This window comes from Aeromonas sp. R6-2, assembly GCF_040908155.1.
In the GTDB taxonomy this organism is placed as follows: Bacteria; Pseudomonadota; Gammaproteobacteria; order Enterobacterales; family Aeromonadaceae; genus Aeromonas; species Aeromonas schubertii.
Genome location: NZ_JBFODE010000074.1, coordinates 1 through 52418, shown reverse-complemented (window position 1 = coordinate 52418; position 52418 = coordinate 1). Strand labels below are relative to the sequence as shown.

General features: G+C 62.0%; 60 protein-coding genes, 2 tRNA genes, 2 other RNA genes and 3 pseudogenes (1 of these 67 running past the window's edge). 15 read left to right on the top strand and 52 right to left on the bottom strand.

Translation table 11 applies throughout. The features are described from left to right. On the bottom strand, positions 1–410 hold the 5' portion of the coding sequence (locus tag AB5Y48_RS20300) for a tellurite resistance TerB family protein (RefSeq protein WP_368165569.1). 226 nt of this gene lie to the left of the window's left edge; 410 of the gene's 636 nt are visible here — the first part of the coding sequence; the start codon lies at positions 408–410; its stop codon lies off the left edge, out of view. Between the two features lie 138 nt (positions 411–548). On the opposite strand from AB5Y48_RS20300, the gene AB5Y48_RS20295 reads away from it, so the two are divergent. The 5 genes from AB5Y48_RS20295 (at position 549) to AB5Y48_RS20275 (ending at position 3928) form a co-directional block, all read left to right on the top strand. After that, complete coding sequence (locus tag AB5Y48_RS20295; protein ID WP_368165568.1) at positions 549–1385, top strand: EamA family transporter; 837 nt, start codon at positions 549–551, stop codon at positions 1383–1385. Continuing rightward, positions 1382–1684: a hypothetical protein gene (locus AB5Y48_RS20290; protein WP_050665675.1), complete on the top strand. Its 303-nt coding sequence runs from the start codon at positions 1382–1384 to the stop codon at positions 1682–1684. Before AB5Y48_RS20295 ends, AB5Y48_RS20290 begins: the two co-directional genes overlap by 4 nt. 9 nt (positions 1685–1693) lie before the next feature. Then, on the top strand, positions 1694–2164 hold the full coding sequence (locus AB5Y48_RS20285; protein ID WP_050665676.1) for an acyl-CoA thioesterase: 471 nt from the start codon (positions 1694–1696) through the stop codon (positions 2162–2164). Between the two features lie 65 nt (positions 2165–2229). Next, a complete protein-coding gene (gene rsmS / locus AB5Y48_RS20280) occupies positions 2230–2385 on the top strand; it encodes a pleiotropic regulatory protein RsmS (protein ID WP_368165567.1) in 156 nt (51 codons plus the stop codon). A 52-nt stretch (positions 2386–2437) separates the two neighbouring features. Beyond that, entirely contained in the window at positions 2438–3928 is a 1491-nt protein-coding gene (locus tag AB5Y48_RS20275; RefSeq protein ID WP_368165566.1) for a transporter substrate-binding domain-containing protein, read from the top strand. A gap of 42 nt (positions 3929–3970) precedes the next feature. Here AB5Y48_RS20275 and fabV read toward each other — a convergent pair whose 3' ends face one another. The 9 genes from fabV to AB5Y48_RS20230 all read right to left on the bottom strand — a co-directional run bounded on the left by fabV (position 3971) and on the right by AB5Y48_RS20230 (position 17274). Then, a complete protein-coding gene (fabV, locus tag AB5Y48_RS20270; protein ID WP_368165565.1) occupies positions 3971–5164 on the bottom strand; it encodes an enoyl-ACP reductase FabV in 1194 nt (397 codons plus the stop codon). Positions 5165–5381: 217 nt separating this feature from the next. After that, positions 5382–5606, bottom strand: a complete 225-nt coding sequence (locus tag AB5Y48_RS20265; protein WP_368165564.1) for a hypothetical protein — start codon at positions 5604–5606, stop codon at positions 5382–5384. Then, positions 5603–7552, bottom strand: a complete 1950-nt coding sequence (locus AB5Y48_RS20260) for a hypothetical protein (protein ID WP_368165563.1) — start codon at positions 7550–7552, stop codon at positions 5603–5605. Before AB5Y48_RS20260 ends, AB5Y48_RS20265 begins: the two co-directional genes overlap by 4 nt. A 41-nt stretch (positions 7553–7593) precedes the next feature. Further along, a complete protein-coding gene (locus AB5Y48_RS20255; RefSeq protein WP_368165562.1) occupies positions 7594–7998 on the bottom strand; it encodes a hypothetical protein in 405 nt (134 codons plus the stop codon). 40 nt (positions 7999–8038) lie between these two features. Next, positions 8039–9199 (bottom strand): hypothetical protein, encoded by a 1161-nt coding sequence (locus AB5Y48_RS20250; RefSeq protein ID WP_368165561.1) that lies wholly within the window; start codon positions 9197–9199, stop codon positions 8039–8041. 3 nt (positions 9200–9202) lie between these two features. Further along, positions 9203–10396, bottom strand: coding sequence for a hypothetical protein (locus AB5Y48_RS20245; protein WP_368165560.1), 1194 nt, complete (start codon positions 10394–10396; stop codon positions 9203–9205). A gap of 49 nt (positions 10397–10445) precedes the next feature. Beyond that, positions 10446–14066 (bottom strand): curculin (mannose-binding) lectin protein, encoded by a 3621-nt coding sequence (locus AB5Y48_RS20240; RefSeq protein WP_368165559.1) that lies wholly within the window; start codon positions 14064–14066, stop codon positions 10446–10448. Next, complete coding sequence (locus tag AB5Y48_RS20235) at positions 14063–14431, bottom strand: hypothetical protein (protein ID WP_368165558.1); 369 nt, start codon at positions 14429–14431, stop codon at positions 14063–14065. Before AB5Y48_RS20235 ends, AB5Y48_RS20240 begins: the two co-directional genes overlap by 4 nt. Next, positions 14428–17274 (bottom strand): tape measure protein, encoded by a 2847-nt coding sequence (locus AB5Y48_RS20230; RefSeq protein WP_368165557.1) that lies wholly within the window; start codon positions 17272–17274, stop codon positions 14428–14430. The genes AB5Y48_RS20235 and AB5Y48_RS20230 overlap by 4 nt, the downstream gene beginning before the upstream one ends. 252 nt (positions 17275–17526) lie before the next feature. On the opposite strand from AB5Y48_RS20230, the gene AB5Y48_RS20225 reads away from it, so the two are divergent. Next, positions 17527–18426 carry an NYN domain-containing protein gene (locus AB5Y48_RS20225; protein ID WP_368165556.1) on the top strand — a complete coding sequence of 300 codons (900 nt, stop codon included), beginning with the start codon at positions 17527–17529 and terminating at the stop codon, positions 18424–18426. Between the two features lie 122 nt (positions 18427–18548). On the opposite strand, the gene AB5Y48_RS20220 is transcribed toward AB5Y48_RS20225, so the two are convergent. The 34 genes from AB5Y48_RS20220 to AB5Y48_RS20055 form a co-directional block, all read right to left on the bottom strand. Continuing rightward, positions 18549–19298, bottom strand: a complete 750-nt coding sequence (locus AB5Y48_RS20220) for a hypothetical protein (protein ID WP_368165555.1) — start codon at positions 19296–19298, stop codon at positions 18549–18551. After that, positions 19295–19732, bottom strand: coding sequence for a hypothetical protein (locus AB5Y48_RS20215; protein WP_368165554.1), 438 nt, complete (start codon positions 19730–19732; stop codon positions 19295–19297). Before AB5Y48_RS20215 ends, AB5Y48_RS20220 begins: the two co-directional genes overlap by 4 nt. Continuing rightward, positions 19729–20142, bottom strand: coding sequence for a gp436 family protein (locus AB5Y48_RS20210; protein ID WP_368165553.1), 414 nt, complete (start codon positions 20140–20142; stop codon positions 19729–19731). Before AB5Y48_RS20210 ends, AB5Y48_RS20215 begins: the two co-directional genes overlap by 4 nt. Position 20143: 1 nt before the next feature. Then, complete coding sequence (locus tag AB5Y48_RS20205; RefSeq protein ID WP_368165592.1) at positions 20144–20614, bottom strand: Rho termination factor N-terminal domain-containing protein; 471 nt, start codon at positions 20612–20614, stop codon at positions 20144–20146. Positions 20615–20743: 129 nt separating this feature from the next. After that, positions 20744–21652 (bottom strand): Mu-like prophage major head subunit gpT family protein, encoded by a 909-nt coding sequence (locus tag AB5Y48_RS20200; RefSeq protein WP_128296919.1) that lies wholly within the window; start codon positions 21650–21652, stop codon positions 20744–20746. 54 nt (positions 21653–21706) lie between these two features. Continuing rightward, positions 21707–22864, bottom strand: a complete 1158-nt coding sequence (locus AB5Y48_RS20195) for a phage protease (protein WP_128296920.1) — start codon at positions 22862–22864, stop codon at positions 21707–21709. Positions 22865–23065: 201 nt separating this feature from the next. Further along, a complete protein-coding gene (locus tag AB5Y48_RS20190) occupies positions 23066–23512 on the bottom strand; it encodes a phage virion morphogenesis protein (RefSeq protein ID WP_368165552.1) in 447 nt (148 codons plus the stop codon). Beyond that, entirely contained in the window at positions 23512–23712 is a 201-nt protein-coding gene (locus AB5Y48_RS20185) for a hypothetical protein (protein ID WP_010674009.1), read from the bottom strand. Before AB5Y48_RS20185 ends, AB5Y48_RS20190 begins: the two co-directional genes overlap by 1 nt. Further along, positions 23709–25184, bottom strand: coding sequence for a phage minor head protein (locus AB5Y48_RS20180; protein ID WP_368165551.1), 1476 nt, complete (start codon positions 25182–25184; stop codon positions 23709–23711). Before AB5Y48_RS20180 ends, AB5Y48_RS20185 begins: the two co-directional genes overlap by 4 nt. After that, positions 25184–26755 carry a DUF935 domain-containing protein gene (locus tag AB5Y48_RS20175; RefSeq protein ID WP_323898030.1) on the bottom strand — a complete coding sequence of 524 codons (1572 nt, stop codon included), beginning with the start codon at positions 26753–26755 and terminating at the stop codon, positions 25184–25186. Before AB5Y48_RS20175 ends, AB5Y48_RS20180 begins: the two co-directional genes overlap by 1 nt. Beyond that, positions 26755–28299, bottom strand: coding sequence for a terminase family protein (locus AB5Y48_RS20170; protein WP_368165550.1), 1545 nt, complete (start codon positions 28297–28299; stop codon positions 26755–26757). Before AB5Y48_RS20170 ends, AB5Y48_RS20175 begins: the two co-directional genes overlap by 1 nt. After that, positions 28299–28874 (bottom strand): DUF3486 family protein, encoded by a 576-nt coding sequence (locus AB5Y48_RS20165; RefSeq protein WP_069652685.1) that lies wholly within the window; start codon positions 28872–28874, stop codon positions 28299–28301. Before AB5Y48_RS20165 ends, AB5Y48_RS20170 begins: the two co-directional genes overlap by 1 nt. A 12-nt stretch (positions 28875–28886) precedes the next feature. Beyond that, complete coding sequence (locus tag AB5Y48_RS20160) at positions 28887–29183, bottom strand: hypothetical protein (RefSeq protein ID WP_104452627.1); 297 nt, start codon at positions 29181–29183, stop codon at positions 28887–28889. Beyond that, positions 29180–29482, bottom strand: a complete 303-nt coding sequence (locus tag AB5Y48_RS20155) for a DUF2730 family protein (RefSeq protein WP_010674004.1) — start codon at positions 29480–29482, stop codon at positions 29180–29182. Before AB5Y48_RS20155 ends, AB5Y48_RS20160 begins: the two co-directional genes overlap by 4 nt. Further along, the gene (locus AB5Y48_RS20150) at positions 29463–29690 is read right to left on the bottom strand and encodes a TraR/DksA family transcriptional regulator (protein WP_323898028.1); all 228 of its coding nucleotides are present in this window, start codon (positions 29688–29690) and stop codon (positions 29463–29465) included. Before AB5Y48_RS20150 ends, AB5Y48_RS20155 begins: the two co-directional genes overlap by 20 nt. Before the next feature lie 26 nt (positions 29691–29716). Continuing rightward, positions 29717–29938, bottom strand: a complete 222-nt coding sequence (locus tag AB5Y48_RS20145; RefSeq protein ID WP_368165549.1) for a hypothetical protein — start codon at positions 29936–29938, stop codon at positions 29717–29719. After that, positions 29931–30233: a hypothetical protein gene (locus tag AB5Y48_RS20140; protein ID WP_202014426.1), complete on the bottom strand. Its 303-nt coding sequence runs from the start codon at positions 30231–30233 to the stop codon at positions 29931–29933. Before AB5Y48_RS20140 ends, AB5Y48_RS20145 begins: the two co-directional genes overlap by 8 nt. After that, on the bottom strand, positions 30230–30817 hold the full coding sequence (locus AB5Y48_RS20135) for a glycoside hydrolase family 108 protein (protein ID WP_216944069.1): 588 nt from the start codon (positions 30815–30817) through the stop codon (positions 30230–30232). Before AB5Y48_RS20135 ends, AB5Y48_RS20140 begins: the two co-directional genes overlap by 4 nt. A 137-nt stretch (positions 30818–30954) precedes the next feature. Then, positions 30955–31896 carry an HNH endonuclease gene (locus AB5Y48_RS20130; RefSeq protein ID WP_216987534.1) on the bottom strand — a complete coding sequence of 314 codons (942 nt, stop codon included), beginning with the start codon at positions 31894–31896 and terminating at the stop codon, positions 30955–30957. Between the two features lie 25 nt (positions 31897–31921). Continuing rightward, on the bottom strand, positions 31922–33004 hold the full coding sequence (locus tag AB5Y48_RS20125; RefSeq protein WP_216987535.1) for a DNA cytosine methyltransferase: 1083 nt from the start codon (positions 33002–33004) through the stop codon (positions 31922–31924). A 77-nt stretch (positions 33005–33081) separates the two neighbouring features. Beyond that, positions 33082–33519, bottom strand: coding sequence for a Mor transcription activator family protein (locus tag AB5Y48_RS20120; RefSeq protein ID WP_216987536.1), 438 nt, complete (start codon positions 33517–33519; stop codon positions 33082–33084). After that, positions 33512–34105: a gp16 family protein gene (locus AB5Y48_RS20115; protein WP_368165548.1), complete on the bottom strand. Its 594-nt coding sequence runs from the start codon at positions 34103–34105 to the stop codon at positions 33512–33514. The genes AB5Y48_RS20120 and AB5Y48_RS20115 overlap by 8 nt, the downstream gene beginning before the upstream one ends. Continuing rightward, entirely contained in the window at positions 34089–34268 is a 180-nt protein-coding gene (locus tag AB5Y48_RS20110; RefSeq protein ID WP_368165547.1) for a hypothetical protein, read from the bottom strand. Before AB5Y48_RS20110 ends, AB5Y48_RS20115 begins: the two co-directional genes overlap by 17 nt. Next, positions 34255–34485 carry a hypothetical protein gene (locus tag AB5Y48_RS20105; protein WP_214004492.1) on the bottom strand — a complete coding sequence of 77 codons (231 nt, stop codon included), beginning with the start codon at positions 34483–34485 and terminating at the stop codon, positions 34255–34257. The genes AB5Y48_RS20110 and AB5Y48_RS20105 overlap by 14 nt, the downstream gene beginning before the upstream one ends. Before the next feature lie 40 nt (positions 34486–34525). Further along, positions 34526–34590: hammerhead ribozyme type II (locus AB5Y48_RS20100), an RNA gene on the bottom strand. Next, a complete protein-coding gene (locus AB5Y48_RS20095) occupies positions 34589–34801 on the bottom strand; it encodes a hypothetical protein (protein WP_104452622.1) in 213 nt (70 codons plus the stop codon). Before AB5Y48_RS20095 ends, AB5Y48_RS20100 begins: the two co-directional genes overlap by 2 nt. A 5-nt stretch (positions 34802–34806) precedes the next feature. Continuing rightward, positions 34807–34876: hammerhead ribozyme type II (locus AB5Y48_RS20090), an RNA gene on the bottom strand. 2 nt (positions 34877–34878) lie between these two features. Continuing rightward, positions 34879–35076, bottom strand: coding sequence for a hypothetical protein (locus tag AB5Y48_RS20085; RefSeq protein WP_042074589.1), 198 nt, complete (start codon positions 35074–35076; stop codon positions 34879–34881). 14 nt (positions 35077–35090) lie between these two features. Then, complete coding sequence (locus AB5Y48_RS20080; RefSeq protein WP_368165546.1) at positions 35091–35711, bottom strand: DUF3164 family protein; 621 nt, start codon at positions 35709–35711, stop codon at positions 35091–35093. Between the two features lie 41 nt (positions 35712–35752). After that, positions 35753–35983 (bottom strand): hypothetical protein, encoded by a 231-nt coding sequence (locus AB5Y48_RS20075; protein WP_109421874.1) that lies wholly within the window; start codon positions 35981–35983, stop codon positions 35753–35755. Positions 35984–36038: 55 nt separating this feature from the next. Beyond that, complete coding sequence (locus tag AB5Y48_RS20070; protein WP_368165545.1) at positions 36039–36599, bottom strand: transcriptional regulator; 561 nt, start codon at positions 36597–36599, stop codon at positions 36039–36041. After that, positions 36583–37200 carry a hypothetical protein gene (locus AB5Y48_RS20065; RefSeq protein ID WP_128296939.1) on the bottom strand — a complete coding sequence of 206 codons (618 nt, stop codon included), beginning with the start codon at positions 37198–37200 and terminating at the stop codon, positions 36583–36585. The genes AB5Y48_RS20070 and AB5Y48_RS20065 overlap by 17 nt, the downstream gene beginning before the upstream one ends. A gap of 45 nt (positions 37201–37245) precedes the next feature. Next, positions 37246–37968 (bottom strand): AAA family ATPase, encoded by a 723-nt coding sequence (locus tag AB5Y48_RS20060; protein ID WP_210600163.1) that lies wholly within the window; start codon positions 37966–37968, stop codon positions 37246–37248. A gap of 42 nt (positions 37969–38010) precedes the next feature. Beyond that, on the bottom strand, positions 38011–40224 hold the full coding sequence (locus AB5Y48_RS20055; RefSeq protein ID WP_368165544.1) for a DNA-binding protein: 2214 nt from the start codon (positions 40222–40224) through the stop codon (positions 38011–38013). Positions 40225–40632: 408 nt separating this feature from the next. Here AB5Y48_RS20055 and AB5Y48_RS20050 point away from each other — a divergent pair, with 408 nt between their 5' ends. Then, on the top strand, positions 40633–41379 hold the full coding sequence (locus AB5Y48_RS20050) for a helix-turn-helix transcriptional regulator (protein WP_180898599.1): 747 nt from the start codon (positions 40633–40635) through the stop codon (positions 41377–41379). A 9-nt stretch (positions 41380–41388) separates the two neighbouring features. On the opposite strand, the gene AB5Y48_RS20045 is transcribed toward AB5Y48_RS20050, so the two are convergent. The 6 genes and pseudogenes from AB5Y48_RS20045 to AB5Y48_RS20020 form a co-directional block, all read right to left on the bottom strand. After that, on the bottom strand, positions 41389–41619 hold the full coding sequence (locus AB5Y48_RS20045) for a hypothetical protein (protein ID WP_368165543.1): 231 nt from the start codon (positions 41617–41619) through the stop codon (positions 41389–41391). Positions 41620–41647: 28 nt separating this feature from the next. Beyond that, positions 41648–43576, bottom strand: coding sequence for a hypothetical protein (locus AB5Y48_RS20040; RefSeq protein ID WP_368165542.1), 1929 nt, complete (start codon positions 43574–43576; stop codon positions 41648–41650). A 19-nt stretch (positions 43577–43595) separates the two neighbouring features. Next, positions 43596–44204, bottom strand: coding sequence for a hypothetical protein (locus tag AB5Y48_RS20035; protein ID WP_368165541.1), 609 nt, complete (start codon positions 44202–44204; stop codon positions 43596–43598). A 166-nt stretch (positions 44205–44370) separates the two neighbouring features. After that, a complete protein-coding gene (locus AB5Y48_RS20030) occupies positions 44371–44775 on the bottom strand; it encodes an XRE family transcriptional regulator (protein ID WP_136613406.1) in 405 nt (134 codons plus the stop codon). Between the two features lie 66 nt (positions 44776–44841). Next, positions 44842–44940: pseudogene (locus tag AB5Y48_RS20025) on the bottom strand (formate dehydrogenase accessory sulfurtransferase FdhD); the annotation flags it as partial. After that, a pseudogene (locus tag AB5Y48_RS20020) lies at positions 44929–45078 on the bottom strand (two-component system response regulator GlrR); the annotation flags it as partial. The pseudogenes AB5Y48_RS20025 and AB5Y48_RS20020, both read right to left, overlap by 12 nt. Before the next feature lie 174 nt (positions 45079–45252). Here AB5Y48_RS20020 and AB5Y48_RS20015 point away from each other — a divergent pair. After that, positions 45253–46146, top strand: a complete 894-nt coding sequence (locus AB5Y48_RS20015; protein ID WP_224161244.1) for an aldo/keto reductase family oxidoreductase — start codon at positions 45253–45255, stop codon at positions 46144–46146. A gap of 67 nt (positions 46147–46213) precedes the next feature. Here AB5Y48_RS20015 and AB5Y48_RS20010 read toward each other — a convergent pair whose 3' ends face one another. Continuing rightward, positions 46214–46495, bottom strand: coding sequence for an RNA-binding protein (locus AB5Y48_RS20010; protein ID WP_081606482.1), 282 nt, complete (start codon positions 46493–46495; stop codon positions 46214–46216). A gap of 181 nt (positions 46496–46676) precedes the next feature. Beyond that, the gene (locus AB5Y48_RS20005; RefSeq protein WP_136613403.1) at positions 46677–47225 is read right to left on the bottom strand and encodes a hypothetical protein; all 549 of its coding nucleotides are present in this window, start codon (positions 47223–47225) and stop codon (positions 46677–46679) included. A 134-nt stretch (positions 47226–47359) separates the two neighbouring features. Between AB5Y48_RS20005 and mepA the strand changes: the two genes are divergently transcribed. The 7 genes and pseudogenes from mepA (at position 47360) to AB5Y48_RS19970 (ending at position 52054) form a co-directional block, all read left to right on the top strand. Beyond that, positions 47360–48094, top strand: coding sequence for a penicillin-insensitive murein endopeptidase (gene mepA / locus AB5Y48_RS20000; protein WP_368165540.1), 735 nt, complete (start codon positions 47360–47362; stop codon positions 48092–48094). 95 nt (positions 48095–48189) lie between these two features. Next, entirely contained in the window at positions 48190–48747 is a 558-nt protein-coding gene (locus AB5Y48_RS19995; protein ID WP_224163336.1) for a LemA family protein, read from the top strand. Beyond that, complete coding sequence (locus AB5Y48_RS19990; protein ID WP_224163327.1) at positions 48744–49457, top strand: YgcG family protein; 714 nt, start codon at positions 48744–48746, stop codon at positions 49455–49457. Before AB5Y48_RS19995 ends, AB5Y48_RS19990 begins: the two co-directional genes overlap by 4 nt. A gap of 15 nt (positions 49458–49472) precedes the next feature. Further along, positions 49473–50090 (top strand): TPM domain-containing protein, encoded by a 618-nt coding sequence (locus tag AB5Y48_RS19985; RefSeq protein WP_136613400.1) that lies wholly within the window; start codon positions 49473–49475, stop codon positions 50088–50090. 368 nt (positions 50091–50458) lie between these two features. Next, a tRNA-Ser gene (locus AB5Y48_RS19980) sits at positions 50459–50546 on the top strand. A 248-nt stretch (positions 50547–50794) separates the two neighbouring features. Beyond that, a tRNA-Ser gene (locus tag AB5Y48_RS19975) sits at positions 50795–50882 on the top strand. Positions 50883–51000: 118 nt separating this feature from the next. Further along, positions 51001–52054 (top strand): annotated as a pseudogene (locus tag AB5Y48_RS19970) (IS3 family transposase). Positions 52055–52418 lie beyond the last annotated feature (364 nt).

The window sequence follows — 52418 nt, the reverse complement described above, 5'->3', positions numbered from 1 at the left end:
TCGCTCTGGCCAAGCCCGGTCAGGTGATCGGCAATCTTGCGTCGCTCCTGCTCGTCGATATGGCCGTCGGCGCGGGCGGCGGCAATCATGGCGCGCACCAGCAGTTCGGCGCGCCGATCCAGTGCCTGCCCCTCCAGGCTGGTGAGCGGTTGGGGCACGGTTTGATCCGTCGGCGCGCTCTGCTGCTGGGCCTGCCAATCCTGATAGAGCTTGTAGGCGATGCCACCTAAGGCCGCCGCGCCCCCCACGGCCGCCACCTTGCTGCCATATTTACGCACCTTCTTGTTGCCCAGCAGCAGCCCCAGTGCCCCACCGGCCAGGGCTCCCTGAAGCTGTCCCTTGCGCTGGCTGCCCCCCTGCTCGAGCCACCCCTTACCACTGCCGAGCAACTGATCGAGTATCTGTTTCATCGTTTTCTCCTCTACGTGTCTGGCCATGCTGGGACAGGGGGCGTGAATCAGATGTGAATAGGCCAGCCCGCCCTTGCCGCCCCGCCCCCGGTGGGCGACTATTTGTCTCAGTACCCGCCATCGCCCCGAGGTTTCTGGATGTCCCCCCTGCGCCTTGCGCTGCTCACCGGCTCGACCCTGGTGGCGTTTGCCGCCAACTCCCTGCTCTGTCGCCTCGCCCTCACCCAGGCGGCCATGGATCCGGCGCTCTTTACCCTGCTGCGCCTGGCCAGCGGCGCCCTGATGCTGGGCTGGCTGACTCGTGCCCGCCCCCGTGGCGGGGACTGGCGTGGCGGCCTGGCCCTGATGGTCTACGCCGGCGCCTTCTCGTTTGCCTATCTCTCCCTCGGTGCCGGCAGCGGCGCGCTGATCCTCTTTGCCAGCGTACAGATCACCATGTTGGCGCCTCCCCTGTGGCGCGGCGAACGACTGCCCGCCCTGCAATGGCTGGGGCTGGTGTTGGCCATGGGGGGCCTCGTCTGGTTGTTGCTGCCGGGGCTGAGCGCCCCCGATCCTCTGGGGGCCGTGCTGATGGCCGGGGCCGGCATCGCCTGGGCCAGCTATACCCTGGCCGGGGCCAGGGCTGCCGATCCGCTGGCCGCCAACGCCGGCCACTTCTGGCGCGCCGCCCTGCTCGCCCTGCCCCTGATGCTGCTTGGCCAACCGGGTTTCAGCGCCAACGGGGTGCTGCTGGCCCTGCTCTCCGGCGCCCTCGCCTCGGGACTCGGCTACGCCCTGTGGTACAGTGTCTTGCCGGATCTGGGACGCACCCTGGCCGCGGCACTGCAACTGCTGGTGCCGCCGCTGGCGGCGGTGGGCGGAACCCTCTGGCTCGGGGAGAGCTGGAGTCTGCGGCTGCTGCTCTCGGCGCTGGCTATCCTCAGTGGCATTGCTCTCATCATCGCGGGCAGGGCCCGCCAAGGAGTGACCCGATGAAACCCGGTTACGCCCTGCTGCTGACGTTCGCCCTCACCGTACCGGTGGGCGCCGCCGTGGTAGACAGAGAGGCCGAGCAGGCCCGGCTGGATGCGGCGTGCGCCAGCGCCCGGCAACAACTGGTCGACGAGGGGCGCAGCCAGCGGATCGCCCTGTGCGTCAACGAGGGCAAGAGCCAGGCCGGGTGCGAACACGACTTCGCCCGCTTTGGCGAGCGTGAGGGCAACAAGCGCCCCGACTTTTCCAAGGTGCCCGCCTGCATGCAGGCGGAGCAGTATCGCAAGAGCTATCGACGTTAAGGATGAAGGATGAGCCCACCCAGAGAGTTAACCCTGCAGTTTCTGGCCGAGCCCTCGGATGTCAATTTCGGCGGCAAGGTGCACGGCGGCATGGTGATGAAGTGGATAGATCAGGCGGGCTATGCCTGCGCGGCCGGCTGGAGTGGCGGCTATGCGGTGACCGTTTATGTGGGGGGGATCCGCTTTATCCGTCCCATCCAGATAGGCGAATTGGTCGAGGTGCACGCCCAGGTGATCCACACCGGCAGTACCAGCATGCACCTGGCAGTGGACGTTTACAGCCGCCATCCCACCTCGACCGACCGCCACAAGGCGACCCACTGCATCATCATCTTCGTGGCCATGGATGAGCAGGGCAAGCCACGCCAGGTACCGGCCTGGGCACCGCAGACCGACGCCCAACGCCAACTCGAGCAGTACGCCCTCAAGCTGGTGGCCCTGCGTGAGGAGATCGACAAGGAGATGCGCCGGCATCTGTGAGCAAGGGGCGCTTGGGCCCAACCCGGGCGCCCGCTATACTGCCCCCTTTTTCCCCGAGGTAACCCATGTCACTGGAGCAGGCCCCCAAGGAAGTGCAGCTCGCCGTCGATCTTATCGAGCTGCTCGAAAACCATCAGATCCCGACCGAGTTGGCCCTCAAGGCCCTGGCCATCGTACAGCGCGACTATGAACGCAAGCTCGCTCAGGGCCAAGCGAGCTAGTCCCAGAGACCTTGGCTAGACTCACGACAGTCGTTCTGCGTCGGAGTCTGCCATGTTGTTCTCCCTCGTCCGGGGCTCTCGTCCCCTGCTGATCCTGCTCTCTGTACTCGCTCTCCCCCTCTGCGCCGCCGAGCCTGACCAGACCCGTGAGCCCCTTCACCTCACCAGCGACGAGCTGCTCGCTCCCTGGCGCGGGGATCTGCCGGGCATGATAGAGCGGCGGGTGATCCGGGTGTTGACCAGCTACAGCAAGACCTTCTATTTCATCGACAAGGGTCGCCAGCGGGGGGCCACCTATGACCGTCTGATGGAGTTCGAGCGCTATCTCAACCTCCAGCAGATGAAGGAAAAGCGTCTCAAGGGGCGCCATCTCAAGGTGCAGATCCACTTCATTCCCGTGGCCCGTGGCGAGATCTTCAAGGCCCTGCAAGAGGGCAAGGGGGACATCGCCGCCGCCAACCTGACCATCACGGCGACCAGACAAACCCAGGCCGATTTCACCCTGCCCCTCTTCAAGGGGGTCAAGGAGCTGCTGGTCAGCGGCCCCGCCTCCCCCAAGGTCGCGCACCTGGAGGATCTCGCCGGCAAAGAGGTCTTTGTGCGCCGCTCTTCGAGTTACTACGAGAGCCTGCTGGCCCTGAACGAGCGCTTTGCCCGGGAAGGGCGCGCCGCCGTGATCCTCAAAGAAGCCCCCGATCCCCTCGAAGACGAAGACCTGATGGAGATGCTCAACGCGGGTCTCATCCCCCTCATCGTGGTCGACAGCCACAAGGCCCGCTTCTGGCAGCAGATCTATCCGGCCATTCGGGTTCACGAGGATATCGCCCTGCGCGAAGAGGGTGCGATCGCCTGGGCGGTGCGCAAGAACAGTCCGGCCCTGCTGGCGCTACTCAACGAGCACATCCGCCTGCACGGCCAGGGGAGCGTCATCAGCAACACCTTGCAGGCCCGCTATTTCAAGAGCACCCGATACGTCAAGAGCGCCGCCGCCGGGCGCGAGCGTCAGAAGTTTCTGGACATGATCAAGGTCTTTCAGGAATACGCGGGAAAGTACGACGTGGACTGGGTGTTGATGGCGGCCCAGGGCTATCAGGAGTCCCAACTCAACCAGAACGCCCGCAGCAAGGTGGGGGCCATCGGCGTGATGCAGGTGATGCCCAAGACCGGCAAGGAGCTGAAAGTCGGCGACATTCGCCGGCTCGACCCCAATATCCACGCCGGGATCAAGTACATGCGCTGGATGATGGATCGCTACTATGGCGACGAGCCCATGACCCGTCTGGACAAGGCCCTCTTCTCGTTCGCCTCGTACAACGCGGGGCCGGCACGGATCGCCAGGCTGCGCAAACTCACCGAGGAGCGGGGCTTTAACCCCAACGTCTGGTTTGGCAACGTGGAGCACATCGCCGCCGAGAAGATAGGTGCCGAGACCGTCTCCTATGTGAGCAACATCTACAAATACTACGTGGCCTACAAGCTCATCCTGGAGAAGATGGCGCACAAACGCCGGGTGACCGATGCCTTAGGCACTCAGCCTCAATGAAAGAAGAGGGGGCCATGTTGGCCCCCTCTTGCAGCAAGCGGATTACAGCTCGACCACGTCGAATTTCACGTCCGGGTTAACGTCGGCGTCGTAGTCCACCTCGTCCAGACCGAAACCGAACAGGCGCAGGAACTCCTGCTTGTAGCCGGTGTAGTCGGTCAGCTCAGAGAGGTTCTCGCTGGTGATGGAGGGCCACAGATCACGGCAGGTCTGCTGCACGTCGTCACGCAGCTCCCAGTCATCCATGCGGATACGGGCCTGCTCGTCCAACGCCAGATCGGCACCATACAGGCGGGTACGCATCATGCGATCCACCTGCTCCATGCACCCCTCGTGAATGCCCTTCTCCTTCATGATCTTGAAGGCCATGGAGATGTAGAGCGGCATCACAGGAATGGCGCTTGATGCCTGGGTCACCACGGATTTGAGCACGGCCACATGGGCGGTCCCCCCCTTGGCGGCCAGATCGCCACGGATGGCGGTAGCGGCGCGGTCCAAGTCTTCCTTGGCGCGGCCCAGGGTGCCATGCCAGTAGATGGGCCAGGTCAGATCGGTACCGATGTAGGAGTAAGCTACCGACTTGGCGCCGTCAGCCAGCACGCCCGCATCGCGCAGGGCCGCCATCCACAGCTCCCAATCCTGGCCGCCCATGACGGTGATGGTGTTCTGGATCTCTTCCTCATTCGCCGGCTCGACGGTAGCGCTGATGATCTGATCCTTGTTGGTGTCGATGGCGGTGGTGGTGTAGACCTCGCCGATGGGTTTCAGGGCAGAGCGCACCACTTCGCCGGTTTCCGGCATCTTGCGCACCGGAGAGGCCAGGGAGTAGACCACCAGATCAATCTGACCCAGATCCTGCTTGATGAGCTCGATCACCTTGGCGCGGCACTCGTTGGAGAAGGCATCGCCGTTGACGCTTTTGGCGTAGAGACCGGCTTCCTTGGCGGCCTTGTCAAAGGCGGCAGAGTTGTACCAGCCGGCGGTGCCCGGCTTGGACTCGGTACCCGCTTTTTCGAAGAAGACGCCCAGGGTAGCGGCGCCGGAGCCAAAGGCGGCAGCAATCCGTGAGGCCAGGCCGTAACCGGTGGAGGCACCGATCACCAGCACCTTCTTGGGGCCGTTCTCGATGGCACCCTTGGACTGGACATAGGCGATCTGACGACGAACGTTGGCCTCACAACCGACCGGATGGGTGGTGGTGCAGATAAAGCCGCGAACTTTGGGTTTGATAATCATACGAGTCTCTGATCCGTTTTATGGATGAAATCGGGGCATAAGATACCCCATTGTGACGCGATTGGGTGCTCTGATGTGTTAAATAGCCCCTGCTCAGGTGTAGCCCGCCGCGAAAAATGAAAAACACTTCTGGGTAAAACGATAAACAGAGCTCGGCCGCATTTATCAAACTCGGTGAATCAGGAATCGCCAAGATTGAAAGGCGCTTAACAGGGACTTAAACCTCGATTTCATAGGTTGGTAAATCAGGGGCGGGCCCAATGATAGCACCACTCTGATAGAACGCCTTCTGGCCGATGGCCACCCCTCCCCCTCGCACGATCACCACGCCCCCGCCTGGCGTCTCCAGTGTGGTACTGGTTCCCGTCGATACGGTGACGGTACCGACCAGCAGCGGGTCGGCACCGGGTATCAGCTCCTGGAACTGCTTGAACAGGTTCATACAAATCGCTCCACACTCAGTTGCTGGCGTACCGTCATGGCCCGGCCCTGCAATTCAACCGCGACCCTGACACCTCGGTTAAAGCCCTTCCAGCCATCCACCGCGAGCAACGCCCCGGGCAGGATGAGACCCGTATCGGCAGACAACGGCAGCTGGATGGTCTGGGTGCGCCTCGGCATGGTCTTGGCCAGCCCCACCACACCCTGAGCACGGGCCGCCACCACATCACACACCAGCGGGTGGGTGATGGCCGGTGCCTGCCGATCCCCTGCCGTGCCTTGGCGCAATACTCGTCCATTGATGCCCTGATGACCACCGCTGACATAGATGCCGTTCGCCATCTGCCCCGGCTGGAAGTCGCTGCCCAGCGTCGTGATGATGGCGCGGGGTATGGCCACGTCGGCCAGCGCTCCGTCGAGTTGCCAGGGCACGGTCGGATAGCGCGGCTTGATGACCAGGTGCCGATCACGCTGGTGCGGCAGCACGAACCCGCCGGCCGCCTCGGCCAGGTACTTGATCGCCTCGATGGGAGTCTGACCGTCGAGGCTGAAGAAGCCGCCAGGTACCAGCCAATCCGGCGCCTGCCAGTCCAGTGTCCAGCCGAACGGCAGCAGGGCCTCCGCCAACTGGGCCATCGTTGCCGCCCCGCTCTCACTCACCGCCTGGGGTAACACGTGGGTCGGCGACAAGTAGGCTGTGCGAGAGCGCCCAGTCAGGGTCGCCGACTCGCGGGCAAAGCTCTGACTCGACTGCCAGCCATCGCACACGCAATCCCACTGCTGGCCATTGACATGGATGCTCACCTCCTCCTCGTCCGTCATTTCGGCCGCCGCGATGCGCGGGATCTGGGCCGTGAACTGCCAGGCCCAAGAGTCGGTATCGAGCTCGATGCTCAGCGAGGTGGCGGGAATGTCGATCCCATCCCTGACCCGCACAATGCTTGCTGCGTTGCTCACCAGGTAAACCCTCCGGGTTGGAATAACGATGTGGGCCTGCCCGAACCAAACAAACTCCAGGGAGGCATCCCCACGGGGTCGGCCAAACACCAGCGCCTTGGTGCGTTTGTCTGGCCGCTCCGGCTTGATGGGCGGCTTGGGGGGCGGGCTGGTCCCCCAGGGGGGCTGCATCGCCTCCTCCCACCGCTCCAGCCAGCCCTTGAGCAGGGGCAGGCCGAGCTGCCACTGCTGGCCGCCCAGGGTGGCCCCTTGCGGGGCCCCCTGCTGCCAGCTGCCTGGCTGCCACACCTTGTCCTGGCGCGGCGGGTGGTGATACTCGTTCACCTGCCAGCGGCTGACCGGGGCCCCTTCGACCCAGAGCGAGCGGGTGACGACATGACCAGGCGGCAGGCTGTCGAACCCCTGGCCATGGCTCGTGCCAAGCGGCAGGGCCTCGTCAAACAGCCCCCGCACCGGCTCATCGTGGCGGGGCATCTGGTCGCTGAGATCCACCACCACCGCCATCAGCGGGCCGGCCTCCTGCCAGTCTGCCTGACAGGTCGCGGGTGTCATGGCGGGCCGTTGCCAGTCGTCGGCCACCGCCGTGGTCACCAGGGCGGCACGGTCCCAGTCCCCCGCGCTGGTGTGGCTGGGGCCCCTGAACACGTTGATGTCATAGCCGGCCTCGAAGTCGTGCAGCGCCGCCTGGGGGGTGCTGGCCAGGGTGGCCTCGATGACCACGGTGGCGCTGACGGTGGCCACCGGCGCCGCCGGTTCGGCGGTCAGGTGGCCGGGGTGAACCAGCCCGGCCGAGACGCCAGGCACCGGCGCGGCACTCTGCCCCTGCAGCACGGCGGGCAGCACCAGCCCCGGCGAGCAGGCCAGGCTGGGCGGCAGGCTGGTGCCCTGCAATACCGCGACATAGCGCACCACCAGGAGCGGGTTCAGCTCCAGGGAGGCGGTGGCCCTGCGGGCCTTGCGCAGTTCAAGCCGGGCGTCTGTTCTGGCCATGCTGACCTCGTGGCTCAGGGGGAGCGGTTAGGGTTCGGTGCTTATGGTTCTGTGATGGTGGCGCTGTTGATGCGCACCATGGCGCCGGTAAACAACTCGGTGGCGGGGATCTCGATGTCGGCGCCGAGGCCGGGCGGCCCCACTTCCAGATCCGCCACAAAGTCGCCGTCCCGGTTGGCGATGCGTCCCCAGGCATGGATCCCGCTGGCAGTCGCCATCTGTTCGGCCAGGGGCTTGAGGGTCAGCACCCCGCCCGTCACGCTCTGGGCGCAGGGGTGGGTGAACTGCAGCGCCACCAATAGCACCTGGCTGGTGATGGCCGCCCCGGGGGCGGGTCTCGGGCCGGTGTAGATTTTGAGGGTCGCGGCCCCCGCGCTGCCCTCGTCGATGGCGGCCGCCAGCAGCTGGGCGCGACTGGTGCGCAGGGCGTCAGAAAACACGAGCATATCAACCTCCGCAGGTAGTGCTGCAGGTAGTGCGGCCCGGTCAGACCAGGCCAACCCCCTCACCGGGGGCGTAAGGGGTTGGGAGCTGGTAGTCGGCTGCCACCGCGTTGTAATCGGCGGGGCCGAACGCGGGATCGTCCTGCGCGACCAGCATGTAACGGCGGTTGAGCCAGAGCAGATCGAACCGGTATTTGCCATCAGAGGCGCGGCTATAGGTCTCCCCGATAAGGTTGCCCGCCTGGTCGAGGCAGAGCACCCGGCGCCGGACCCCCTCCCCGTCGATGGTGACCGTGCTCTCGATATAGCCCTGCAGCACGTTCTGGGTGCCGTCCCTGACCCACGTCAGATCCTGCCCCTGACAGAGCGGGTCGGTCGTCACGGCCACCGCCGGCATGGGGCCGGCGTAACCAGCCCCTTCCCCACCCCGCCAGGCCACATCCTGCGGCACGAACTGGCTGCGGGGTTCCTCGTTGGCAGGGACAGCCGTGAGCGGGGGAACCTTCCACCCCATGGGGCTGCCCGCGAACAGCTGGGCACGAGCCAGCAGCTCATCACTGGTCAGCAGGCGGTTGTAGATGGCCACGTGCGCCATCGGCCCCAAGGCGCCAGAGGCCCCACCCCGGGAGAAGATATGCACGGGGACGGCGGTCTGAGTGGCTTGCACCCCACTCCCTGGCAGGTAGCTGACTGGACTCAGAGCGCCGTTAACCACCGACCACATCCGAGGCCCTTGGAACATCAAGATGATATGCGCCACCGGGGGCAAATTGGCCGCACCACCCAGATAGACATCCGGGCTTTGGGGGACGCCAAGAAAACCGAGCATGGCGGGGGGCTTTCCGGCGGCCGAGGGTTGAGTGGATGCGAGAGATTGAATTGACCAGTTGTTGTTCAACCCGTTGCGCTCCACCCACACCAAGTTGTTGTCGCCAATATCGGCAACCATCAGCTCGACGGTCAACGTTGTCCCACGAAATTCCGGCCTGTCTGGCACCGTCACCAGGGGGGTGTTTTCTCCCTTTGTCATGACCACATCCATCCCACCCAGTTGCCTGGTCTGCTGGCTGAATGTGCCGCTCTGGCTGCCATGGTGGGCATTGCTCGACAGATCCAGCCCAAGGTTGGCGAGATTGTCCAACGGGTAATACACCACCGGATTGCTGGCCAGTATCAGGTCGCGAAGGGCTTGATCGTTCGCCATCAGTTACCTCCAGGGGCCGGTCAGGTCAAATCCCACCAAGCAAACCTGGGTGGCGGGGTTCTGGCTTACGGAATAACCCAGCAGGATAAACCGCACAGTCTTCGCAGGCACCGCCGGCAGCCCCGCAAAGTTCTTGCGGTGCCAATCCTGCGGGCTGGAAAACGGGCAGATCAGGCCGGGAAGATAGCCTCTCAGGTGGTTGTTCGTCTCCATCACCATCACCTGGTCGGCGGAAAGATAGAATCCGTTATCCGGTCCGTTTGGCAAATTCATGCCCGTACCAAAGCGGCCAAACAGCCCCTTTCGCCAGAAGGTCGTGGTGCCGAACAATTGATGGAAAGGACGGGCTATATAGCTATCAACGCTGTCGAACAGTGGCCAGGCAGTGCCATAAGATGAGTTGGCGTTCCCAGCCCCAAGGCTCCAGTTGCGCGATGCCTCGGTGGCCAGCAGGGAGGGGTAGCTATTAAACACCGCGTGATAGCGGTCGCCTGGCCGCAGGCTCTTGATGTAGCCGAAATGGTACATGAACTGGTAATTGGCGGAGGCGTAAGCGGGCATGAAATAGAACAGCTGGGGGTCACCTATCAGATCCCATCGCTTGTCGCTATAGCGCCCCGTCGCGGGCCAACGACCCTCCACAACAGTGGTATAGGTGTTGATGTCCACCACGTCCTCGACCACCAATACCTTAGCCAAGTAGGCATTCGCGGCACCGGTCCAGCCGCTGAACGCGGTGTTGTCGATACGCAAAGACACATTGCCCGACTCGTTGACGTTGGTCGGCCGGTAGATGGCCACCATGCCATCCCCACTCTCGTGGGTCTGGGTCCAGCCGAGCGGGGCCACCTTCATGCTCATGGCGCCGCTGGCGGCCGATCCCGGGTTGCCGCCGTCCAGCTCAAACCACACCTCGGTGCTGCTCACCTTCTTGACCCTGTGTTCGCCGTTGTAGGCGGCCGGGCTCGCGCCGCTCACCTCGACCACCGAGTCCTGCAGGTAGGCGTGGCCGCCCGCGATGGTGGCCTTGGCAGCCCCCTCGGTGGCATCCCACACCAGGCTGGTCAGGGTGAGGGTGCCAAACCCGGTCACCAGCACCGCCTTGAGCAGGGCCGCCAGGGCCCCGGCGCTGGTATCCCCCAGGCTGGGGGCGCCTTGCATGTCGCTCGCGTACCACTTCACGGGAAAAGTAGCCATGGTGTTCTCCAGTTGGATAATTCGGGGTGGGGCAGATTGCCCCACCCGGTTAACGGTTGACGTTGCCGCGCAGCTGCAGCTCGAACTTGTCGGTCTCCTGCGCCGCCACCGACTGCAGGATGGTGCGGATCACCCAGAGCGGATACGCCGCCGCCTGGGTGGTGAAGCGCAGCACGTTGCCGCTTGACCAACCCGCCCCCCAGCCCCGGTGATCCAGCCGGAAATAGGGCTGGCCATTGTTGGGGTTGATGGGCGCCAAGTCGGTGTTCACGTCCCCCACCGCGATCTGGCCCACATGCTCCCCGACCAGCACAAAGGTGGTGCTGGAGTTGAAGATGATGGCCCAGCGCTCCTGCAGGGTGGCGCGGTTGGTGACCAGGATCGGGTAGTCGGTGTCGTTGTACTGCGCGGTGGACTGGTCGCCGATGAGGTAATCAGACCAGACATTGGTCCAACTCTTCTGATCGAACAGCCCGGTGTAACGCGCCCACAAGTCGCCGATGATGAGCGCACTGGACACCAGGGTGTCGGCGGCGTCATAGGCGTGGGACAAGGGCCTGGCCAGTCTGAGCCGGCCCGAGATCTCCACGTCGCTGAGCAGGCTCATGTCCTCGATGCGGTGGACCACGTAGAGGGGTTCGGCGTAACCGGTCAGGTTCAGGGGGCTGGCAAGCGTCACCACGCCGCTGTCCAGGTTGACGCTGTAGAGCGCCTGGGCCAGTTGCTTGCCGTCCTTGTCCTCCACATGGGCATAAGCCAGCCGTTCGCGGCCGGTGTTGAGCTGCTGCCCGGCACTGACCCCCATGGGGAAGGCCGCCTTGCGGGTGCTGTGCACCACCACGATGTTGCCGGTGCGGATGAAGGGCACCCGGCCATCGGACGGCAGCCGCACCGGATCCAGCCCGATCAGGTCGGCATCGAGCGGCAGATAGCTGAACACCACGCAGTTGAACCGGATGGTGTCGGCCACCACGCTGAGCGGGCGCCAGATCTTGCCATCCTCCCCCACCTGCTCGGCGTCATACCAGGGCTGCCCCTCGTTGCCGGCGGCCGTGACCTTGCGGCCAAAGCGCACCCACACCACCCCGGTCTGGTAATTCACCCGGCCATCCATGTCGGTGGTGGTGAAATAGCCGTCGCCGTCCGCCGTCGCCTCGATGCGCCGCCCGGTGGCGGTGTTGGCACTGAGGTAGAGGCTGCCCGGGGCCACCGGGGCCCCGGGGGTACGGAAGGTCACCGCATCCACCGACTGGACGCTGAACGAGGTGGCCAGGGACTGCAGCGACGGCTGGGCCCCCTGCCCTGCCGCCCAGTCGGCCAGCACCGCTACCCCGTTGCTGTAGTCGATGGTCCCCGCCTGGATGCCGGCACCGGTCTCCGGGTCCGGGTTGCGGTAGAGCAAGCCCTGGCGGTCCACGTAGGTGCTGCCCCCTAGGGTGAAGCGCATCGAGCCCTCTAGGATCGCCTCGGCATAGCCCGGGGTCACGTCGATGCGCAGCGCCTGGGCGGTCAGGGTCGCGTTTTGCGCCAGGGCGCTGTTGTTGTTGCGGTAGGTCACATCGACCCAGCCCCCCTCGCCATCGGGGAAGGTGTAGGCGGTGTTGATGTACTGGAAGCCGGTCAGGGTCCAGCGCATGTCGGTGTACCAGGTGCCCGTCACCGGGTCCTGATGGCTGCCCGCCGGCACCCAGGCATAGGTCGGCTCTGGCAGCAGGGCGGTGCCGTCCGGCATGAAATGCAGGGTGCCGGCGCCGTAGTCGATGGCGCCCAGCACGTTGCCGCTGGCGTCTTTCAGGTTGCCCTGACCATCGTCCTGCAGCGTGATGATGGGGTCCTTCTTCTCGATGGAGAGGATCCGCTCATCGGCCGCCACGATGTTGTAAAGCGCGTTGAACTTCACCCGCACCGACCCCGGGGTGAGGTTGAGCGCCCCGCCACCGTCACCGTCCAGGGTGATGGAGAGGTGCCCCACCTGGCCGGGGGTGCTGAGGCGCCCGGGCTCGATGTGGCGCTCGGTCACCGGCTCACCGTACTGGTACTGGGCCACGTACTCCTGGCCCAGTGCCGGCAGGGTGATGTGCTCCAGATCGATGATGCCCTCGGCATAGTCGATGGTGCCGGTGATGTCGCCCCGGATCCGCCCATCCCCCACCGCATCGTTGGCAGTCAGGCCCGCGCCCCAGGTCAGGATCAGGCTCTTGGGGGTGATGCCGGTGTGGGGCAGCTGCCAGGCGCTCTTGCTGATGCTGATGGCCTGGCCGCTGCGGTTGGTGTAGTTGACCGGGGTGGCCCAGCTGAACAGGATCGCCGTGTCCACGTCCGGCAGCGCCCCCAGGGTCAGCATGACCGAGCCGGTGGCCAGATTGACCACACCGGACCCGTAGGACCTGTCGGCCCCGAACAGCTCGCCCCGGCCGTTGTCCTTCAAGTCGTACCATTTGCCTTGCGCCATGAACGACACCGTCAGGGTGCCAGGCGCCGGGGTCGGCTGCAGGGTGATGGTGTAGGCATAGCCCCGGTTGTTGGCCTTGATCTCGATCTGGGCCGTGTCGGCGATACGCGACGGGCGGGCCGCCGGCCAGAAACTGACGCTCTTGCTCGCGGTGCCGTAGTTCGGGCACTGGGCGTTGAACTCCAGCTGGCCACGGCCGTAGTCGATGGCCCCTATCACAGACCCGGCGACAACCAGCTCGCCCCCCTTGTCGGTGATGGTGGCCGCGCCGATGGTGATGCTGAGCGTCCCTGGCTTGACGCCCGTCCCGAGGAACAGGCCCCGACTCGGGGCGATGCTGGCCACGGTCGAGAAGGTGACCAGGGCCTTGCCGGAATCCACCAGGCTGGCCAGCTCGCCGGCGGCGGTCAGATCCACCGCCGGGGTCTCGCTCCTGGCCGCCGGCACCAACTGGGTGAAGATGGTCTTGGCCTTCACCTGCATGGCCCCGAACGCCGCATTTTCCGCGAGCTTGGTGGTGGCGAAGTAGTTGGCCGCATCGGCCACCACGGTCTCGCGCAGGGCGGTCTTGAGGTTGGTCACCACATCATAGGGGGTCGGCTGCTCCCCCTCGAAGGTGTAGCGCAGCGGATCCGCCAGCTTGCAGGTCACCACGTTGCGGGTGAACTCGGGCACCCCGGGGATCTGGAACTTGGCCAGTTGCTGGGTCACCTCCAGCACCCGCACATACTGCTCGAACTCGCCGGCCTTGCCCTCGTTGCCGACCAGCACCAGGGTCTCCCCCACCTCCGGCAGGCGCACCTCGACGCGCTGGAAGAAGCGGATCGCCCGCTGCCCTTCCAGCTGGGTGTCGTACAGGAAGCCGCGCCACTTGGGCCCACGGGCCAGGTAGCGCTCCAGCACGTCACGGGCGGCGGCGCGGGTGTCGTGGTGGTCCTCGGTGCTCATCAGGCAGAGACCCACGTTCGGGTCGCTCGGCGGCAGCAGCACCGTGGTGTTGGCACCGTAGTAGGTGTCGGTGTTGTCGGTCTGCACCGTCAAGAAGGCCTTGCGCAGGTTGACCACCCCATAGGCGCGGTCGAGATCGCTGATGTCGGGGAACAGGCTGTTGTGCTCGCCGCTGACGATCTCGTGGCCGGTCACCCGGCCGCCGCCATCGGGGGTATCCGTCAGCCGCTGGCTGGCCAGCAGCTTGATGTCGCCGGAAAGAATGGTCATCGGATCACCTCGGTGAAGTTAAGGGTCAAGGCATAGGGCTCACCCGCCTCGGGGTCGGCCATCTCGATTAACGGGGTGGCCACGACACCGGGCCTGCGCCAGAACACCTCCCGCTGCTGCCCATCCAGCAGGGTCAGCGTCAGGAGTTGGGCCACCTGGGTCTCCAGCGCCTTGAGTGCGAGCACGGTGGCACGGGGGCAATGACCCACCAGGGTGATGGGGCGCCCCTCCGGTTTGGCCGTTTCCTCGACCAGGAGAGCGCCAGAGAGCGTCGGCGTGACCACTTGCTCGACGGGGGCCCAGTCGAACTCGTCGCGCCAGATGAGATCATCGGGCAGGTGCAGCCCGTTTAAGGTGACGTTCATGAGCGCAGTCCCTGCTGTTTAAGGAGGTTGATAAAGGCGGCGGCATTGGCCTCATCGGCCTGCACCTCGGCCTTGGCACCGTTCGATGCACGCAGCTCGATGATGATCCGCTGGGGTTGCCCCGGGTTGAACGAGGTTTGAGGGAGGCTTGATGGCCCGACTTGGCCGGCGGCCGAAGTGGGGGCTTGCGCCTGCTGGGTCTCTTTCGCCTGGGCCTTGCTCAGTTCCTGCTGGAGCTTGGTGCGCATGGCCTCCATCTCCTTCTGGAACTTCTCGCCGTAATACTTGCTCCACTCGCTATAGGCCGGGATGTCCCTGACCTTCTGGCTGTAGCGGGCCAGCTCCTCTTCCACGCCGGCGAGCGTGTTGGCCAGGGCATCGGCATTGCCGCGCAGGTTGTTGATGTCCACGGTCTTGTAGAAGAAGGAGCCGGCGCCCACGCTGCGGGTCACCTCACCCCGGCCACTGCCCGCACCGCCCCCGCCACCGGCCGAGGCCACGGCGTTGCCGGTCTGCTCCGCCTCATCCTGTACGCCGCGAAGGTTGGAGCGCATGGCATCGGTGGCACTCTTGGCCTTGGCGGCCGCCGTGTCGAAGCCATCGCCGATCGCCGCCACCGCCTGTTTGGCGTCACCGCTGCCCCCTTTGATCTTGTTCATCGCATCATTGGCGATGGCCATGGAGCGGGTGATGCCATCCCCGGTGAGCTGGCCCTGTTTGGCCATTGCCTGCATGCGCTCGATCACCGCGTCGATCTCGGCCTTGTTCTTCGCCTGGTTGAACGCCGCCGCCAGGTACTCCTCACAGGCCGCCGAACTGGAGCCGCTGTGCTGCACCAGGGTATCCAGGGCGCCGAGGGTCTCCTTGAAGCTCTCGCCGATACGGCCATTGGCCCGCTCGAAGTCCAGCCCTAGGGTCTCGGCTGCCTTGCCCAGCGTGGCGGGGAGCTCTGCCGCCGTTTTCTTGGCGACGGCGTTGATCTCATCCAGGTAGTCGCGGGTCTGCTTGGCCTCAGTGCCAAGCGCCTGGACGGCGGCGGCCCCCGCTCGCCAGCTGCCGGTCGCTTCGTCGTAATGGATCTTGCCCTCGGCCACGGCCCTGTCCATGTCTTCCACACTGGTGATCGCAATGCCCAGCTGAGCCGAGAGCGCCGCCAGTTGGCCATTGAGCTGGGCCTGGGTTTGCGAGCGCAGGTCCTGCGCCTCTCTCAGGGCCAGCTCGGCCTGCATCCACTCCTTGAGGGCGGTGGCCAGGCGGATGATCTGGAATATCGACTCGACAGTGACGGCAGCCAGCAACCCCTTGATCGCCATCCCAAGGGCTTGCATCCCGATAGAGGCGGCGGCCGCTGCCGTGCCTGCCGTGGTCATACCACCTGCCGCCGTGGCCGTCGCCGCCGGCAGGGCGATGAACTGGCCATAGAGGCCGCGCAGATCCGCAATCCAGCCCGCGATTTTCAGGCCATACCAGGCCTGGGCCATCACCAGCAAGGCATCCCGCCAGGCATAGACGGTCTGGATAAAGGCCTTGATGGATTCCCCCAACCCGACGATGCCATCGGAGAGGCGCTGGGCCCACGCCTGCAGGCGGCCATCCTGGGCCATCTGGTCGAACTCACGGTTTAGGCTGGCCAGCTGGTTCTTGAGCCAGGTCAGCGCCCCGTTCTCGGCCACCATGCGGTAGAACTTGGCCAGGTTGTCCTGGGCGTTGGAGATAAGCCCCGAGAGCAGGCTCATGTTGTTGGCCGCCGCCCCGCTCGACTGGGCGGCGATCTCGTTCATCAGCGCCTGGATGGTGTCACGGCCAAGCTTGCCCGCTTCCGAGAGCTTCTGCAGCTCGGCAGTGTTCTTGCCGGTGACCTGCTCCAGCAGCTGCCACACCGGCACCCCACGCTCGATCAGCTGCAGGATCTCCTCACCCTGCAGCTTCTGCTTGGCCCAGGCCTGGCCGAGGGCCAGCGAGATACCCTGCACCTCCTCGAAGCCGCCGCCGAGCTTGTAGGCCTGATCGACGATGCCCTGCATGGCGCCGTTCATGGGGTCGATGCCAAAGGCCTTCAGTCGCACGAAGACCTGAGTCACCTCGTCGAGCTGCAGCGGGGTGTTCTTGGCAAAATCCTGGATCCAGGCACTGGCCTGCTGGCCTCCTTCAATGGAGCCCATCACCGCCTTGAGCTGGACGCCAAGGCGTTCGGCCTGATCGCCGGTCTGGAACATGGCCATCAGTTGGGTGGTCAGGGTCTGGATGCCGAACCAGGTACCGGCCATGGCCACCAGGCGCCCGGTCAGGCTACCGATGGCCCCCTGGAAGCCGCCAGCGCCTTGCTCTCCCTGAACCAGGGAACGCCCCAGCCGTTCGGTCTGGGCCGCGCTGCCCCGCAGCTCCCGCTGCAGTCGGTTCTGTTCTTGGGCAAGGTTGCGGGTATCGAGCCCGGCTTGGGAGAGGCCAGCATGCAGGCGGCTATGGCTGGCCGCCTGTGCGACCAGTTGGCGCTCCAGTTGCTTGACCTCGGAGGCCAGCAGCCGTTCCTGGTCGGTGAGCTGGCGAGCGCTACCCGCCGCCCCCTGCTGCTCGCGGCGCAGTTCGGCCAAGCGGTCCCGGGAGAGCACGGTGGCCAGTTCGAGCTGGGTCAGGGCGCGGCCGCTGGCCTCGAACTGATTGATCAGCTCCTGCTGCTGAGTCAGGGTTTCCAGGGTTTGCGCCAGGCGCTCGGTCTCGGCGGCCGTCTCGTCAGATAGGGGGCCCAACTCCTGCACCTGCCCCGCCAGCGCGGCCAGATCCTCGCGGCCGGTGACCTTGGCCGCCAGCTCTAGCGCGAGTTTGAGGGTGGAAGAGGTGGACATGGGGCATTCCTGAGATATTCAGATATGCCCCATGGTAAAGGGATGGCAAAATGAGTAGGTTTATGGGAGGTTACAGGAAAGCGGCGATGCCAGATCACACTAATCTAATCACCACCTATTGACCGTAACTCATAAATGATTTACTATTTGGGCGTTTTCGCTCTTGCCAGCTAACTATTTATTTATGGTAAGACCGGATACATATGCCTCCTTAATTGGGGGCTTATTTATTTCTGGGTAGGGATACAATCAATGGATCGACTAGTTGTCCTTGTAGATGCAGGTTACTTGTTAAGCCAAGCAGTAAAGGTTCTCAGTAATAATCAAAGCCGCTCTCGTGCTGAATTGCAGTTAAACGATGCGTCAGGACTGGTGACAATGCTGGTGAACAAGGCAAAATCTGAACTACAAAACCAGAGCCTCCTACGAGTCTATTGGTATGACGGAGTTAAAAACGGCCTTTCTGCAGACCACAGAGCTCTGGTAGCTGTTGATGATGTTCAGCTTCGAGCGGGCACCGTCAATGGTAAAGGCCAGCAAAAAGGCGTTGATTCAAAGATTGTAATTGATTTGATTGAGCTAGCGACTAATCATGCAATTAGTGATGCGATGATTGTTACTGGTGATGGTGATCTTGCTATCGGAATTGAGCTGTCTCAAAGACGGGGAATTCGGGTGGCTGTCCTCGGTGTAGAAGAGCTAAGCATGGGAGTACCTCATTCCCAAAGCGCCGAGGTTACAGATGTTGCCGACCGAACCATCCGAATAGGTGCAGCAGATCTCTCTCCCTATCTTTCATATATTCCAAAAGCAACGCCTTCACCTCAACCTCTGAGTCCTTCTGGAACTCCCGCTTCCCCCCCCCAACAGCAGACCTCAAGCGGTACACCTCAATCAAGTATCGTTACAGCGCCCCAACCTGTGCAACCTGTTAGCGTTGATGGACTTGTCAGTCAATTTGTATCATCAAAGCAACCAGCACTTGACCCGTCAACGACCATTACAGCCCAAGGTAGAGTTGATCCAACCATTGATAAAGAGCTGATGTTCTTTGTTTTAACTGGGCTTGGCCGTGGGTTAACTGGACAAGAAAAAACTCAAGCCAGATCAGAGCTCCGTACCCTTCTTGGGTGGACTACATCAAATCCCTAGAAGTCATCGTTATAAATTCAAGTGCTTACAAATAAATAAGTGGGTTCAATCAGAGAACATTAACCAAGCATTTACTACAAATGAAAACGGCGGATCTCCCCGCCGTTTTCATTTTACCATCATCACACCGTCTCCGGCCGATCCACATAGAAAGGTGCGGTCTCACCATCCAGGGCCAACAGCTCCCCCTCCAGCTCGATCTCGATGGGTTTGTCGCTGAGGAAGTCCACCGCCTTCTTGGGGGACAAGCTGGCGCGGGGTACCGTCAGCAGGATAGCCTCCCCGCCGATCACGCTGCGCCCATCCAGGGTCAACTTCGCCTTCACCTCCGGCTGCACGTTGCCGGCGATGCGGGTGCCGGTGATGGCGTTATAGCTGGCGCTGACGGTCACCGGGCCGCCATCTGCCACCGCCCCCGCCTTGGTGGCCCGCAGCAGCCCCAGGGCATAGTTGATCTCGAAGTCGGTGCCGAGCACCAAGGAGGTGGCACCCTCCTTCACCACCAGGCCGGTGGCCGAGAGGTTGGTCTTGCCCAGGCTCACCCACTTGGGGTGCGCCAGCAGCGTCACCGGCACCTCGGTGAGCGTCCCCGCCCCCTGGTTGATGGGGCTCTCCAGCCCCATAAAGGCGGCGGCCAGCAGCACCGGCGGGATCTCGCTGGTCTTGATGGTGACCGTCGCGGGCTTGGGCACGAAGTAGCTTTCCCGGGCCTGACCCAGCTTGTGCTTGCGCTTGCTCGGGATACTGATCTTCTCGCTGTCCGGTTTGACTTCCAGGCTGTTGACGTCCACCGGGCCAATCACCCCGTTCGAGACGTTGTTGGTGAAGGTCTCGATATAGAGATCCCCTTCCAGGTGCAGTGTTTCGCTCATGACCGTTCTCCCTTGAATTTCACTGTCGTCTTGAAGGCAAGGGGCAGATAGACCACCCCCCCCTTGTAACTCGGCTTGACTGGTGCGCTTTCACGCCGAAAGGTACTGTCACCGCAGGCCCGACCGGCCACGGCCTGCAACATGCGCCCCAACCACACCCCGGCGCTGACCTCCTTGGGGGTGGCACGGTGCACCAACACCAGCAGCCAAACCTGATCGAACGCGCTTTGCCGCCCGCTTTGGGTGGTCTCGTTCTCTCGTTCCCCCTGGTAAATCACATGAATGGCCGGAGTGTGCTGCCCCAGGTTGGCCACCGCCTCTAGGTCGGTGGCCACAAACACCTCCTTGAGCCCTTGCGCTTTCAAGGGCAGCAGCAGCTCGCGCAGCCGCTCCCCCGCCGCCAGGTAGTCGAGTTCAGGCGTGGGCCCGTTCATAGGAAGCCCCCACTGCCCCGCCCAAACACCCGGCCATCGGACTGCAGCTGGGCCAAGTTCTGGCTTTCCAGCTGCTCGCCGTCAGCTGCCAGCCCCAGCGCCAGCTCCCCCTTGCCCACCGATTTGAGGAAGGCCAGCGCTGCCTCATTGCGCTTGGCAATCTGCTCCGGCGCCTGCTCGCCATAGAGGCGGTGGCGGGCAATGTCGGCGCAGATGGGCACCAGAGCGCTCGGGACATGGACCAGCGGCAACGGGTAGCGCCCCGCCAGGTAGCCGTCGATCAGGGCGCCGGCGTCCTGCAGGGCGATGGTGATGGCCGCACTGTCCAGCTCGCCGGCCGGGGTCATGGCGAGGCGCAACAGCTCCGCCTCGCCAAAGCGGATCACCATGTCATTGACGCTGGCGTACATATCAAGCGCCCTCAGCCACGGGATCGGCAGGCGGCTCAGTGGTCTCGCCAACCTCGTCCTTGACCGGGTATTGCACCTCGGTCGCCGCAATGGCAGCCGCCAGCTCGGCCTTCTTCATGCTGGCGGCGCCCGGGATCGCCATCTCCACGGCCAGTTCCCGCAGCTCATCGACCTTCATCTCGGCCAACGGGGTGACCTTGCCATCCAACGTGGCGACGCCCGCCAGATAGCCCGAGCCAGTCAGGCCGCCCACTGCTGCGTCCAGATCCCCGTCCGTCTGCGGTGCATCAGCCGTCGCAGGGGCGACGTCTTGACCCAGGCGGGTGACCACCAGGCGCGGATCGGCCTCCAGGGTCTCGCACTGCACAGGCGACACAGCCAGCTCAGACTTGCCAGGTGCAATCGCCAGGCCCGCGCGAAAATAGACCTGACGCACTGTCGATGTGATGCCAACTCGAATAGCCTGTTCCATCTCGTGTTCCATCTCATGTTTCCCTCTGTCTCGTTCAATCCAAGATCCGGTTTAAACGGGGGTTAAACGCCCACACTGCGCTCGCTTAACCCCGCCGTTAAACAGCTCGGTGTCGCTTACGGCTCTGGTTTACAAATAATCAGCCACCACCAGTTCCAGCTTGCCCTTGAGCTCGTTGCTGGAGCTGCTTTCCAGCTCACGCTCCAGCATCTGGGTTGCCAGCTTTTCCAGGGAGGCCGGCACCACCAACAGGGTCGGCTTGATACCGAGCTTGCGGCCGCCATCGGCCTGGAATTCCCGCATCCGGCTGTAGGCATCCCACAGGTTGTCGGGGGTCAGCGCCCGCTTGTTGGCGAACGCCAGCTGCCAGAAACCGAAGCCGGCGGCGTCGCGGCAGTCCACCCCGTAGCGGAACTCCTTGCGGGTGAACACCGCCTCGTCGTCGATCTTGGTCATGGCGATGAGCTCGGGGGACTTGCGATCCTGGAAGATGATCGGCTTGAGGGCGCGGCTGGTATCGAGCAGGAACCAGGGCTCACCGGTATAGGCGCCATCCACCACCAGGTTGGCCACCAGCGCCGGGGTGCCGGTGCCATCGACCTTGGGATAGACCGGGTGATCGGTGTCGAAGAAATACTGGGCGTCGTAGCAGGGGGTCGTGAAACCGGCGCCCAGCAAACCGAAACAGAGCTCGTCGGGATGTACCCCGGCCGAGCGCCCCATCTCGGCGAACAGCGGGGCATAGATGCCCAGCTCATCGTCCGCGATATCGTTGCGATCGACGGCCACGGTGGCTTCGAAGTCTTCGTTGACGATCTGGTAACCGTGGGTCTTCATCGACTCAATCACCCGATCCCCGACCCACTTGCGCAGGGACGGGAACTTGCCGAGCCAGCCATAGGTGTTGGACTTGGTGGTCGATTTGATCACGGTGGCGATCTTGGTGTACTGGGTCGGCGCCTCGCTCTTGGCGTCTTCAAAGTTCTTCTTGAAGCCGGTGAAGAGGGACTGCAGCAGCGCGGGTGTAATCATGGCCATGGTCTATTCCTTCTCTGGTTAAACGGAACTGCCTTCGCGTGAAACGGGGCTTGCTCAGGCCTTGGCCTTCGCAAAGTCCTCGTGGCTGATGCCGAGCTGGTCGGCGGCGTACTTGTCTTCGGCCGAGAGCACGGCCTCGCCCTTCTTCTCCGGCAGGGTGACGGCGGCGGTCTGGCTCGCCGTGAGCGCGGCGATGGCCGGGCGCGGCTCCAGCAGCGCCTTGAGGGCGGCCACCCCCTTCTGGGCGGCGTAGGCGGTCAGGTACTCCTCTTCGGCCGCCACCACCTTGCCTGCGGTGCGGGCCTCCTTGATGAGGGTCGCGGCGTCGGTGGTGTCCACCTGGGCGGTCAGGGCCGCCACCTGGGTGACCAGGGCGTTGTAGGTCGCCACCGGCACGAATTGCGCCAGGTCAACCTGGCCTCCTTGTTGTACTGACGTCGTCTGTGCCTTGAGGGCGGCCAGAGCGGTTTTCTCGGCCGAGAGCGCGGCCTCCAGCTCCGGCGCCTTCTTGGCACTGGCCTGCAGGCTGTCGATCTCGGTGAGCGCCTTCTGCAGTTGCTCGTCGGTCGGGTCACCGGTCAGCTCGATACCGAGCTTGGCCAGCAGCTTTTTAAGCAGTTCATTCATGGGAGTCTCCTTGTGTGCCGCATGGGCGGGGGTGGCCGGCTGGCCGGGTTGAATCAGTTGGGCACTCAAGGCCGCCAGCGCCTGCATACCCACCACCCCGGGATCGTTGGTGATGGCGGTCATGCGCAGCTCCAGGGGGCGGCCCTGGGCGTCATAGGGGAAGACGGCAGAGAGGAAGCGATACTCTTTGGCAGCGACCAGGGCGGCGGCCCGCTCGGTCCAGCGGGGTTTGATAAAGAGTCCCTCCCCCTCGCGCCACTCGATTTCGTCGCCGTTGTACCAACCGGCCGCCGGGGCTTCCTTGCCCGTCTTTTCGACATTGAGGGTCTGGTGGTCGTAGTCGATGAGGATGTCTTGGCCGAGCGCCTTGGCCCGGTTGATCAGGGTAGTGGCGATGGTCTTGTCGAGCTGCCAGTGGCCACCAGGCACATCGAAGGGGCGGCCATCCCTGGCCTTGAACGGGCCGACCGGCAGCAGTTGATACCAACCGTCATCCTGCTGGGTAAGCTGCGCATCGAGCACGGCCAGCCCCAGGGTGGTGGGTCTGGCATTCAAGATGGCCACGGCAATCGCAGATGGGGGCATCACTTTCACTCCGGCTGGTCACAGCAAAAATCACTGCGCCAGTGTCAGGGAGGGGAGCTTGAGGTGGGGTTTATGGTGGGTTACTGCAACAGCAGGGGGTGCCGGCACTGTTTAAGGGTGTTTAAACACCGTTTTGCTGTGCGAAGAGCGGTCGGGCCATGCCATCGCACCGGCCCTATCCCCGTAAACGCACTCAGAGGCTTAGGGCGCGTCCGCCGTCAGATAGCCTTCCAGTGTCTCCAGCACGCTCTGCTGGTCTGCCTCTGACAACCCCAGATAGGGGCGCTCGGGCAGGTTGATCTCGGGGCGACCGAACTGGTGAGCGGCGCCATATTCGAGCGGAGTGCCGAAGTAGAGGGCCTGGGGATCAGCCTGATAGTTGAGGGTGTCGCGCAAATCGTCGTTGAGGCGCAGGACTTCATCGGCATGGCGCGGTTTGCGGGCGCGGTACTTGTCCGAGAGGGGGGCCCATGGCTCCCCTTCCGGGGTCTCCTGCGCATCCCAGCGATCCCGGTGGGAGAGCGCCAGCCCTTCGCCGATATCCGCCAGGGGCTCGCTCAAGTCGCCGGTGCGTTGATAGAGCCGGGCCAGCAGCTCATAGGCATCGGCCACCCCATGGTGGCTGATGGCGATAAAGCTGCCCGCCATCAGACGTCATCCTCGAAGGTGGTCATAAAGTGCAGGGCCTCCTCATCGGCCGCAGCCATGGCGGCAGCCCAGAGATCCCCCAGCAGGTCGGCCTCTTCACCTTCGGCTTGTTCGCACAAGGCATCCAGCGCCTTGGCCTGTGCCAAGGTAAAGGGGCCATCTTCTGCCAGCAGGGCGCTGGCTTGCTCCAACAGGGTCATCCTTTCTCTCCTTTGCGGCTGGCGGTCGTGGCCTGGGCCAGCATGGCCTCCACCCGTTTGGCCAGTTCGGGGAAATGCGCCACCATGGCATCCCTCGCCAAGACCCAGGCGGCAAACGCCTCGGCGGCGGCTTCCATCCTGGTCTTGCCAGCATACTCCGTCAGCAGCCCTACTCCCGTCAGGTCAGGCTCCCCGGCCCAGAAGTGAACCTGGTGACCGAGTTCGTGCAACCAGGTTGAGAGCCGCTGGGCTGATTCTCCCTGCTTGCCGCCGACGTTGGCGGAGATGCTCCAGTGACGGCGCAGTGACTCGCCGCTGGTACCCCTTGGCTGCCACTGACGGGGCCCGGTGTTGGCATGGGCATCGGTCACCACCTCGGCCGCCGCCGCTTGCACCGCCTGCATATCCACTGCTTTGAGTGTATCACCCGCCTTCACTTTGATAACCAGATGGCCCCAGCTTTTGGCCGTAAAGCCGTTGGTCGCGCTGGCCCGGCGCGTGTAATAGAGGGAGCGAACCAGGTAAGGGTCTGTGCCCAGGTACTCGGCAATGGCCGGCGCAACCTTGAGCCCTGCCGCCCCCTTCCCCATCTCGGTCTGCTTGATAAACAGGGTCTTGATTGGGTGCGCCTTGAGGAAGGCCGCCAAGGGCTCGCGCTGGGGTGCGGGAAGCCGGGCCAGCAGATCGCTGACCCCCTGCGCCGTCACCCCCTTGGCGGTCGAAAAGGCGCTCTCCACCAACCGCTGCGGCAAGCGGTCGGCCAGCGCGGATTTCGCCGCCTCCCGCTTGGCCATGGCCCCGGTCAGAGCGGCGGGCGTCTTTGGCCGGTAGTCAAATCCCGGGTCGATGCCACGGGGGATCCGGTGTATCTCCCCGGTCGCCTTGTCCACCCACTCATAATTGCCGTCATCCGGTGCCTGGCCCACCGTCAGCCCCCGCCGCTTGAGATCCGCCTCGGAGAGCAGGAACTTCTTGCACTTACAGCCATAGCCGTTGCTGGGGCTGTGAGTATCCCACCAGGGATGGTCCACCGGCAGCACCAGGTTGTTCCACTTGAGGTGCAGCTCCCTGGGGTGCTCGGAATCGCCGTGACGATAGAGCGCATAGGGGCGCTTGTGCTTGATGCGCTCAATCTGGTCATCCCGCCCGGCGTTGTAGCTCTGGCGCAGGTTGGTCTCGAAGATGACGCGAGAGCGCCACGACGCCGGGCCGGTGTGCTCCCAACCGTGACGGGCCACGACTTCCTTGAACGCCTTCTGGAACGCACCGAGGGATTGCCCCTCGCTGATCGCCTTGTCCACCGCCCCGCGCAGGTCCGCCAGCAAGTCAGTCTTGGTCGCCCCCGCCACCATAAAGGCGCGGTTATGGGCGTCCCGCCACACATCGGCCCAGCGCTCGCTCGGCATATTCAGCTTCTGGCGAAAGAAGGCGATCGCCTCGGCAAAGGGCAGTGATCCGTAACGAACGGGCATCAGTTGCCCTCCTCCATCTCCAGCATGCCGAGCAGTTCGCTGGCGGCGATGGCCTGGGCCAGCAGGGCCCCCAGTTCGTCATGACTGAGGTTGGGCTCCAGCGCCAGCAAGCCATCCCGGATCTCCTCCAGGGTGGTGGCCTGCATCACCAGTGCCTGGACGGCATCGGTCATGCTGGCAAGCAAGGGGGCGACCTCCGCCTGCAGCCTCGCCAGTTGGGCGTCGTTGTTATCACCCTGAACAGGATTCTTTGCCGCCAAAGCCGCCAACCCTTGCGCCCTGAGAGCCGCCTCCCCGGCCCCTGCCTGCTTATCGACGATGACCAGCACCTCTTCCCCTTCCTTGGGCGCCGGGATCTGCAGTTTGTCCCGCACCCACTGCGCCGGGATCTGCATTCCCATGCCCACCAGGGCCCGCAGTGGATAGGCCAGATCGCGCATGTCCTCGGGCTCGGTCACGTCGAATTCCAAGCGCGGGCAGCGGCGCGGCCCCTGGAAGCTCTTGCCGTTCAGGGCAAACAGCGGATAGACCAGATCCCGGGTCAGGGTAGCGGCGAGCTGGCGAAGGTCTGCATCCCGCACCTCCTGGCGCACCTCGTTGTGGACGTTGCCGAGCGCATTGGTCGAGCTCTTGCCGTCTGCCTGGCTGGTCAAGGTGCCGCCCAGGATGGCCTTGCTCATGGAGCGTTCGCACCAGTCCATCATCACCACAAAGGGATCGGCCTGACCGCTCGCCGCATTCTGGAACTCGATCTCCATCCCCCGGGGGATGATGCCGCCAGCGTTATGGCCGATGGAGAGCACCGCCTGCAGCAAGGTGGATTTCTCCATCTCGGTGGCCCCTTCCGGGTATTTGCCCAGACGCACCGGCAGGCCGTAGATCTCCAGAAACTCGGCGAGATCCCGCACGCTGTAGTTCTTGAACAGAAAGGGCCAGACCAGGGTGCGGATAAGGCCGGTGCGGGCCAAGTAGCCGGATTTCGACTTGGCCTTGTGCATGATCCAGCCGAACGGATTGAGGGCCGCCCCCTCTTTGCTGCCGTCCCGCAGTCGCACCTGGTTCCAGTCATCCGGGTGGGTCTGGAACCAGGCGGGATCACGCCAGACGATGCCCTTGGGGAGCTGCAACCCCTCCACCATCTCCCAGCCGCTGAACTCCTGAGCACTGAATCCCTTGAGCACCGCATCGGTGGCGTCAAAGATGGCATCATCCAACCAGGTGAAGTCCTCCAGCAGCTCGCGGATCATCTCGCAGTCGCGCTGCTCGGCGGGGGTCGCATTGCGGGGCGGCTCTATGGTCCAGCTCACCCCGAGCAGGGAGCGGCGCCGCTTGCCAAGCTCGCTCTGCAGATGGGCGTCCTTCTCTTCCATGTCTTCGGCCAGCTCGCACTGGGCGATGAGGCTCCCCTCCTCCGCCTCTTTGAGCGCAGCGGCCGCCTTGCCCGGGGTGAGCCCCACCGTGGGGTGTTCGCTGTAGTGGCGGCGCAGTTGGGCCAGCTTGGCGTCGTTTTCGGTTTGCGGCTCTTTCTGCAGGCGCAGCGAGTTGCCATGAATGTCGATGAGTCCGGCCATTACCAACCCCCTCTTTCATATCGGTGATAGTCGTCGTTGCGCTCTGAATCGTGTTTACCAGGTAAGGGGGTGAACTCGATGGCGCCCCCCTCCATCCAACTCGCCCGCACTGCCATAGCCAAGGCCACCGCAAAGTCGCCGTGACGCTGCTGGCCGCCCTGGCCGGTGTTCTTGCCCTTGTCGATCTTGGGCACCCCGTTGATGACCTGGATCTTGCCCAGATCGTCCTGCACGTCCGCATGGCGCGGGATCATGAGGTTGCCATCCTCAAACTCGGCCTTGAGCTTAGGCATCCATTCCCGATACCAGGGGTCATTGAGCATCACGCACTCGATCATGCTGGCGCCCCAGCGCAGCCGGGCAGCTTCTGCCAGATAGCCGCCGTTGCCGGTGGCATCGAAGGCGGCCGCCGTGAAGCGATGCAGCCCCAAGAGCAGGTAGAACAGGATCTGGCGCTGGGTCTCATAAGGGGCGTTCACCAGTTCCACCGCGAAGGGCACCCGTTTGCGCAGATTGGTCGCGATGGCAAGCGGGACGAACACCGAGAGATCCCCTTTGCGGGCGAAGTCCTCCCCGAGCACATGGCGGCAGCTGTGATCGAGCACCTCCAGGCAGGGCTTGAGATTTTCCTCACACCAGATTTCTGCCACCGCCTTGCGGGTCTCCTCGCTTTGCAGCTCGAAGTCCGCAGGGGAAGTGAAGCGCAGGATGGGGATATCCGGCTGCATGGCCCGCTCAATCAGGGTGCGCTTGATATAGACGCCGCTGCTCTGCTTGGGTACGCAGAAATACTCCTCAAGGGCATCCTCTTCGGTGGCGGTGGCCTTGAGTAGCCCGGCCTTCCAGCTCTCCTCGGCCTCCGGCGTCCAGGGCGTGCCCTTGACCTGGCAGATGCGGCGATAGAGCCCTTGGCGGCAGGCGTCGTCCAGGCTGATGGTGTGGATGGAATACTCTTTACGGCCCGCACGGCTGTCGTTGATGAGCTGGTTAAACAGGTTGTCCACGCCGTTGTGGGTGCTGATAAGCCGCACCTTGGCCCCCCACATGGTCAGCGCCATCGCAGCCTTGAGTACCTCGGCCAGCCGGTCGTGGAACGCCGCCTCGTCGATGGTCACATTGCCCTGCATCCCCCGCAGGTTGGAGGGGTTGCTGGAGAGCGCTTGCACCTTGAAGCCCGAGGCGAAATAGACCACGAAGGTGAGGATCGCCTTGTCCTCATCGTCGGTGAACACCTCCTCCTGGATCTCGCCGGCCGCCTTGTTGTACGCCTTGGCCCACATGGCCACGGCGTCGATAAATTCACGGGCCATCTCCTTGTTGCTGCCCACATAGAAGTGGTGGCAACCCCCGGCGGCCTTGGCTTTGGAGGCCGTCAGGGCGGCGTCGGCCGCCTCCGCCCAGGTGATCCCGGTACGGCGGCTCTTCTCGGCGATCTTGAGTGGGCTCTCGTCGGCAATCCAGATGCGCTGGTAGGGCAGCAACACCTCGTCGGGGTTGTATTCGGTACCGAGGGACTGGGCCAACTGCTGGGCGATCGTGGTCATCAGGCAATCCCCAGGATTTCGCGGCGAATGGCGGCGGCGGCCTCACCGCTCAGGCCCGCCTGGGTGACGATGGCCTCGGTCTTGGCGGCCACTTCCTCGGCAAAGGCCTGGCGGATCTCTTTCTCCCGGCGATGCGATTGCATGGCCGTGGATTCGAGCCGCTGAGCCGCCAACATGGCGTTTTTCAGCATGTCGATATCCACCGCCTCCTCCGGGTTCTGCACCTGGGCCAGCATCGCCTTGAACAACTGGGAGCGGCCGAGTTCCAGGATGAGCTTGGTGGTCTCCCCCATCGGCTTGTCACCGAGCTGGGAGGTGAGCGCCGCCGTGGTCTCCCGCAAATCCCGCAGGTGCTGGCCCACCTGCTCCACCTGGCTCGCGTGGCGGCTGAGCCCTGAGCGGGAGAGCTTGAGATCATCGGGCAGCCCAGCACCCTCGATAAGGCCATTGATCTCGTCCAGGATGGCGGCCTGGCTGTTGCCCTTGTCGCGCAGCATCTCGTTGAGGGCGTTGCGGATAGCTTCGGGCAGCAGCCACACCTTGCTGGCCCTGCCCCGGGTCGGTTTCTCGGCCATGGTCATCCTCCCTCAATCCTCGGCACGGGGCTTCTTGACGCCCGGCACGCTGGATCGCCCTTCGGCCACGTCCTGACCCCGACCAGTGAGGTGGGCCACCTGCACCTGGGCAAGGCGTTCGATGCGTACCAGCCCCTGCTCATCCAGCCAGGCCAGCAGGGTCTTGACCCGATCCCGAGACACCCGGCCGGTACCCAGCTGGTCGAGGCAGTCATTGAGGATCGACTCGTTGGCGGCCCCGCCGATATCGAGCAAGGATCGCAAGATCACCAGCCGCTGCTGGGCGTCCAATATTCCTTGAATGCTCATGGTCTCTCCTTGAGTTCATTTTCCAGCAGCAGGTCGGCAAGACGGCGGGCCTGACGCAGTTCCGGCGCCAACGCCCGCAGCTCGCCGCGCAATTCGCTGATCTCCAGCTGCAAGGTGTGCAGCTCCTTCTCGGTCGGCAGATCCGAGAGTTGCTGCTCGACCCTGGCCACCCTGGCGGCCAGGCCGGTAACATCCTCACGCTTGGCGTAGGTCTTGGAGAGCAGGATGATGACGATCAACCCCACCAGACTGGCCAGGGCGTACAGCGGCCCCCAGTTCTTAACGATGAATTCCCACACGGACAGCCTCCTTGCGCTCGAATAGGGTCTGGCACTCGATACAGCGCGGTGCATCGGGTTCGGCATGCAGCCGTGCAATCGGGATGGGCTCATCACAATCGCAACAGATGCCATCGCCACGGGGTTTGGGCCTTGCCCGGTGGGCGTCAATAAGGCGCCCGGTCCGCTCGGCGTCGAGCTGCTGGGCGCGGTCTATGGGGTCGCTCAAGAGTGTCTCCTGCCCTACTTGATGGCTTATTTGATGACGTGGGTCGCCTTGAGGCGCCCCCAAATGGCCAGCAGGCCGCCGATGGCACTGGCCAGATCCACGGCGGTGGAGACCAGGCTGGTTTGGGTACCGACATCGACCGGCACGCCGAACAGGCTGGCGATACCGGCCCCCACGGCAATGATGCCGCCGATCACGGCGCGGCTTTGGAGCGCAGGCTTTGCTTGGGGTAACAGAGAATCAGGCATGATGGGCTTCCTTAGGTTGGGTTGGGGTAAGACGGGCACGGGCCCGCAGGCGATCCAGCTCGCCCACCGACCGCCAGCCCTGGGCAAACAGGGATTGGCGAGTGGGGTGATGGCTGTAGAGCGGGATGGCCTCCAGATCCGCACCGGCCAGGGCGGCCTTGAGATGGGCGCGACGCCCATCCTTGAAGCAGGCGAGGTAACGGGGGTTCTTGAGTTCAGGGATGCCGAAATAGCCGGCGGCCTGGATCCCTTGCAACGCCTGGCGGCGCTTGTTGATGAGGCTGGGTTTGCTCATGCCGCCCCCTCCCCAAACCGGGTCGAGAGCAGGTAACTCTGCAAGCGCAGCAGGCGGTTGCTCCAGCCGTGGGCATTGGCCCACTGGCTGGGGTCTTTGCGCACGATGCCAAGCATGAAACCGGCGCGGACCTCAAGCAGCGCGAGCAGCAGGGCCCGGCCACCATCCCGGCCGGTCTTGGCGGCCAGCACCCGCAAGGTTTGCGAGCCCAGCACCCCATCGACCATGACACCGAGCGCCTGCTGCAACTGGCGCACCGAACGACCAGGGCCGTGATGCACGGCGCCGTCGAACAGGGCGATGGCTATCAGCGGGCAGACGCTATCAACCCGATCGCAACGGGCGGGCAGCCAGTAGTTCGCTCGGTAAAACAACTGGGCATGGGCAGGGGTAGCATCACCGACGGCAATGTCTGGCCGGCCATCGCGATCAAGATCGAGCATGCCGTCTTTCTTGCCGTCAGCAGCATCGGCCATGCCGAACTTGGTGTGGCCGCCACGGTCGGCCGGGTGGTTGACCTCCCCCCCTTCCACATCGGGACGGAGCAACCAGGCAAGCGCTATGGGATAGGTATCAGGCAACATAAAAGGCCCCTCGATTAACTGCGTTATCGCAGCGTACCGAGGGGCCTTAATGGGGCGGGTTTATGGTGGATTAGTACGAACGGCCAAGATATCTAACTGTTGACTATTTATGTATCCATCTTGGCCATATTGGGTACTTACATTTTTCTTTCATCACGGTGCACTTTATCGTGACATACGGTACAAAGAGTAATCAAATTTGACTCTGTGTTCGCCCCACCTTTTGCATGATGTTCAATATGATGTAATTCCAGATGGCGGGGGTCTGCCTTATTCCACATGCCATGGTTCCAATGACATTTTTGGCACGAGTATTTATCTCTTACCAAGACTGAGCGTCTAACCTCATCAGGTATTTTTCGGTCATGGGGCGGAGTTTGATGAGTGTTTTCTAACACATAAACTCCGTTCGGAAGATCAGGACGGCCTGTTGTACGTGTTGCAATGGCCCAACCCTCTTCTGTTCTTAGCTCCCTAACTCTACGAGCCCATTCTGTTTTGTCTTTAGCCACGTAGCGAAGCTCTTCGCCTGTGACAGGTTGCCCAACGTTTGCTTTCAGAAACTCCAGTAACTTATCTTGTACTGCAATTGATTTTTTTCGAATATCATTGGCAGTATGCCAACGATATGCAGCTTCTTTATCTTGACGCTCATCCAGCAGGACATAGTCATCAGGGCGGAGCTTTTTTCCACTAAATTCACTTAGTGAAAAATCACCTTCATCCAGCATCTCTTTTGCTGTGATGCCAGTGACAATACTCCATCCAAATTGAACCCGGAGTTCTCGGACTCTCCTAGCCCATTCGCCAATTCCTGAGACGACCATCAGTTCGTCTCCTTTGATAATCTGACGTGGGTAGCTAGTAAAGTATCGCTCAATTCTGTCCCGTGCCGATTTGGCATCTTCCCGCGGGATAAGAGAACTCCCAAGATCGCGAAAAACATGATGAGCAGGGACCAACGCTATCACTTTGCTTCTTAAGTCTCCATTTTGAAGCTCATCTTCAAAATTCTGAATAAGAATAAGTAGTCTTTTGCGTAAAACTTCTGGATCTTCTTGACGAGATCTTCTTGCCATACTTTCCCCGAGTTTCAGAACGACCTCAAGCCGCTTGGCTTGAGGTCTGATTAGCGAGTGCGCGATAAACTGCGTTCGCAATTGCACCAGCCAACGGTGGTGGCACAGCATTACCTATCTGACGTGCAATTTCGGTCTTAGAGCCCTTGAAAGGAAAATCATCAGGGAACCCCATCAGTCTGGCCGCTTCACGATGAGTAATGGGTCGATGCTTTTCAGGGTGTAGATAACGCCCTTTTTCAGGTTTGAAAAATTCAGTTCTAATCGTCACACTTGGGCGATCCCACCACAGCCGCCCAAACAAGTCTGTTCCACCAGAAGTTTTCTTTATCCAGCATGCGGGGGTGATTTCCGGTGCATTCTTTTGTAGATCAAATCGGTTTCCACCAGGAGGCACAACTTTATAACGCGCCAAGCTAACATCTGTCGGCTTGCGACCAAAGTGGAGATTCAGTGGAGGTTTACAATCGCGTATCTCTGTCCCTATTGGTTCGGGGAGATCTGCAATAGCATCTTTTACTGTTCGCCACGCCAGCAGGCCATTCTCGGGGTCTTTTGAATGTGTTGGGGCAGGAAGGCTTGGATCTTCAACGAATCCTTTTTTCCAACCAATGATGATTGCTCTTTTTCTCGTTTGAGGTGTCCCATAATCTGCCGCATTGAACACGTCAGATATTAGATGAAACCCCATATCACCAGCTCGTTTTGTTATGTCGAGGAACTCATCAGAACGCAGTAGTTCCGTTACATTCTCCATAACAAACATCTTCGCGCCACAGAGCTGCACCACATCCATATAGGGTTCCCATAGAGCACGCCTTCCATCTCCATCTCTGTTCTTATTGAGAAGGCTAAATCCTTGGCAAGGAGGACCACCGATCACAACATCTGCAGCAGGTATAACGGGATTCGTTTTAATCCACTCTTCGATGTTACCCACTATGCATGGTGCAGCATACGCGGCCTCATGGGTAGCCATAGCCGCTGCATTGTTATCAACCGACAGGACACACTCAAAGCCACCGCCAAAACGATGGTCTGTAAATCCAAGTGTCATCCCCCCAGCTCCGGAAAAAAGGTCAATGAGGCGGTATTTTTTCTGCTGCATGTGGAACTCGATATCGTCTTTAACCATAGGCATCGGAGTATACGTTTCTGGAAGAGAGAGTGCTAGAACACAGGACTTCATTGCTCATCAAACAATCTCAATTGGCTTCTTGATCTTTGTAACTGCCGCTGTTCCGCCACCACCGCATAGGTCTGGGGCACCGACAGGCCATGCTTGCGGGCCAATTGGTCGATATTACGGCCGTTAAACTCATCCCAGATGGCTCTGTCCCGCAGCGCGGCCTTGAGATGATCGCCGGTGGGGATGTAGTAGGCGCGGCCCCCCATATAGTGGGCCTGCACCAATGCCAGCTTGCGGGCCTGGGCCAAGGCCTTATCCGCCGCCATCCCGCCGCGCCCCAGCTCACAGGCGAACACATCGACCAGCTCGGCCAGTGCCTTGGGCCACTTGGCGGTCAGCTCGGCCGCCGGGATCTGATCCAGCCGGTCCACCAACTGTCCCAAGGATTCATGGTCATCGGCGAACAGGTCCAGATTCTCTTGACTGCTATCCATGTTGTACCTCCGCCTGCATCTGCTCGAAGGCCGCCACAACGGCCTGATAGCCTGCCACCCGCCCGGTCTTCTCATTGATGGGGACAGGTTTTTTGGCAGCCTGCAGGGCCTTGACCATCTCCCGCTTATGCCAGTGCTTGAGGGACTCCAGCACCGGATAAGCCAACGCCTCGCTGAGCCAGGCCACCTCGGCCACACCCACCCCGTTGTTGATCCGCACCGTCTGACGCTCAACATAGTGATTGAGCGCCGTCTCGCTGCCATCGCGCAGCAGGCCGTGGCGGTGCATGGTGATCCAGATAGCCCGGATCACGCCTATCTCGGCGGTCCTGGTCGGGGCACCGCGAGCAGGGCTTAAACGCTTTGGTTTGCCCCCGTTTACGGCACGTTTAACGGTCGGTTTAAACCCCACCCCCTTCATCGCCAGCAGCACTTTGTCCAACTCCTGGAGCGTCAGTTCTGCAGCCGAGCGCTTACCACTCTGCTGGGCCAGCAGCTCTCGATAGGTCTCTTCATCCAGCCCCAGGGAGCGGCGGCCCACCTGTACCAACCGGATCAAGCGGGTACGTTCATTGCTTGCTGTCATGATTTTTCCCCACTTTTGCCACCCAGATCTGGCCAGCGACCACGTCGCCCCCACTGCGCCATTGCGGACAATGACGATCGAGCCACTGCTCGGCCCCTTGCTGGCTCAATGGGCCGAACTTCATCACATAGGCCAGCAAACCCTGCCAATTAGACGCCGCCATGGCTGACCTCTGCTGCTCTGGTTTGCTGCAGCTCAGCCACGAGTTGCCAGCGCATCTGGCTGGCCTCCCCTGCCAGGGCAAACAGTCCTTGGGCACGAGCCTCTCTATCAAACTGCTTGAGCTGTCTGCACACAGCCCGTTTATCAGGGGTCGCCTGTGCAATGGCGGCCGCACTGAATATCTTGGTAAGCCGAATATCCATCTCTGTTTTGGTCATCGCCGTGCTCCTTGTTCGAGGCGGTGAAGACCTGGGCCCAGGTCGGCTGCTCATCAGTGCCCGGCCACCACGCCAGGCAGACGGGGGAAAGCCCCCGTTTCGCTTACTTGACCAGGCGCTTTCGTGCCTTGCTCACAATGGTGGCCAGCATGGCCATCCTGGACTTCTGATTGATGGCCTGACCGTACTGATTGATGAAATCAACGGCCAGTTGCGCATCGTCCAGAGCCTGCTGCGGATTGCTCATCAGCAGGCACTCCAGGGAGCTTTTCGCATCGGCCACGCTGGTGTTCAGAAGTGCTTTCACGTTATCCATCCATCCTCCGGCTGCTCATCAGTGCCCGGCCACCACGCCGGGCAGACAGGGCGGCATGGCCGCCCTGTTTCGCATCGTTACTGCTCGAACTGCAGCGGCATCAGATCCTGGTACTCCTCTTCGCTCAGCGGAGCCGGGCCCAGCCCCAGCACCCATAACAACGCGGCCTTGATGCCATCCTCATAGGTGTCATCGGGATAGCAGGTGCCTTCGGTCTCGCTGATCTGTTCACAGAGCTGCAGTTGCTCTTCGGCTTGTTCTACGTTGATATCCATCGCGCACTCCTCCCTTACAACTTCGCCAGATCCAGGCTCATCTGAACGTAACGCCCCTGGGCGTCCCGCTCGTAGAGCCGCAGATATTGGCTGGTACCGGTCACCTGGATGGCGTCGGCGATCGCCTGCATGGCCTGCTCCCAATCGGCGTCGTCGATATTGAGCTGACGCAGGGAGAGCACCTGGTTGACGTCGATATGACCGGCCTTGGACACCCGAAAGGCGTGGTCCACCAGGGCGCGGATCTCGGGGCTGGCACCATCACTCCAGCGGGCGATGCACTGGTCGATCAGTACCTTGGCCGCCTGGATCCGTTCATCAAATTTGCGGTGCTCACCCACCGCCCGGATCAGCTTGTAGCGACCGTCGAAACTGAGCAGGGTCACATTGCCCTTGGTGCCACCCCAGGCCACCCCGTATCGCTCGGCCGAGAGGTCCACAAAGTCGGCGATCTGCTGCATGGAGCCGATCTTGAAAGCCGCCAGGCGTGAGCGCTCTTCCTTGGCAGCCGCGATGATGCCCATCACCACCTCATCGCGCAGCTTGTCAGCCGGGGCGATCAGGTTCTCCGGTACCCAGTGCCCCTGGGCGTTCTGCCGCATCGGCGTCGTCTCTTTGGTCTGTGCTTCTTGCATAAGGCTCTCCTTGATTTATCCCGTTATTGTTCGGTGGTCGATTACTGGCGCCAGTGCAGCAGGCAGCCACCAAAGCGAACCATGGCCACCTCGCTGACCACGCCAGCCAGGTACTCGCGCCCCCACACGGCCCGCCGAGTCATCTCCGGCGGCAAGGGACCGGTCACCATCAGCAGCGGGGTATCGCGCACCTGGCCGGTGCGGACCTTGCAACCGTTCGCCGTCAACCAGAGACGCAGCTGGTCGGCCGTGTTTTGCAGATTTCTGTTCATCCCGTTCTCCTTGTGATGTCTCACTGGGCCCACCGCACACCCCGAGCCCGCTGGTTTATTGGCCGTGCTTCTCCACCTTGTCGAGCAACCGGTTGTATTTGATGCCCAGGATCTTGAGCTCTTCGGCCAGCAGCTCTGCCAGAATGCGCAGGCTGTTGCTGGCGTTCTCACCATCGCTTTTTGCCTGGCGGCGCAATCTGGAGAGGGTGGCGTCAGCGTCATAACGGACGCTTCTGTCCCCACCTCTGCAGCCCTGTTCGACGGCAAGACGCATCGGCCGGCGCAGTTGCTGATCCTCGCTGAGCTGGCTATGGGGGCAGCCGCTGTGGCACGCCTTCCAGAGCTTGATATCCATCGGTCTGGTTCCGACCTCATCCGCCCGTCGGCGCTGATGGGCCAGGCACTGATGCACCGGGATCTCCCCCAGAATGGGGCAGATCACCTTGTGGCCCATCAGGTTGCCCTCCACCAGCTTCTGTACCCGCGCCAGATCGCCCGGGTACTTCTGGTTGCAGACCTGGCTGATGGTGGTGCGGGACAGACCGAGCTTGTCGGCCACCACGGCCAACGAGCTGGCAGCCACCTCGGCTTGCAGAACCTCAAGCCACGTGTCCATGAGGGGCCTCCTTCACATCGAACTGGTAAAAACGCTGTTCGTTTTGATCCCAGCATCCCCCCTGTGTGGCCCTGACCATGGGAGCGAATCGCCCTGTATCCCTGACCAACTGGTAGCGATTCTGGTCACCCTTCACTTTGAAACGCTCAATCTTGTCCACCAGCCGGACATAACCAGCCCGGACCAGGAAGGTGGTGAAGGTACTCGCGCCGCTGTCATCTACCCCAGACGTGATCGCGAGGTCATTCAGGGTGAAAAAACGGCTGATTTTCATGGTGTTCCACATCTTTTGTTGAACCGTTTTACGCCGTATCCGCCGCTTCTTGCGGTGCTTGGTGCTGCGGTTTCCTGACCCGAATTGAGGTGTTAGCGCTGCATCCACAACCTGATAACGACTGCCCCGGAACGATATACGGCGACCAAATGGTTTCTGGTAGACACAGCGCAGATGGCCACTTGCCAACCAGCGCCGAACAACCAGATAGACATTCCCCAGCTTTAATGGGCTGGCTGCCGCTAACTCCAAAAGATCAAAGGATTCTTGCTGGCACATCCACTGCCAAGCCGTCTCTGCATTGGTGTTTACACTTTTCCCGACCACTGGTATCCCTCCCGTGCTTTGTTGTTATTTGCTGGAATCCAGTGGCTACCGGCTGCGGCGCACGTCATGCAGCAGTTCGCTGGCGTCCACGTCCTCCAGCCGGATAATCCGGGCATCGGAGGCCATGGCCATCTTCTCGATCTTGTCCAGGGCCGAGACGATGGTGCGCACCACCCCGTTGGAGCGTTTGCGGATGAGGTCCAGCAGGGCGTCGTCGATCTCCACGTCCACCTCCAGCATTTCGCTGGCAATCAGGGAGACGTCTTCCAGGTCCGCCGGCTTGAACTCGATCCACTGGGAGATGCGGTTGAACAGTTGCTTGCGCTGGCTGATGCGGCGGGCAATCTCCTCCATCCCTACCAGGATCAGCGGCTGTTCGGTGGCGTCGTAGATATCGCGCAGGGTCTCCATGATGCGGGCATTGCCGACCACGTAATCCGCCTCGTCCACGAAGATGGCCAGCTCCTCAGCCCGCACCGCTTCGACGATGCTGTCCACCTGTCCCCGCAGGTTGTGGCGCTGGGGAATGCCGATCTCCTTGGCGATCTGCTCCAGCAGGCTGGTCACGGTGTCGGCCTTGTAGCAGCGCACGTAGATGCCGTTCACTTCGTCCTGGTTGAACAGCCACTCCACGGCCGTGGTCTTGCCAAAACCGGATGGCCCGTGGATCAAACCAATGCCCGGCACGATGCTGGAGCGGTTAAGCAGGTTGTCGAGCAGTTGCTCGGTCTTGATCATGTTTTTGACTTCGACGATCTTGTGTCTCATAGTCTTCTTGTCCTTTTGTTCATGGTTCAGCAGGGCCGCTCGTTAACCTTTGGCTTGGGTGTTGCGAGTGGCCCTGATTTTTTCCAGATGGCGATAAATCCGTTTCGCCATCAACTTGTGGCTGTAGAGGTACTTGGTCAGCCATTCCTTTTCCCGCTCAGTCAGCGGGGCATCCAACTCCTTCTCGGCCAGATAGATGGCCTGCTCGTATTCGGTCTTGAGCGCCCTGGACTCCTGCCCGGCCGCCGCCTGGGCACGGGCCGCTTTTTCCTCACGGCGAGCTTCTATCGCAGCCAGTTCGGCGGCGCTGAATTGTGCCGGTTCGCGGGGAGCGGCAACGCCTGAGAGTGCGGCCAATGCCGGGTTATCGAGCCCGAGATCGCCGCGCTGGAACTGGGCCACATCACGGGCCTGGTCAACGAAGTGACGCACCACATCCTGATGCAGCTCGTTGACGCCGAAGGTCTTGGCGAGACTGCGCATTTCGCGGCGAAAGCTGGCCAACGCCTTGGCATCGGCACGTTTGGCGGCGCGGAAGGCATCCGGGCTGACGCCATTGCCCAGCAGGTCGAGGTTCACCGCCTCGATCCGCTCGTTCCAGTCGCCAGTGCGGTACAAGATGGCCCGGCCCACATCGCTCGGGTCGAGGAACACGCTGACCCGCTGGCTCTTCCAGCTGTTCTCCAGCAGCTCCGGGGCGCTGTATTTGAGGCCGCCGGCCTTAATAAAGCCCTTGGATACCGTGGCCTCACCGATATGGTTGAGCAGCAGATCCAGCGCCGATTCATCGACGATGGCGCGGCGCTGGTAACGGGCGCTTTGGTACTTCTCGTTGGGGGTCATCCCGAGCGAGCTGTGTTTGCGGTTGTGATAGCGGGCATCGAGCCAGTCATCGAGCAGGGTCTGCAGCTCGGCCGCGGTCATGGCCAGCTCATAGAGCTCCTTCTCCGCATTCGGCTTGCGCTTCTCCTCCAACCGCTCGGCAAAGCTCTTGCGAGCCTCGATCACCTGGCGATCAGCCACGCAGTGCCCGATATAGGCGGGCAGCAGCTCGATCAGACCGTGAGAGAGAGTGCGGAAGAAGCGCTCGATATGGGGCTTCTCCCATCCCGAATAGGCGTTGGAACGGCTGACATTCATGCCGAGCAGGGTGCAGATGGACATGACCCGCTGGCTCACGTAATCGGAGCCGTTGTCGGTACGCATCACCCCGTTGTCGTTGAGGGTGCCCCAGGTCAGCAGGGTCTTGCGCAGCAGCAAGCAGATCCCCTCGCTCGATGAGGTCTTGGCCACCAGCAACCGCACCCGACGGGTGAACACATCGATCACCGCGATAATGCTGTGGCGACCTTCCACCAACATGGCATCGACGGGGGTGCTGTCGAACTCCCACACGTCGTTGGGCTGGCCCATCCAGGGGTACATCTCCTCGATGGCGGTGCGGTACTTGTTGTTGTAGGCATCGGGGTTGGTGGCATAGGTAAAGGCCACCTTGTTCTCTGCCAGCCACTTGACCAGCCAGCGTCGCAGGGAGGACTGGCTCGGGATCTGCCAGCCAAGCTGGTTCATCTCGCTGTACTGGGTCGCCAGCTCATGCAGCGCCCCCCACTTGTTGGCCAGATGCGGCTTGGCAGTGATCAATGCCGTGAGGAAGCGGGCCAGATCCGGGCTTTGCTCGACGCTGGATGGCCGCTCCCGCTGGTAGTTGCCAGCCAGCGCCGCCGGACCGGCATCCGCCAGGGTGCCTTGCCAGCGGCGCAGGGTGATCAGGCTGAACGGCTTTTGTTGCTCATAGACACTCGCTGGGAGTGACAGGCTGCGGGTACGGTATGCCTCGATAAAGGCACGACGTCCCACCTCCCCTTGCTGGCAGGCTTGGTAAGGGGTCAGGAAGATATCGGCGGCCTGCAGGATCAACAGTCGGGCATCCACCTTCTTGCGGGCGACAGCGCCCAGGGTCAGCAATTTACGCCCCGCATCCGGCTTCACCGGCACCTCGCGGGCAAGCAGCTTGGCTATCGCCTTGCCGCCGGCCGCATGATCGGTCACCGCTTGCCCCTGCTGGGCGACGGCCTGCTCCGCCAGAAAACGTCGGGTTTCTGCGGGCAGCGAGCTGATGTGGTATTCAACGCCCTTGCCTTTCTCGCGCTTGCGACTTTGCCACTCTTCACGCTCCGCCTTTTTGCGCACACCATCGGGATAGGCTGGCATGCCAATCAATCCGGCCAACCCTTGGGCGGTGAACCAGGTACTCATTGGCCACCTCCCAGCAAGTCGATGCCCAGCGAGTCGGAAAGCTGCGCCATGATGGAACGGCTTTCCCTGCGCTTGGGGCTGACGCCCATGGAGGGGGCATATTGTTTGATGCAGCGCTGCACTGCTCTGGGATGCAACCCTTTGGCGCGGGCCCAAGCAGCCTGGGAATATCCGCGTTTTATGAGCTCAGCCCTGATCCACTCTGGTGTTTTCCCTGACATACTCACCCCGTTTCGGTATCATCAAGTGTCGCGGCGCGTATCTTTATCATTCATAAAAGAATGATTTTATGTCGCAATGCGTCACATATGAATGATTGATCACCCCAAAAAGATTGACAAGTCTTTTTGTGCGGAATTTTTTGTCTATCGACTCACCAGCAATAGCCACTAGCCGAGAATTCCTTGTATGTCAGAGCGTTATGAAGAAAAACCACAATCAGCACAAAAAGACGGTGAGGTATCTTTTCTGACGGTTGGAATGGATACTCTGAGTGACCGCCTGGACGAGCTACGTGGGAGTCTGAGCTACAAGGCATTCGCCGAGTTGGTGGGGATGAGTGAGTCGGGGATGCGCAAATACTTCCCCCCGTTCAATTCGCTGCCCACCATCGACAAGGCGCTGCGAATTGCACGAACGTGCAATGTGAATCTGGAGTGGCTGGCCACGGGTCAGGGCCCGAAACATCCCGATGGAGTTGCCGAGCAGGCGGTGCGTCGTGATGAGTTTGATGAGGAGTACGCGCTGATCGATGGCTACCATGTCACCGTCAGTACCGGCCATGGCGCGTTTAATGATGATCATGAGGTTAAACGCAAGCTGGCATTTCGCCGCAAGTGGCTCACGTTTCGCAAGTTGAGCCCGGATAACCTGGTGGTGGTCTTCGCCAAAGGCGACAGCATGGAACCCACCATTCACTCTGGCGACTCCATCCTGGTCGATATCAGCAAGAATCAGATCGAAGACGGATCCATCTTCGTGTTGCGGCTTGGAGAGGAACTCTATGCCAAGCGCTTGCAGAAGAACTTCGATGGCGGGATCACCATCATCAGCGATAACCGGGTTGATTACCCCCTGCAGGTCGTTCCTGCCAACCAGCTGGAGAGCCTGGCCGTGATCGGCAAGGTAGTCTGGGCCGGGCACGATTTTTTTTAAATGACGGCGCTACAGACAGTCGCTTAAACCCGGATTTAAACCACTAGCTGTAACCACAAACGGAAAAAACAGGCGGTCAGCCTGTTTTTCATTTTCAACGCCCCCCCCTGAAGATCGTCCGTGTTCTTTCATTTTGATGCCGCCCGTGCCTGGCATCACCGAATCACCCTCTAAGCCTTGCCAGCCTTGAGTTTGTCCCACGAGATCCCACTTACTTTCGGCTGCTCCCGGTTTTTTCATTCTCAGTGGTCGGTTACATCAGGCTGGCTTATTCAAGACGTCGCCGCTTGGCCAGTGCCGGTTCGATGGCCACCTGATACGCAAAAGCGGCCTGGTGTGAGGGGGGGACGTTATAGTGGCGATCGGCAAACACCCCCTGCTCGCTAAAGCGCTGGGCAAAGTAATCGGCAAAACGGGCCCCCTCCATCCCGACCAGCTCCTGCCGGTGCCGCTCCAGAAACTCCCGCACCGGCTCAAAACCCGCCTCCATCGCCGCCGCCATGGCGGCCTCATAGTCAAAGCGGGTTCGGATCTCGCTGAGCTTCACCCCCTTCTTGTCCCCCCGGGTCTGGAACAGTCGAGTGACCAGATAGGTCAGATTATGCAGTTGGGGCAGCTTGTTTTTGGAGAGATAGGAGTAGGCGAGCCGCGACAGATCCGTCTCCACCGTCATGGTGAAGTCGAGGAGAAACGAGATGCCCCGCCAAGGGTGTCGGTTGGTCTGCGACGCTATCTCCAACTGGCTGGCAATCTCCTCCCGATCGGGAGCCAATAGGGCGGGCTGTGCCACCGGGTGTCGACTCACCGGCACCGGCGCCTCGCCGGCCGCCTCGAAGCGAGGTGCAAAATGCGCCTCCAGCTCGGCCCTGTTACAGGCAACCAGGCTGGAGGAGAGCCCCTCGTACTCGGCGCCATTGGGACTGAACGCGGGTCGCGCCCCCTCCCTTAGCAAGAGGGTGCCATCGATAAAGAGGTTGGGTTCGGGGGCATAAGGGAGCATGGGATCCAGGGCGGCGTAGCGAACCCGGATCCCCATGTCCTCCCGAATGGCCGCCTCGAAGGCATCCAGCTTTTGCCGGTGCGCCTGTGGCATGAGGTGGTCGGGATAGCGCGCCGCCGTCATCGCGATCAGCCTCTCTCGCGGCTGCGGCCGGTAGCCACCCGCGATCATCAGGGGACGCAGGGTGCCGCCGCTCTCGTCTTCGGCCAACCTGGCATCGATATCGTCGAAAATATGCAGGCCGCTTTCCAGCAAGCGCGAGCCGGTGTCGAAGTCTTGAAACGACAGATAGGGCGCCCACCCCAGCCCGGCAAAGTGGCGCACCAGACTCAAGGTCGCCTCGCTGTACATGAGCGTGTTTCGCATGGTGCCGTAGGGAAACTTGCTGCCCCTAAACGTCATGGGCACCAGTTGCACCTCAACGGCCAGGTTGGCCAGCCCCTCATTAGCCTTTGCCACGGCCGCCCTTACGGCCTCGCCGGCCGCCTCCGGGCCGTTAACCCCCAGCACGATGGCCACCCGCTGCAGAGTGTCGGCCGCCAATCCCCGGGGCATCGCCGCCACTACCTCGGGCAGTCGCGCCAGCTCCCCGTAAGGCAAGATGGTGTTGATCACATAGGCCACACGAGCAGAGACCCGCCACAGGTTGACCAGGGGAATATGCCTGTCCACCAGCTGCGCACTGCGAATGGCAAAGTAGCGGCGCCCGCTGTCGAGATGGGTCTGGCCACAGGGGTAGTGGCTACTGGCGGCCGCGTTTATCTCGGCGGGTGCCCGCAGGGAGGCGGTGGGGGCATCGGCGCCTTCGCCGATGGCGCTGTGCACAGCCGCCAGATCGAGGCGCAGGGCGTGAGCTTGCAACCACTCGGGGGAGATGGCATCGAGCTCGTCTTGCTCAAGGCGCTGCGGGCAATAGGCCAGGTGCTGCTCACCCGGCGCGGCCCCGTCGACTTGGTCAAAGACCAGCAGGGCAGACTGGAGCCCCTCATCGCGCTCATCGACCAGCCGCCCACCGGCGCTGCGGGTACGCGCAAAGGCCCATCCCGAGACAATCTCATACTCCTGGGCCAGGCGCCCTGCGACGAAGTGGTAGTAATAACCGTGAGCGGGAAAGACCAACCGCTGACCGAGCCGCACCGTGGGCATGAGGGCCAGATAACGCTCCTTCACGACTCCCGGGGTCGATTGTGGCGTCACCTCGGCAATGCCCAGCCCCTCATGACAGCCCCCCCCCTCTCATGACCCGCAAGCCCCGGGGCAGGGAGGTTCGGGTGGTGGCCACCCAGCGCGTCCCCCATGGATCCGGTTGTGGCATCAGGGTCACTTCCCGCTCCTGCGCCGTCCCGGCCAACGTGAAATGGGGAGTGATAAAGCGCTGCAGGGAGGCGGGTGGACAGGTCACCTGCAGCGCGTAGTGAAACACCTCGCGGGGCTCGGTATCCTGGACGATCACCTCGCTCGGGTAGGGATACGCCTCCCCCGATCCCCCCGCCACCTGCCCCCCTTGGGAGGGTGCCGCGGCGCCCCCCATCCCGCTCGGGCCCTGTCTCGCCCCGAGCCGGCCCTGCACCCGCGTCTGCACCTCCTGGCTCACCAGTGGCGCCGCGCGTTCGCTGATCAGCCACTCCCCCTGGGCTCCCGGCTTCAGCAGGGCGACATCGGGCGTGTCGGCCAACAGGAGCAGCTCTCCGGACTCGAGCCCCCGCCACACCATTGCCTTGCTCATGCCCGGCGGCGCGTCAACGTGCGCATGGGCAAGATGGGCTTCGATATGAAGGGCGTCGTGAGCCATCAGCTCATCCAGACGTATGATGCGATATTTCATCGGTGACTCCATGTCCAGGGGATATACCGCCCCCCGGCACGAAGGCGGTCCACGCTTCAACCTAGTCATGCCAGGCTGAACTTAGACTTAACCGAGTCTTTATTGAAAAGAGATAACAGAAGGTAATATCGTCACCCCGCCTTGCCGGCGGTCGAGGCAACAGGGCTCAGGCATCCTCCAGGCGGCGGCCAAACTCCCGGGCGAGGGCCAGATCGAGAAAGCCGTCCCCCTTCTTGTGGGTGCGCAGGAATTGATAATAGGCAAGCAGCCTGACCAGCTGTTCGGTCTCCAGGGGCGGCAGGCTCTCCTGCTCGGCGAGCAGGCTGCGGGCGGCCAGCAGGGCCTCCCTGTCGACCACTTCGGCCTGACGGTAGAGGTAACCACAGCCGGTGGCGAGCCACTCCAGGGAGCAGTTGGCCCCCATGGCGATCTGGTTGGCCTTGGCCAGGCCCGGCTCGGCCCCCTTGAGGTATTTACGGATCAGCGCCTCGGAGAGGCCCACCTTGCGGGCGAAGGCGCTGATGCTCCCCTCCCCGATGAGCGCAGCCAGGCGTTCGGCAAATCCGGACATAAGAAGACTCCGGCTCGAGTGAAAACGGGCCTCATCTTGTCACTGCCCCCCCTCGGGATCAAGGCATCACTCCGACAACAGTCGCTGATGACCACTGTAGATTTCTGCCCGGCCGGGCCGACAGAAGCCCGCCAGAGTGAGGCCGGTCTGCTCGGCCCGCTCGATAACGTTCTTCAGCTCGCGGATGTTGCCGTACCAGGGGAGCGAGACCAGCATCTTCATGGCATCGGCAGGAATGGCGGTGATGGTGCGGCGCATCCGCTTGGCGATCTTCTTGATAAAGAAGTTGACCAGCAGCGGTATGATCTGATTCACCGACATGGGAACCTTATGATACCTTTTCTAACCCAAAAGCCCGGGTGATGACCCGTTCCCGTCAACAGATAGAACCAGAGTTCGAACCAGGAGGTGCCCCTCTCTTGCCACCCACCTCTACCTTGGCCAAGATGGGACCCTTGTCATCACGGAGCTTTCACCATGCAACGCCTCTCTTTGCACCCCCAAGGGCCCGAGTTCTCCCGTCTTATCATGGGCTATTGGCGCCTGATGGAGTGGCAGCTCTCTGCCGCCGAGCTGCTCGATTTCATGAAATTTCACCTCGATCTCGGCATCACCACCATAGATCACGCCGATATCTACGGCGGATATCGGTGTGAGGCGGCCTTTGGTGCCGCCCTGCGTCTCGAGCCTTCCCTGCGCGATCGCATGGAGGTGGTGAGTAAATGTGGTATTGCGCTGACCGCCAATCCGGCCCACCGGCTCAACCACTACAACACGAGCCGCGATCACATCATCGAGAGTGCCGAGCGCTCTCTCTCCAACCTCGGTGTCGATTGTCTGGATCTGCTGCTCATTCACAGACCCGACCCCCTGATGGAGGCCGACGAGGTTGCCGATGCCTTCGTGCGCCTTAAAGAGGCTGGCAAGGTACGCCACGTCGGGGTGTCCAACTTCACCCCGAGCCAGTTCACCCTGCTGCAGTCCCGCCTTCCCTTCCCTCTGGTCACCAACCAGGTGGAGATCTCGCCCCTCCAGCAGGGCGTGACCCTGGACGGCACTCTGGATCAGTGTCAGCAGCTGGGGATCCGCCCCATGGCCTGGTCCTGTCTCGGCGGTGGCCGCCTGTTCAGCGCGCCCGAGTATCAGCCCCTTCGCCAGGAGCTCGAGGCGATCCGTACCGAGCTGGGTTGTGACAGCATCGAGCAGGTGGTCTACGCCTGGGTGCTGATGCTCCCCTCCAGGCCACTGCCCATCCTGGGCTCGGGCAAACGCGAGCGGATCGCACAGGCGGCAAACGCTGTCGATATTGGATTGTCGCGTCAGCAGTGGTTTCGCATCCGCAAGGCGGCACTGGGCTATGACGTCCCCTGAGCCCGGGTTGCTTCAAACAAAAACGAAGAAGGCACCCATGGGTGCCTTCTCTTGTTGCATCGCTGCATTAGTGGCGCGGTGAGCGCGGTGGACGGCGCGGCGCATCCGTTTTCGGTTTGGCCTGGTTGACGGTCAGGGTACGACCACCGACTTCGGTGCCATGCAGCCCCTTGATCGCCGCCTCGGCTTCGCTGCCAACCGGCATCTCGATAAACCCGAAACCCTTGGACTTGCCGGTTTCACGATCCATGATGATGTCAGCCTTCTCGACCTGACCAAACTGAGAAAAAATCCGCTCCAGTTCGTCATTGGTCATCCGGTACGACAGATTTCCTACATAAATCTTCATGCCATCCACTCTCGATTCAGGTGCCTTCACTGTGCATTCACCACCCCAAGGTAAGGGCACAACCCTTCGGGCTGCTTGCCGGGACTCTCCCGGCCTTCCCTGTCACAGCCAAACCACAGCAAACAGGCAAGTCACTCCTTGGGCAGTATCCGGTCTTTAGACTGAATTGTCGAGACATTAGTCAGCCTTCCTGCAGGGAGGCCAACACCCGCTTTAGTGCACGCTGGCTGTGCCAGGCGCGGCGAAAAGCGAAGCGATAGATGCCGGGACTGATCTCGTAGGCCTGCTCTCGCCCCAGCTGGAGCAGGGCGAGCGCCTCTGCCAACTGTGCCTCATCAAGTGTGAGATCCAGGGCAAAGCCCAGCCACTCCCCCTGATGTCCAAGCTGACGCTCGAGACACACCCCGTAAAGCACGCTGCGAGGCAGTGCCAGGGCCAGATCCCGACTCGGGCAGAGCAGATAGAGGTGCCTCTCGTCCCAGCCCAGCTCGGCCAGCCGCCAGGGCTGCCAGCTGCGGGGCAACAGAAGCATCAGCGCGACCAGGCCCCCAAACGTGAGTGCCGCCCAACGGGCTGCATCCATGGCTCCCCAACCGGCGGCCCCCCAACTGCTCGCCAGCAGGGCCAGCAGCAAGATCAGGGCAATCACAGGTCGATAGGCATGTGCGGCGGGCATCAACAGGGTGGTTTCAGTACGACGACTGAGAGCGGTCACGGTAAGCGGGGGCATAGTAGACTCCTGAGATCGGGGGCCTATTGTGGCGACCGGCCAAGTCGCTGGCAAGGGAGTGCCTGTCGCCCTCTGTTGTTGGTATGCTCTTCCCACCGTTTTCATGACGACACCCAGCCAGGAGCCCGGTTTTTATGCTCGCAACCCTGTTACTCACCGCCACCTTGCAGGCAGAGGCCATCGGCAGTTATGCCGCCGGCTGTCTGAAAGGCGCCGAGGCGCTCCCCCTCTCGGGCACAGGCTACGAGGTGATCCGTGCCAAGCGGCTGCGCTATTACGGTCATCCGGATCTTATCGACTATCTGGAGCGGCTGGCGCGCCAAACCCGTCAGGCGGGGCTGCCCAACCTCTATATTGCCGATCTGGCCATGGCCCACGGCGGCCCCTTTCGCAGTGGACACAGCAGCCACCAGACAGGCCTCGATGCGGATATCTGGTTTCGCATGAGCGACAAGCCCATCGGGGACAACGAGCGTGATGCCCCGCGTGAGTGGCCCCTCATCGACGAGCCCAGCTATCGCCTCTTACCGGGTCGCTTCGGCCAACAGCAGATGACTCTGCTTCGTCTGGCCGCCCAATCTCCCCGGGTGGAGCGCATCTTTATCAACCCGGCCATCAAGGGTGAGGTGTGTCGCCGTGCGCCCAACGCCGCCTGGGTTGGCAAGTTGCGTCCCTGGGTCGGGCACTTCAGCCATTTTCATGTGCGCCTGAGCTGCCCGCCGGGCAGCCCGGAGTGTGTAAACCAGGCGCCGATCCCACCCGGTAATGGCTGTGGCGAAGAGCTCGCCTCCTGGCTCAAAGACAAGCCCCAGTTACCCAGGGTCTCTCGGGTACGCCCCCCCCCCTCGCTGCCCGAGCGCTGTGGATGATGTTCAATCCCATACCAACCTGATATGGTGATACGACTCAAATCATTAAGGAGAACAAGATGATAGAGCGCACGTTACGGCGCCGCCTGCAACAGATGCTGGCCCTGATCCCCCTGCTTTTTATGCTCACAGGCTGTGGCGTCAACACCATTCCCGAGCTCGATGAGCAGGTCAAGGCGAGCTGGGCCCAGGTGGAGAATCAGTATCAGCGCCGCGCCGACCTCATCCCCAACCTGGTGGCCACCGTGCAAGGTTATGCCAAGCACGAGCAAGAGACCCTCAAAGCCGTTACCGATGCCCGCGCCCGGGTGGGCAGCGTGCAGGTGAGCGATCCGGCCCAGTTTCAGGCTTATGAGCAGGCCCAAAATCAACTCTCGAGCGCCCTTTCCCGCCTCATGGTCGTGGTCGAACGCTACCCCGAGCTCAAGGCTGATCGGCAGTTTATGACGCTGCAAGCCCAGTTGGAGGGCACTGAAAACCGCATCAGCGTGGCACGACGCGACTATATCGAGTCGGTGCGCCGCTTCAATACCGAGATCCGCACCTTCCCCGGCGTCATCTGGTCCAAGCTGCTCTACTCGGATCTCGACGCCAAGCCCGGCTTCAGTGCCAAACCGGGTAGCGACGAGGCTCCCAAGGTGAGCTTCCAATGAGCGCGGTTCCCCGACCTTGGTTGTTCTTGCTACTGCTTTGCACCTTTGCACTGCAGGCGGCCCCCGATTTTCCGGCCTTAAGTGGCCGGGTCGTCGATGAGGCCAGGCTGCTCGATGCCGGCCAGCGCCAGAGCCTGACCAATCGCCTCGCCCGGTTCGAGCGCCAGAGTACCATTCAACTGGTGGTGGTCACCCTCCCCTCCCTGCAAGGCTATCCCATCGAAGAGTTCGGCTATCAGCTGGGCCGCCGTTGGGGCATCGGCCAGAAGGACAAAAATAATGGTCTGCTCTTGATCGTGGCTCCCCAGGATCGCAAGGTTCGCATCGAAGTGGGCTACGGCCTGGAGGGCGATCTGCCCGATGCCATTGCCTCCAACATCATTCAGACCCGGATCCTGCCCCAGTTCCGTCAGGGAGACATGGCTGCCGGCATCGATGCCGGTGTCACCGCCATCGAGCAGGCCCTGGCAGGGCAATATCAGGCACAGAGTGAAGAGAAGCAGGATAACGGCTTCTGGCTCTTCGTCATCATGGTGATCATCATGATCCTGCTGCAAACCTTCCGAGGTGGCCGGGGTGGTGGAGGTCGCGGTGGCCGACGCGGTATCTACATCGGCGGCGGCAGTGGTCTGTCGGGCGGATTCGGTGGCGGCGGTTTTCGCGGCGGTGGCGGCAGTTTCGGTGGCGGTGGCGCCTCCGGTGGTTGGTAATTCGAGGACCCAGCAATGTTATCCAAGCAATTTATTCACACCCTCAACGCTCGGGTGAAGAAGGTCGAGCAGGCCACCGATGCCGAGTTGGTTACCGTGCTGGCCCCGGCCAGCGACGGGTATCGCTTTATCCCGACCCTCTGGGCCGCTCTGCTCGCCATGCTCACCCCCCTGGTACTCCACGAGCTCGGTCTCTGGCTGGCCTGGCACGACGTCTTGATGATCCAGTGGGGCGTCTGGTTGCTGCTCACCCTGCTGTTTCAGTGGCGTCCCATCAAGATGCTGCTGGTTCCCGCCTCGGTGAAGCGCCATCGCGCCTCCCTGATGGCCAGGCTGCAGTTTATCGAGCAAGGACTGCATCGCACCCGTGAGCGCCTCGGCGTGCTTATCTTTGTCTCGGTTGCCGAGCACTATGTAGAGATCCTGGTCGATGACGGGGTGGCCCAGCATATCGACAACCAGGTATGGCAGGAGATCATCGACGATTTCGTTGCCGAAGTGCGTCGTGGCAAGGTCGAAGATGGCTTCGTGGAGTGTGTGCGCCGTACCGGCGAGGTCCTGGCCGACGCCTTCCCGCCAACCCATGATCGCAACGAGCTCTCGGATGATCTGGTAGTGCTGGATCAGCCATAAGGTGAGAAAGTATGCGACCTTTGCCTACCCCCTGCGCAAACGGCAAAGAACATGAAAAATAAGGGGAAAAATGGTTGACCCCACACCGGCTTTCCCCTAGATTACGCCCCGTTCCAGCGACAAGGCCGGGGCGGTGGCGATGGGCCACGTTAATCCACCATCAACACTTTTCGGTGAAGTGTCCGAGTGGCTGCCCGTCGACAACGTCGACATCAAGAAGCACGCAGAGCGTGCTCCGCACAGCCACTGATATTAAACCGAAAACAATTTGGTGAGGTGTCCGAGTGGCTGCCCGTCGACAAGGTCGACATCAAGAAGCGCGCAGAGCGTGCTCCGCACAGCCACTGACATTAAACCGAAAACAATTTGGTGAGGTGTCCGAGTGGCTGAAGGAGCACGCCTGGAAAGTGTGTATACGGCAACGTATCGAGGGTTCGAATCCCTCCCTCACCGCCAAATTACGACAGAGTGCCGTGGCGATTGACCACGTAAAAACAATCGACAATTTGGTTTAGCGTTCGAGTGGCTGCCCGTCGACAAGGTCGACATCAAGAAGCACGCAAAGCGTGCTCCGCACAGCCACTGACATTAAACCGGAAACAATTTGGTGAGGTGTCCGAGTGGCTGCCCGTCGACAAGGTCGACATAAAGAAGCGCGCAGAGCGTGCTCCGCGCAGCCACCAACAATAAACCAAAAACAATTTGGTGAGGTGTCCGAGTGGCTGAAGGAGCACGCCTGGAAAGTGTGTATACGGCAACGTATCGAGGGTTCGAATCCCTCCCTCACCGCCAAATTCAAAAGGGTCCACTCAGGTGGGCCCTTCTTCATTTCTTGCCCTGGTCATCCCCCCGAAAACCTGAGGTGCTCATAAGTAGAATTTTCCCGTACTGTGAATGCAGGAGGTTCTACATGAAAGCATCACGCTTTAGCGATGCCCAGATCATCGCAGCCCTCAAACAAGCCGAGGCCGGTTCACCCGTCGCGAAGCTCTGCCGCGAGCATGGCATCAGCACCACGGCCTTCTACGGGTGGCGCTCCAAACTCGGCGGGATGGATGCCTCCCTCATGGCTCGTCTCCAAGAGCTGGAGGACGAAAACCGCCGCCTTAAGAAGAGGTATGCCGAGGAGCGCCTCAAGGCCGAGATCATGGCAAAAAAGTGGTGACGCCATCTGCCCGCCGGGAGATGGCGACCAAGGCCGTGGTTCACTACGGCATCTCTATCCGCCTGGCTCCCCAGGTGTTCAAGGTGAGCGAGGGCTGCTATCGCTATCAGCCCGTGCTGGCCGATGAAAATCAGGAGATTGCCGACTGGCTAGTGCGCCTCACCGCCAACCAGCGCAGCTGGGGCTTCGGGCTCTGCTTCCGGTATCTGCGTAACGTCAAAGGCTTTGGCTGGAACCACAAGCGGGTATACCGGGTCTATCGGGCGCTGGAGCTCAATCTGCGGATAAAACCCAAGAAACGGCTGGTGCGTGCCAAACCGGAGCCGTTGGCCGTCCCCGACCAGCCTAATCGGTGTTGGTCGATGGACTTCATGCATGACCAACTCAGCGATGGCCGCTCGGTGCGGTTGTTTAATGTGATCGACGACTTCAACCGCGAAGCACTGTGCATCGAGGTGGATTTTTCCTTGGGTCAAACGGCGCTGGAGCAGGTGATCGAGTGGCGGGGCAAACCGGCCGCAATCCGCTGTGACAATGGCCAGGAATACATCAGCGAAGGAGCTCAAGCGCTGGGTAAAGCAAGAGGGAATAGGGCTGAGGTATATCCACGCAGCAGAATGCCTACATCGAGCGGTTTAACCGAACGGTGCGTTACGACTGGCTGGGACAACACCCGTTTGAGTCACCAAATGAACTACAGGCGTTTGCTACGAACTGGTTGTGGGTTTATAACCATGAGCGGCCCAATATGGCACTGGGTGGCTACACGCCGAAACAGCGCCTGGCACAGGCCGCATAACCTCTACTTTTGAGTGCCCCTAAATACCGGCGATACTACATAGCTAACTGCACCAACGCAAAAAGGCCTTCCCGTTTGGGAAGGCCTTCGAAATGAATGGCGGAGCGGCAGCCGCGCCAGCGGCTGAAGTGGAGGGCGCAGCCCGACCTCCTTCAGCAGTCCGGCTCAAGCACAAGGGACAACAGACAGGGACCGAGTTGCCAGCAGCAAGTCGCAGCCCAGTCTGTTGTCCCTTGTTTCCTTATTCCTGTCCGCATACGCCAGAAAGTAAAAAGGCCTTCCCGTTTGGGAAGGCCTTCAAATTTAGTGGCGGAGCGGACGGGACTCGAACCCGCGACCCCCGGCGTGACAGGCCGGTATTCTA

What these genes read in the sequence shown, in the direction of transcription:
- AB5Y48_RS20195 (WP_128296920.1), bottom strand. Translation starts at nt 22,864, where the DNA reads ATGCCCCCATCTGCGATTGCCGTGGCCATCTTGAATGCCAGACCCACC.
- AB5Y48_RS20060 (WP_210600163.1), bottom strand. Translation starts at nt 37,968, where the DNA reads ATGAGACACAAGATCGTCGAAGTCAAAAACATGATCAAGACCGAGCAA.
- AB5Y48_RS20235 (WP_368165558.1), bottom strand. Translation starts at nt 14,431, where the DNA reads ATGAACGTCACCTTAAACGGGCTGCACCTGCCCGATGATCTCATCTGG.
- AB5Y48_RS20130 (WP_216987534.1), bottom strand. Translation starts at nt 31,896, where the DNA reads ATGGCAAGAAGATCTCGTCAAGAAGATCCAGAAGTTTTACGCAAAAGA.
- AB5Y48_RS20035 (WP_368165541.1), bottom strand. Translation starts at nt 44,204, where the DNA reads ATGAAATATCGCATCATACGTCTGGATGAGCTGATGGCTCACGACGCC.
- fabV (WP_368165565.1), bottom strand. Translation starts at nt 5,164, where the DNA reads ATGATTATCAAACCCAAAGTTCGCGGCTTTATCTGCACCACCACCCAT.
- AB5Y48_RS20110 (WP_368165547.1), bottom strand. Translation starts at nt 34,268, where the DNA reads ATGGCGGCGTCTAATTGGCAGGGTTTGCTGGCCTATGTGATGAAGTTC.
- AB5Y48_RS20145 (WP_368165549.1), bottom strand. Translation starts at nt 29,938, where the DNA reads ATGCCTGATTCTCTGTTACCCCAAGCAAAGCCTGCGCTCCAAAGCCGC.
- AB5Y48_RS20225 (WP_368165556.1), top strand. Translation starts at nt 17,527, where the DNA reads ATGGATCGACTAGTTGTCCTTGTAGATGCAGGTTACTTGTTAAGCCAA.
- AB5Y48_RS20230 (WP_368165557.1), bottom strand. Translation starts at nt 17,274, where the DNA reads ATGTCCACCTCTTCCACCCTCAAACTCGCGCTAGAGCTGGCGGCCAAG.
- AB5Y48_RS20175 (WP_323898030.1), bottom strand. Translation starts at nt 26,755, where the DNA reads ATGGCCGGACTCATCGACATTCATGGCAACTCGCTGCGCCTGCAGAAA.
- AB5Y48_RS20180 (WP_368165551.1), bottom strand. Translation starts at nt 25,184, where the DNA reads ATGCCCGTTCGTTACGGATCACTGCCCTTTGCCGAGGCGATCGCCTTC.
- AB5Y48_RS20085 (WP_042074589.1), bottom strand. Translation starts at nt 35,076, where the DNA reads ATGGATATCAACGTAGAACAAGCCGAAGAGCAACTGCAGCTCTGTGAA.
- AB5Y48_RS20265 (WP_368165564.1), bottom strand. Translation starts at nt 5,606, where the DNA reads ATGAACCTGTTCAAGCAGTTCCAGGAGCTGATACCCGGTGCCGACCCG.
- AB5Y48_RS20045 (WP_368165543.1), bottom strand. Translation starts at nt 41,619, where the DNA reads ATGAAAAAACCGGGAGCAGCCGAAAGTAAGTGGGATCTCGTGGGACAA.
- AB5Y48_RS20190 (WP_368165552.1), bottom strand. Translation starts at nt 23,512, where the DNA reads ATGGCGGGCAGCTTTATCGCCATCAGCCACCATGGGGTGGCCGATGCC.
- AB5Y48_RS20055 (WP_368165544.1), bottom strand. Translation starts at nt 40,224, where the DNA reads ATGAGTACCTGGTTCACCGCCCAAGGGTTGGCCGGATTGATTGGCATG.
- AB5Y48_RS19995 (WP_224163336.1), top strand. Translation starts at nt 48,190, where the DNA reads ATGCTGGCCCTGATCCCCCTGCTTTTTATGCTCACAGGCTGTGGCGTC.
- AB5Y48_RS19985 (WP_136613400.1), top strand. Translation starts at nt 49,473, where the DNA reads ATGTTATCCAAGCAATTTATTCACACCCTCAACGCTCGGGTGAAGAAG.
- AB5Y48_RS20260 (WP_368165563.1), bottom strand. Translation starts at nt 7,552, where the DNA reads ATGGCCAGAACAGACGCCCGGCTTGAACTGCGCAAGGCCCGCAGGGCC.
- AB5Y48_RS20080 (WP_368165546.1), bottom strand. Translation starts at nt 35,711, where the DNA reads ATGCAAGAAGCACAGACCAAAGAGACGACGCCGATGCGGCAGAACGCC.
- AB5Y48_RS20185 (WP_010674009.1), bottom strand. Translation starts at nt 23,712, where the DNA reads ATGACCCTGTTGGAGCAAGCCAGCGCCCTGCTGGCAGAAGATGGCCCC.
- AB5Y48_RS20170 (WP_368165550.1), bottom strand. Translation starts at nt 28,299, where the DNA reads ATGACCACGATCGCCCAGCAGTTGGCCCAGTCCCTCGGTACCGAATAC.
- AB5Y48_RS20105 (WP_214004492.1), bottom strand. Translation starts at nt 34,485, where the DNA reads ATGACCAAAACAGAGATGGATATTCGGCTTACCAAGATATTCAGTGCG.
- AB5Y48_RS20285 (WP_050665676.1), top strand. Translation starts at nt 1,694, where the DNA reads ATGAGCCCACCCAGAGAGTTAACCCTGCAGTTTCTGGCCGAGCCCTCG.
- AB5Y48_RS20120 (WP_216987536.1), bottom strand. Translation starts at nt 33,519, where the DNA reads ATGGATAGCAGTCAAGAGAATCTGGACCTGTTCGCCGATGACCATGAA.
- AB5Y48_RS20135 (WP_216944069.1), bottom strand. Translation starts at nt 30,817, where the DNA reads ATGTTGCCTGATACCTATCCCATAGCGCTTGCCTGGTTGCTCCGTCCC.
- AB5Y48_RS20075 (WP_109421874.1), bottom strand. Translation starts at nt 35,983, where the DNA reads ATGAACAGAAATCTGCAAAACACGGCCGACCAGCTGCGTCTCTGGTTG.
- AB5Y48_RS20215 (WP_368165554.1), bottom strand. Translation starts at nt 19,732, where the DNA reads ATGAACGGGCCCACGCCTGAACTCGACTACCTGGCGGCGGGGGAGCGG.
- AB5Y48_RS20125 (WP_216987535.1), bottom strand. Translation starts at nt 33,004, where the DNA reads ATGCAGCAGAAAAAATACCGCCTCATTGACCTTTTTTCCGGAGCTGGG.
- AB5Y48_RS20220 (WP_368165555.1), bottom strand. Translation starts at nt 19,298, where the DNA reads ATGAGCGAAACACTGCACCTGGAAGGGGATCTCTATATCGAGACCTTC.
- AB5Y48_RS20070 (WP_368165545.1), bottom strand. Translation starts at nt 36,599, where the DNA reads ATGGACACGTGGCTTGAGGTTCTGCAAGCCGAGGTGGCTGCCAGCTCG.
- AB5Y48_RS20205 (WP_368165592.1), bottom strand. Translation starts at nt 20,614, where the DNA reads ATGGAACAGGCTATTCGAGTTGGCATCACATCGACAGTGCGTCAGGTC.
- AB5Y48_RS20050 (WP_180898599.1), top strand. Translation starts at nt 40,633, where the DNA reads ATGTCAGAGCGTTATGAAGAAAAACCACAATCAGCACAAAAAGACGGT.
- rsmS (WP_368165567.1), top strand. Translation starts at nt 2,230, where the DNA reads ATGTCACTGGAGCAGGCCCCCAAGGAAGTGCAGCTCGCCGTCGATCTT.
- AB5Y48_RS20095 (WP_104452622.1), bottom strand. Translation starts at nt 34,801, where the DNA reads ATGGATAACGTGAAAGCACTTCTGAACACCAGCGTGGCCGATGCGAAA.
- AB5Y48_RS20245 (WP_368165560.1), bottom strand. Translation starts at nt 10,396, where the DNA reads ATGGCTACTTTTCCCGTGAAGTGGTACGCGAGCGACATGCAAGGCGCC.
- AB5Y48_RS20255 (WP_368165562.1), bottom strand. Translation starts at nt 7,998, where the DNA reads ATGCTCGTGTTTTCTGACGCCCTGCGCACCAGTCGCGCCCAGCTGCTG.
- AB5Y48_RS20290 (WP_050665675.1), top strand. Translation starts at nt 1,382, where the DNA reads ATGAAACCCGGTTACGCCCTGCTGCTGACGTTCGCCCTCACCGTACCG.
- AB5Y48_RS20015 (WP_224161244.1), top strand. Translation starts at nt 45,253, where the DNA reads ATGCAACGCCTCTCTTTGCACCCCCAAGGGCCCGAGTTCTCCCGTCTT.
- AB5Y48_RS20115 (WP_368165548.1), bottom strand. Translation starts at nt 34,105, where the DNA reads ATGACAGCAAGCAATGAACGTACCCGCTTGATCCGGTTGGTACAGGTG.
- AB5Y48_RS19990 (WP_224163327.1), top strand. Translation starts at nt 48,744, where the DNA reads ATGAGCGCGGTTCCCCGACCTTGGTTGTTCTTGCTACTGCTTTGCACC.
- AB5Y48_RS20005 (WP_136613403.1), bottom strand. Translation starts at nt 47,225, where the DNA reads ATGCCCCCGCTTACCGTGACCGCTCTCAGTCGTCGTACTGAAACCACC.
- AB5Y48_RS20030 (WP_136613406.1), bottom strand. Translation starts at nt 44,775, where the DNA reads ATGTCCGGATTTGCCGAACGCCTGGCTGCGCTCATCGGGGAGGGGAGC.
- AB5Y48_RS20160 (WP_104452627.1), bottom strand. Translation starts at nt 29,183, where the DNA reads ATGAGCATTCAAGGAATATTGGACGCCCAGCAGCGGCTGGTGATCTTG.
- AB5Y48_RS20250 (WP_368165561.1), bottom strand. Translation starts at nt 9,199, where the DNA reads ATGGCGAACGATCAAGCCCTTCGCGACCTGATACTGGCCAGCAATCCG.
- AB5Y48_RS20295 (WP_368165568.1), top strand. Translation starts at nt 549, where the DNA reads ATGTCCCCCCTGCGCCTTGCGCTGCTCACCGGCTCGACCCTGGTGGCG.
- mepA (WP_368165540.1), top strand. Translation starts at nt 47,360, where the DNA reads ATGCTCGCAACCCTGTTACTCACCGCCACCTTGCAGGCAGAGGCCATC.
- AB5Y48_RS20210 (WP_368165553.1), bottom strand. Translation starts at nt 20,142, where the DNA reads ATGTACGCCAGCGTCAATGACATGGTGATCCGCTTTGGCGAGGCGGAG.
- AB5Y48_RS20010 (WP_081606482.1), bottom strand. Translation starts at nt 46,495, where the DNA reads ATGAAGATTTATGTAGGAAATCTGTCGTACCGGATGACCAATGACGAA.
- AB5Y48_RS20165 (WP_069652685.1), bottom strand. Translation starts at nt 28,874, where the DNA reads ATGGCCGAGAAACCGACCCGGGGCAGGGCCAGCAAGGTGTGGCTGCTG.
- AB5Y48_RS20140 (WP_202014426.1), bottom strand. Translation starts at nt 30,233, where the DNA reads ATGAGCAAACCCAGCCTCATCAACAAGCGCCGCCAGGCGTTGCAAGGG.
- AB5Y48_RS20275 (WP_368165566.1), top strand. Translation starts at nt 2,438, where the DNA reads ATGTTGTTCTCCCTCGTCCGGGGCTCTCGTCCCCTGCTGATCCTGCTC.
- AB5Y48_RS20240 (WP_368165559.1), bottom strand. Translation starts at nt 14,066, where the DNA reads ATGACCATTCTTTCCGGCGACATCAAGCTGCTGGCCAGCCAGCGGCTG.
- AB5Y48_RS20200 (WP_128296919.1), bottom strand. Translation starts at nt 21,652, where the DNA reads ATGGCCATGATTACACCCGCGCTGCTGCAGTCCCTCTTCACCGGCTTC.